At 36.0% G+C, this 57,671-nt stretch carries 50 protein-coding genes and 1 pseudogene; 33 read left to right on the top strand and 18 right to left on the bottom strand.

What is annotated here, in order from left to right; genetic code table 11:
- Nucleotides 1-45 precede the first annotated feature (45 nt).
- Complete coding sequence (gene truA, locus ACIGHG_RS11410) at nt 46-783, top strand: tRNA pseudouridine(38-40) synthase TruA (RefSeq protein ID WP_336472849.1); 738 nt, start codon at nt 46-48, stop codon at nt 781-783.
- Between the two features lie 259 nt (nt 784-1,042).
- On the opposite strand, the gene ACIGHG_RS11405 is transcribed toward truA, so the two are convergent.
- Nucleotides 1,043-1,711, bottom strand: coding sequence for a CPBP family intramembrane glutamic endopeptidase (locus ACIGHG_RS11405; protein ID WP_396548499.1), 669 nt, complete (start codon nt 1,709-1,711; stop codon nt 1,043-1,045).
- Between the two features lie 472 nt (nt 1,712-2,183).
- Complete coding sequence (locus ACIGHG_RS11400) at nt 2,184-3,587, bottom strand: sigma-54 interaction domain-containing protein (protein WP_336472847.1); 1,404 nt, start codon at nt 3,585-3,587, stop codon at nt 2,184-2,186.
- A gap of 281 nt (nt 3,588-3,868) precedes the next feature.
- On the opposite strand from ACIGHG_RS11400, the gene ACIGHG_RS11395 reads away from it, so the two are divergent.
- Both ACIGHG_RS11395 and ACIGHG_RS11390 read left to right on the top strand, forming a co-directional pair.
- The gene (locus tag ACIGHG_RS11395; protein ID WP_090916918.1) at nt 3,869-4,123 is read left to right on the top strand and encodes a biotin/lipoyl-containing protein; all 255 of its coding nucleotides are present in this window, start codon (nt 3,869-3,871) and stop codon (nt 4,121-4,123) included.
- Between the two features lie 429 nt (nt 4,124-4,552).
- Entirely contained in the window at nt 4,553-5,968 is a 1,416-nt protein-coding gene (locus tag ACIGHG_RS11390) for an amino acid permease (protein ID WP_336472846.1), read from the top strand.
- A 61-nt stretch (nt 5,969-6,029) separates the two neighbouring features.
- Here the strand turns inward: ACIGHG_RS11390 and ACIGHG_RS11385 are convergent, their stop codons facing one another.
- Nucleotides 6,030-6,698: a DUF1232 domain-containing protein gene (locus ACIGHG_RS11385; protein ID WP_336472845.1), complete on the bottom strand. Its 669-nt coding sequence runs from the start codon at nt 6,696-6,698 to the stop codon at nt 6,030-6,032.
- Nucleotides 6,699-6,795: 97 nt separating this feature from the next.
- Between ACIGHG_RS11385 and ytaF the strand changes: the two genes are divergently transcribed.
- Both ytaF and ACIGHG_RS11375 read left to right on the top strand, forming a co-directional pair.
- Nucleotides 6,796-7,434: a sporulation membrane protein YtaF gene (gene ytaF / locus ACIGHG_RS11380; RefSeq protein WP_396548618.1), complete on the top strand. Its 639-nt coding sequence runs from the start codon at nt 6,796-6,798 to the stop codon at nt 7,432-7,434.
- Nucleotides 7,435-7,741: 307 nt separating this feature from the next.
- The gene (locus tag ACIGHG_RS11375) at nt 7,742-7,900 is read left to right on the top strand and encodes a hypothetical protein (protein WP_020061179.1); all 159 of its coding nucleotides are present in this window, start codon (nt 7,742-7,744) and stop codon (nt 7,898-7,900) included.
- 47 nt (nt 7,901-7,947) lie between these two features.
- On the opposite strand, the gene ACIGHG_RS11370 is transcribed toward ACIGHG_RS11375, so the two are convergent.
- A complete protein-coding gene (locus tag ACIGHG_RS11370; RefSeq protein ID WP_336472844.1) occupies nt 7,948-8,289 on the bottom strand; it encodes a DUF3969 family protein in 342 nt (113 codons plus the stop codon).
- A 178-nt stretch (nt 8,290-8,467) separates the two neighbouring features.
- Nucleotides 8,468-9,397 (bottom strand): glutaminase A, encoded by a 930-nt coding sequence (gene glsA / locus ACIGHG_RS11365; RefSeq protein ID WP_396548495.1) that lies wholly within the window; start codon nt 9,395-9,397, stop codon nt 8,468-8,470.
- A 401-nt stretch (nt 9,398-9,798) separates the two neighbouring features.
- Between glsA and nagE the strand changes: the two genes are divergently transcribed.
- From nagE to ACIGHG_RS11350, 3 genes are all read left to right on the top strand, one after another.
- Nucleotides 9,799-11,295, top strand: a complete 1,497-nt coding sequence (gene nagE, locus ACIGHG_RS11360; protein ID WP_396548493.1) for an N-acetylglucosamine-specific PTS transporter subunit IIBC — start codon at nt 9,799-9,801, stop codon at nt 11,293-11,295.
- Nucleotides 11,296-11,474: 179 nt separating this feature from the next.
- Nucleotides 11,475-12,656 carry a serine hydrolase domain-containing protein gene (locus ACIGHG_RS11355; protein WP_396548491.1) on the top strand — a complete coding sequence of 394 codons (1,182 nt, stop codon included), beginning with the start codon at nt 11,475-11,477 and terminating at the stop codon, nt 12,654-12,656.
- Between the two features lie 454 nt (nt 12,657-13,110).
- Nucleotides 13,111-13,929 (top strand): sugar ABC transporter ATP-binding protein, encoded by an 819-nt coding sequence (locus ACIGHG_RS11350; protein ID WP_396548489.1) that lies wholly within the window; start codon nt 13,111-13,113, stop codon nt 13,927-13,929.
- 293 nt (nt 13,930-14,222) lie between these two features.
- On the opposite strand, the pseudogene pyk reads toward ACIGHG_RS11350, so the two are convergent.
- Nucleotides 14,223-15,632, bottom strand: a pseudogene (gene pyk / locus ACIGHG_RS11345) (pyruvate kinase); the annotation flags it as partial.
- A gap of 228 nt (nt 15,633-15,860) precedes the next feature.
- Here pyk and ACIGHG_RS11340 point away from each other — a divergent pair.
- The 9 genes from ACIGHG_RS11340 to ACIGHG_RS11300 all read left to right on the top strand — a co-directional run bounded on the left by ACIGHG_RS11340 (nt 15,861) and on the right by ACIGHG_RS11300 (nt 26,738).
- Nucleotides 15,861-16,259 (top strand): DUF2642 domain-containing protein, encoded by a 399-nt coding sequence (locus tag ACIGHG_RS11340; RefSeq protein ID WP_336472838.1) that lies wholly within the window; start codon nt 15,861-15,863, stop codon nt 16,257-16,259.
- A 17-nt stretch (nt 16,260-16,276) separates the two neighbouring features.
- Nucleotides 16,277-16,471 carry a hypothetical protein gene (locus ACIGHG_RS11335; RefSeq protein ID WP_090916937.1) on the top strand — a complete coding sequence of 65 codons (195 nt, stop codon included), beginning with the start codon at nt 16,277-16,279 and terminating at the stop codon, nt 16,469-16,471.
- A 10-nt stretch (nt 16,472-16,481) separates the two neighbouring features.
- Nucleotides 16,482-18,023 (top strand): glycosyltransferase family 2 protein, encoded by a 1,542-nt coding sequence (locus ACIGHG_RS11330; RefSeq protein WP_396548486.1) that lies wholly within the window; start codon nt 16,482-16,484, stop codon nt 18,021-18,023.
- Nucleotides 18,013-19,260 carry a nucleotide sugar dehydrogenase gene (locus ACIGHG_RS11325; RefSeq protein ID WP_336472836.1) on the top strand — a complete coding sequence of 416 codons (1,248 nt, stop codon included), beginning with the start codon at nt 18,013-18,015 and terminating at the stop codon, nt 19,258-19,260. Before ACIGHG_RS11330 ends, ACIGHG_RS11325 begins: the two co-directional genes overlap by 11 nt.
- On the top strand, nt 19,257-20,222 hold the full coding sequence (locus ACIGHG_RS11320; protein WP_336472835.1) for an NAD-dependent epimerase/dehydratase family protein: 966 nt from the start codon (nt 19,257-19,259) through the stop codon (nt 20,220-20,222). Before ACIGHG_RS11325 ends, ACIGHG_RS11320 begins: the two co-directional genes overlap by 4 nt.
- Nucleotides 20,215-21,774, top strand: coding sequence for a glycosyltransferase family 2 protein (locus ACIGHG_RS11315; RefSeq protein ID WP_336472834.1), 1,560 nt, complete (start codon nt 20,215-20,217; stop codon nt 21,772-21,774). Before ACIGHG_RS11320 ends, ACIGHG_RS11315 begins: the two co-directional genes overlap by 8 nt.
- 340 nt (nt 21,775-22,114) lie before the next feature.
- Nucleotides 22,115-24,364 (top strand): formate C-acetyltransferase, encoded by a 2,250-nt coding sequence (gene pflB / locus ACIGHG_RS11310; RefSeq protein ID WP_336472833.1) that lies wholly within the window; start codon nt 22,115-22,117, stop codon nt 24,362-24,364.
- Nucleotides 24,365-24,430: 66 nt separating this feature from the next.
- Nucleotides 24,431-25,162 carry a pyruvate formate-lyase-activating protein gene (gene pflA / locus ACIGHG_RS11305; RefSeq protein WP_336472832.1) on the top strand — a complete coding sequence of 244 codons (732 nt, stop codon included), beginning with the start codon at nt 24,431-24,433 and terminating at the stop codon, nt 25,160-25,162.
- 412 nt (nt 25,163-25,574) lie between these two features.
- Nucleotides 25,575-26,738 carry a diglucosyl diacylglycerol synthase gene (locus ACIGHG_RS11300; RefSeq protein ID WP_090916951.1) on the top strand — a complete coding sequence of 388 codons (1,164 nt, stop codon included), beginning with the start codon at nt 25,575-25,577 and terminating at the stop codon, nt 26,736-26,738.
- A gap of 375 nt (nt 26,739-27,113) precedes the next feature.
- Here the strand turns inward: ACIGHG_RS11300 and ACIGHG_RS11295 are convergent, their stop codons facing one another.
- The 4 genes from ACIGHG_RS11295 to ACIGHG_RS11280 form a co-directional block, all read right to left on the bottom strand.
- The gene (locus ACIGHG_RS11295) at nt 27,114-27,236 is read right to left on the bottom strand and encodes a YfhE family protein (RefSeq protein WP_090916953.1); all 123 of its coding nucleotides are present in this window, start codon (nt 27,234-27,236) and stop codon (nt 27,114-27,116) included.
- 67 nt (nt 27,237-27,303) lie between these two features.
- Nucleotides 27,304-27,861, bottom strand: coding sequence for a GNAT family N-acetyltransferase (locus ACIGHG_RS11290; RefSeq protein ID WP_336472831.1), 558 nt, complete (start codon nt 27,859-27,861; stop codon nt 27,304-27,306).
- Nucleotides 27,862-28,111: 250 nt separating this feature from the next.
- On the bottom strand, nt 28,112-29,236 hold the full coding sequence (locus ACIGHG_RS11285) for an amidohydrolase (protein ID WP_090916956.1): 1,125 nt from the start codon (nt 29,234-29,236) through the stop codon (nt 28,112-28,114).
- Between the two features lie 53 nt (nt 29,237-29,289).
- Nucleotides 29,290-30,192, bottom strand: a complete 903-nt coding sequence (locus ACIGHG_RS11280) for a TIGR01777 family oxidoreductase (RefSeq protein ID WP_396548482.1) — start codon at nt 30,190-30,192, stop codon at nt 29,290-29,292.
- An 80-nt stretch (nt 30,193-30,272) separates the two neighbouring features.
- On the opposite strand from ACIGHG_RS11280, the gene recX reads away from it, so the two are divergent.
- Both recX and ACIGHG_RS11270 read left to right on the top strand, forming a co-directional pair.
- Entirely contained in the window at nt 30,273-31,085 is an 813-nt protein-coding gene (gene recX / locus ACIGHG_RS11275; RefSeq protein WP_336472829.1) for a recombination regulator RecX, read from the top strand.
- Between the two features lie 11 nt (nt 31,086-31,096).
- The gene (locus tag ACIGHG_RS11270) at nt 31,097-31,417 is read left to right on the top strand and encodes a YfhH family protein (protein WP_336472828.1); all 321 of its coding nucleotides are present in this window, start codon (nt 31,097-31,099) and stop codon (nt 31,415-31,417) included.
- A 62-nt stretch (nt 31,418-31,479) separates the two neighbouring features.
- Here the strand turns inward: ACIGHG_RS11270 and ACIGHG_RS11265 are convergent, their stop codons facing one another.
- Nucleotides 31,480-31,632: a YpzG family protein gene (locus ACIGHG_RS11265; RefSeq protein ID WP_090916962.1), complete on the bottom strand. Its 153-nt coding sequence runs from the start codon at nt 31,630-31,632 to the stop codon at nt 31,480-31,482.
- Nucleotides 31,633-31,667: 35 nt separating this feature from the next.
- On the bottom strand, nt 31,668-31,826 hold the full coding sequence (sspK, locus tag ACIGHG_RS11260; RefSeq protein WP_090916964.1) for a small, acid-soluble spore protein K: 159 nt from the start codon (nt 31,824-31,826) through the stop codon (nt 31,668-31,670).
- Nucleotides 31,827-32,065: 239 nt separating this feature from the next.
- On the opposite strand from sspK, the gene ACIGHG_RS11255 reads away from it, so the two are divergent.
- Nucleotides 32,066-32,332 (top strand): YfhJ family protein, encoded by a 267-nt coding sequence (locus ACIGHG_RS11255; protein ID WP_090916965.1) that lies wholly within the window; start codon nt 32,066-32,068, stop codon nt 32,330-32,332.
- 26 nt (nt 32,333-32,358) lie between these two features.
- On the opposite strand, the gene ACIGHG_RS11250 is transcribed toward ACIGHG_RS11255, so the two are convergent.
- A complete protein-coding gene (locus tag ACIGHG_RS11250) occupies nt 32,359-33,339 on the bottom strand; it encodes a metal-dependent hydrolase (RefSeq protein ID WP_090916967.1) in 981 nt (326 codons plus the stop codon).
- Nucleotides 33,340-33,485: 146 nt separating this feature from the next.
- Here ACIGHG_RS11250 and mutY point away from each other — a divergent pair, with 146 nt between their 5' ends.
- Nucleotides 33,486-34,580, top strand: a complete 1,095-nt coding sequence (gene mutY, locus ACIGHG_RS11245; protein WP_396548479.1) for an A/G-specific adenine glycosylase — start codon at nt 33,486-33,488, stop codon at nt 34,578-34,580.
- A gap of 115 nt (nt 34,581-34,695) precedes the next feature.
- On the top strand, nt 34,696-39,957 hold the full coding sequence (locus ACIGHG_RS11240) for a lamin tail domain-containing metallophosphoesterase family protein (protein ID WP_396548477.1): 5,262 nt from the start codon (nt 34,696-34,698) through the stop codon (nt 39,955-39,957).
- A gap of 182 nt (nt 39,958-40,139) precedes the next feature.
- On the opposite strand, the gene ACIGHG_RS11235 is transcribed toward ACIGHG_RS11240, so the two are convergent.
- The gene (locus ACIGHG_RS11235) at nt 40,140-40,349 is read right to left on the bottom strand and encodes a hypothetical protein (RefSeq protein ID WP_336472825.1); all 210 of its coding nucleotides are present in this window, start codon (nt 40,347-40,349) and stop codon (nt 40,140-40,142) included.
- 120 nt (nt 40,350-40,469) lie between these two features.
- Here ACIGHG_RS11235 and ACIGHG_RS11230 point away from each other — a divergent pair, with 120 nt between their 5' ends.
- From ACIGHG_RS11230 to ACIGHG_RS11215, 4 genes are all read left to right on the top strand, one after another.
- Nucleotides 40,470-40,745, top strand: coding sequence for a gamma-type small acid-soluble spore protein (locus ACIGHG_RS11230; RefSeq protein WP_336472970.1), 276 nt, complete (start codon nt 40,470-40,472; stop codon nt 40,743-40,745).
- Nucleotides 40,746-40,925: 180 nt separating this feature from the next.
- A complete protein-coding gene (locus ACIGHG_RS11225; RefSeq protein ID WP_090916976.1) occupies nt 40,926-41,186 on the top strand; it encodes a YgaB family protein in 261 nt (86 codons plus the stop codon).
- A gap of 151 nt (nt 41,187-41,337) precedes the next feature.
- Entirely contained in the window at nt 41,338-41,868 is a 531-nt protein-coding gene (ntdP, locus tag ACIGHG_RS11220) for a nucleoside tri-diphosphate phosphatase (RefSeq protein WP_090916978.1), read from the top strand.
- Nucleotides 41,869-41,926: 58 nt separating this feature from the next.
- A complete protein-coding gene (locus ACIGHG_RS11215) occupies nt 41,927-43,684 on the top strand; it encodes an ABC transporter ATP-binding protein (protein WP_336472824.1) in 1,758 nt (585 codons plus the stop codon).
- A gap of 17 nt (nt 43,685-43,701) precedes the next feature.
- On the opposite strand, the gene ACIGHG_RS11210 is transcribed toward ACIGHG_RS11215, so the two are convergent.
- The 3 genes from ACIGHG_RS11210 to ACIGHG_RS11200 form a co-directional block, all read right to left on the bottom strand.
- A complete protein-coding gene (locus ACIGHG_RS11210) occupies nt 43,702-44,790 on the bottom strand; it encodes an FUSC family protein (protein WP_090916981.1) in 1,089 nt (362 codons plus the stop codon).
- A 464-nt stretch (nt 44,791-45,254) separates the two neighbouring features.
- The gene (locus tag ACIGHG_RS11205; protein WP_396548474.1) at nt 45,255-49,700 is read right to left on the bottom strand and encodes a glutamate synthase-related protein; all 4,446 of its coding nucleotides are present in this window, start codon (nt 49,698-49,700) and stop codon (nt 45,255-45,257) included.
- A gap of 289 nt (nt 49,701-49,989) precedes the next feature.
- A complete protein-coding gene (locus ACIGHG_RS11200; RefSeq protein WP_336472822.1) occupies nt 49,990-51,279 on the bottom strand; it encodes a glutamate-1-semialdehyde 2,1-aminomutase in 1,290 nt (429 codons plus the stop codon).
- A gap of 366 nt (nt 51,280-51,645) precedes the next feature.
- Between ACIGHG_RS11200 and ACIGHG_RS11195 the strand changes: the two genes are divergently transcribed.
- From ACIGHG_RS11195 to ACIGHG_RS11165, 7 genes are all read left to right on the top strand, one after another.
- Nucleotides 51,646-52,659 (top strand): ABC transporter ATP-binding protein, encoded by a 1,014-nt coding sequence (locus tag ACIGHG_RS11195; protein WP_396548472.1) that lies wholly within the window; start codon nt 51,646-51,648, stop codon nt 52,657-52,659.
- Complete coding sequence (locus tag ACIGHG_RS11190) at nt 52,652-53,443, top strand: ABC transporter permease (RefSeq protein WP_090916989.1); 792 nt, start codon at nt 52,652-52,654, stop codon at nt 53,441-53,443. Before ACIGHG_RS11195 ends, ACIGHG_RS11190 begins: the two co-directional genes overlap by 8 nt.
- A 7-nt stretch (nt 53,444-53,450) precedes the next feature.
- Entirely contained in the window at nt 53,451-54,236 is a 786-nt protein-coding gene (locus ACIGHG_RS11185; protein WP_396548470.1) for an ABC transporter permease, read from the top strand.
- 81 nt (nt 54,237-54,317) lie between these two features.
- Nucleotides 54,318-54,722: an ion channel gene (locus ACIGHG_RS11180; RefSeq protein ID WP_336472819.1), complete on the top strand. Its 405-nt coding sequence runs from the start codon at nt 54,318-54,320 to the stop codon at nt 54,720-54,722.
- 46 nt (nt 54,723-54,768) lie between these two features.
- Complete coding sequence (bcp, locus tag ACIGHG_RS11175) at nt 54,769-55,233, top strand: thioredoxin-dependent thiol peroxidase (protein WP_336472818.1); 465 nt, start codon at nt 54,769-54,771, stop codon at nt 55,231-55,233.
- A gap of 461 nt (nt 55,234-55,694) precedes the next feature.
- The gene (gene perR, locus ACIGHG_RS11170) at nt 55,695-56,120 is read left to right on the top strand and encodes a peroxide-responsive transcriptional repressor PerR (RefSeq protein ID WP_170857749.1); all 426 of its coding nucleotides are present in this window, start codon (nt 55,695-55,697) and stop codon (nt 56,118-56,120) included.
- 178 nt (nt 56,121-56,298) lie between these two features.
- Nucleotides 56,299-56,814, top strand: coding sequence for a hypothetical protein (locus ACIGHG_RS11165; protein ID WP_336472816.1), 516 nt, complete (start codon nt 56,299-56,301; stop codon nt 56,812-56,814).
- Nucleotides 56,815-56,952: 138 nt separating this feature from the next.
- On the opposite strand, the gene ACIGHG_RS11160 is transcribed toward ACIGHG_RS11165, so the two are convergent.
- Nucleotides 56,953-57,309 carry a YgzB family protein gene (locus tag ACIGHG_RS11160; RefSeq protein WP_090917001.1) on the bottom strand — a complete coding sequence of 119 codons (357 nt, stop codon included), beginning with the start codon at nt 57,307-57,309 and terminating at the stop codon, nt 56,953-56,955.
- Between the last annotated feature and the right edge of the window lie 362 nt (nt 57,310-57,671).

Here is a 57,671-nt window from a genome sequence, read left to right as displayed (position 1 = left end):
GTGAGTCTGTTACTAAAAACAGAATAGGCTTAGTAACAGAAAACAATGAACAACTACAAATTAACAATTCAATATGATGGCAGTCGCTATAAAGGCTGGCAGCGGCTCGGCAATAGTGAAAATACCATTCAAGGAAAAATAGAAAATGTATTATCTGAAATGTTAGGAAGAGAAATTGAAATCATTGGATGCAGCAGAACAGACGCGGGTGTACATGCTCTTAATCAAGTAGCTAACTGTAAGATTGATGAGAATTTGACGGAACCTAAAGTGAAAAAGTATTTAAATCAATACTTACCAAATGATATTAGTATTACTGATGTGGAATTAGTTTCGGAGCGTTTCCATGCCCGTTACAATTCGAAAGCGAAAACGTATTTATATAAGATTTGGAATGAAGAACATACGAATCCATTCATGCGTAAATACAGCATGCATGTTGGGAAAAAGTTAAATATTGAAAGTATGAAAAAAGCAGCTCAATATTTTATCGGTTCGCATGATTTTACAGCTTTCTCTAATGCGAAGTCGAAGAAAAAATCTATGGTTCGTGAAATCTATTCATTAGATGTAACGGAAAAGGATGGCTTCGTTCAAATTAGAGTAAGCGGAAACGGATTTCTTCACAATATGGTGAGAAAAATTGTTGGAGCGTTAATAGAAGTTGGATTAGGTCAGTTAGACGCTGAAGCAATACCACAAATTTTAGAGGAAAAACAACGAAATCAAATCAATTGTCTTGCTGATGCAAGTGGATTGTATTTGGAGAAAGTTGATTTTTAGGGGGAAATAAAGGCCGTTTTTTAAGTTAAGTAATTCAGTTATTATGGAAAAATCCTAAATAACAGACCAAAAAGCTCAGAGCAAAAAAGCTCTGGGCTTTAACAATATTCTTCAAATCATTTCCCCAGTTTGCTATGGAAAAATTGAAATTCGTTCAATAATCTTGTCCTTTAATGGAATACAGTTTAATCATTTCAATGAGCTATATTCCGCAAGCGCCCCCGTTAATTTAATAAAAGTAATAATGTAATTTCCTTGATTACATAATACTAACAAACAAATTATGAAAGGAATGCAATATAATAACCGACCAAAGCGATCTTGTCTTTTTAAATATTAATCCAAAGAATATGCCAATTAGAAAAACATAGATATGACTCCAAAGGTCAAAGAATACACCATCATAGATCCAAATAACGTAGTGTATGATTAGAAATAAAAAAGAAGTGATTATGTTAGCCTTCCAAAAAGATAATATTTTATTAAGTTCTTGTAAAATGAAGCCTCGGAATACAATTTCTTCAGTAATTCCAACCAACAAAATTCCATTCATATAGTTATTTAAAGATAATTTAAAATTAAAAGATTGATCATTTAAAATGTATATTTCAAAAGCAAAACAAAGACCTAGAAGTAGCGAAAGAGATATTCCCCAAAACATACCTTTATTTACATTTTTTATTTTTAGATACTTAATTGGATTAGCGTGTAAGTAATACTTTATGTATAACCAAACAGGGAATATCCATACTAAAACCTTAATCGATGCATTTAAAAATGTGGATGTAGCTTCACTCAATGGTTCAATATACTGTACTAACCATAATTCTTTAAAAATCCAAACAGGGTTGAATAGAAATAGATAAATTAATAATATTTTTACATTATTTTCGATCTGTTTACTTTCTGATTGTAATTTTATTTCCATTATTCCCCTCCTGAAATGTGAAAGACTAATATTGCAACTGTAAAAATTATACTATAATTCACCTATTATTCTGATTTTTTTCTCTTAAATGTCAATTTTAATAGTACCCTAAATACCGTTTGGTAATAACTATTGTCATGATTGTAATCGAAGTGTGATTTTATGTTCACGCATGCATTTAACCCTTATAGAACAAGAAAAAATCGAGTATAAAACCTTTGAGATTTCGTACTCGATTTATACTGTTTCTATTGTTTTTCCACGTTATCTAAACCATTTATCCCGCATTAACGGGCAGTAAGACCCCCACCTCAAGGTTGAGAGAGAATCGAAGAAGATAGGTGGGGGATAACTGCCCGTAAAAGCCCGATTGGGCGGGCTTTCCATCAGTGGGAGATGAAGAAACCCCCACTGATGGAAGTTTCACTTTATCTTTAAGAATGGTCGCCTGCGCTTCTAGAAACCTCTAAGATTACGTATTCAACCCATACTTTTTTAAGCGATATTGCAGGTTTTGCCTACTTAATCCTAAGTATTTTGCGGCTTGCGAGATATTTCCATTATGTTCGCTAAGAATTTCGATGATATATTCTTTTTCCATTTCTTTTATTGTGTTCTTTAAAGTTTTCGATTGATTGTTTTCCCATCTGGCTAGAGGCGGATGAATGGGAAATTCGTTTTTTGTTAGCTCATAAAAACGGGTTGGGATATGGGATGTTGTAATAACGTCCTCATCTTCAATTAAGTTCATAGAGCCTTCAATGATGTGCTCTAACTCACGTATATTACCGGGCCAGTCGTGTTGATAGAAAAAATTTATTACGCTGTCATCTACACTTTGTACTTGTAAGCCAAACTGCATATTATATTTTTCAATAAAACGATGAAGAAGCGGTAAGATGTCTTCTTTACGCTGTCTTAAAGGTGGGAGAAATAAAGTAACGACGCTTAATCTGTAATATAAATCTTTTCGCAGACGATTATGCGTAATAGCTTCAATCGGATCTTCATTAATTGTAGCTATGATGCGAACGTCTACTTCTTTTTCTTGTGTTCCTCCGATTCTTCGGATTGTTTTATCTTGGATGGCACGCAGCAATTTAGCTTGCAGTGCTGGGCTTAATGAGTTAATTTCATCTAATAATAAAGTTCCTCCATGTGCTTCCTCAAATAAACCTGGTTTATCGATTGCCCCTGTAAAAGCTCCTTTGTTTGTACCGAATAATAAGCTTTCCATTAAAGTTTCAGGTATGGCCGCGCAATTTTGCGAGATAAAAGGCTTTCCAGCACGATGGCTTTCATTATGAATACTTTGTGCAAATAGTTCTTTTCCAGTTCCTGTTTCTCCCACAATCAGTACAGAGGAAGAGGTACGTGTTACTCTTTTTGCTTCTGTAATAACCGATTGAATGGCGCTAGAATGACCTATTATATGATCGAAGGTAAATTTAGTATGATGCCCTCGAATGGCGTTTCCTTTACTAATTTGTTTTAAGGGAGGAATCTCCTTTACTATTTCAATAGCGCCCTTGATTTTTCCATGCTTCACTATAGGAAAGGTATCATTAATCGTTGTAATCTCTTGTCCTTTATTATTAAAATAAGTTTGTTTTATATTTTTCTTCGCTTTTCCAACTGTTAATGCCTCGATAAGAGTACTATTCTGGTTTTCTTCAAATGCAAATACTTCTAAAAGATTTTTATATAGTACATCTTTACGATCCATCGATTCAATCTCCATCATTTTGCGATTATAGATGATTGTTTTGCCTTCTTCATTAATCATGTGAATCCCAATATCAATTTCATTAAGTAAAGTCTCATATAGCATATTCATTTCAATTAATTTTTTGAAATTGATTTCTTCTGTATACATGTTTCATCTTCTCCTTGTTACACCCTATGAAGACTGATTTTTCTTAATTTTAATAAAATTTTTGCGAGTATGCAAAAAAAATTTGCGCTTTTAAGGTTAAAAGTCTTTAAGAGAAAAGAAAGATTTTGCGTAGAATGAAGGTTTTTTCAGTATGAACTCTTAATCTCAAGTCAGAAATTAGGTTGGTACATATCTTGCATAAATAATAATTGAATTCTAGCAATTTGGAGGTGGGTTAAAAGGCTTACAAGCGCACTTAATAAGGAAGAGAGGTTTAAAAGATGAAAACAGTAGTAGAAAACGTGTACAGTCCTTGTTATGGCAGAGTTGCAAAATTATTTATTGATGAAAGCTCTTATGTTTATGAGTGGGAGAAATTGGCTTTAATTGAAACAATGGATAAACAAAAAGTAGAAGTTAAAGTGGGAATTAGCGGCTATGTGGAATTGCTAGAAGTAGAAGAAGGACAAGCTATCACGAGTGAAACATTATTAATAGCAGTTAGGGATGATTTATTAATCACAGGAAGTGATTGATATATATAAATTAAAAAAAGCGACATAAAAACTTCCTTTCTTTTTAAGGGAGGGCGAGAGCATCTGGCCATGTATAGAAGCGGTCAGGCCTTTTCCTGCCACATGCGAGGTTTGAAACAAAGGGAGAAAGCAGGTAGCGGTTATGTTGTATTGTGCATAGCAGCGACTTACGTGTTGCCAAATGAAATGGATTTATAAAGTCCCTCTGGATAATGTACTGTTTTCTGTTAATCTTTTAAACAATTATGGTAAATGATAAAAAATTTTTCGTAGCAACTATCTATCGGGTTATCGGTATTTCCTTGGATTGGGAGATTTTCTTTTGAAACATCTCCCTCCTGTTACAAATCTATATTAATAATGAGAATGCACTTTATTCTTTTTATATTATTTTTAAAGCGTTTACATCTTTGGGTAAGGGGGATTCATATGGAAAAGCAAAACCAGGAGTTAAAGCGAGAGCTAAAAAGTCGACACATATTTATGATTGCACTTGGAGGGGTTATTGGTACAGGGCTTTTCTTAGGATCTGGCTATACGATTCATGAGGCTGGACCAGGCGGTGCACTTGTCGCGTATCTTGTTGGGGGCTTTGTTATGTATTTAACGATGCTCTGCCTTGGCGAATTAGCAGTTGCCATGCCGAATGCAGGATCTTATCAAATGTATGCTACAAAGAATATTTCGCCTGCGGTAGGTTATGTAGTCGGTTGGATGTCATGGCTAAACTGGTCTGTTACGATAGGTATTGAACTAATCGCAGTGAGCATTTTAATGAAGCGCTGGTTTCCACATGCTCCATCTTGGATTTGGTGCGTTGCTTTTGCAGTACTTCTTTTTGCTATTAATGCATTATCATCACGGAGTTTTGCAGAGGTTGAGTTTTGGTTTGCGAGTATTAAAGTCATTACGATTATTGCGTTTATTATTTTAGGCGGTGCAGCGATGTTTGGTTTTTTACATATGAAAGGAAATGAAGCAGCACCGATGCTTTCAAACTTTACGGATCACGGGGGACTGTTCCCGAATGGACTGAAAGCGATTCTAGTTACAATGATTGCCGTCAACTTCTCCTTTCAGGGAACTGAAATTGTTGGTATTGCGGCTGGGGAGAGTGAAAATCCGGAGAAAACCGTTCCGAAAGCAATTAATAACACGGTTTGGCGTATATTCGTTTTCTTTATACTTTCGATGTTTATACTTGCTGGCTTATTCCCATGGCAACAAGCGGGATTAGTAGAAAGTCCGTTTGTAGTTGTATTTGATAAAATTGGGATTCCATATGCTGCAGATATTATGAACTTCGTTATTATTACAGCGGTGTTATCAGTAGCAAATTCTGGCTTATATGCAACTTCTCGTATGCTTTGGTCTATGTCGAACCAAGGGATGATTAGCCCGATTTTTGGGAAGTTATCTAAAAAGGGTGTTCCAATTTATGCATTAATTACAAGTACGATTGTTGGTTGTCTTTCCTTATTATGTGGTATATATGCAGAGGATACAGTTTATTTATGGCTTCTTTCAATTGCAGGATTCGGTGCAATACTAGTCTGGGCATCTATTGCTTTATCAAATCTTTTAGGTAGAAGAAGGTACGTAAAGCAAGGCGGGGATATTAAGGATCTGAAATTTAAAACGCCGTTGTATCCGTTTGTGCCGCTTCTTTCTTTCATATTAAATATGACGGTAATTGTGAGCATGGCTTTTATTCCAGATCAACGTATGGCATTGTATTGTGGCATTCCGTTTATGTTAGTTTGCTTACTGTTTTATCATTTTTCTAAGAATAAAAAAATGAAACAGGTTGAAGAAACGAATACAAAAGAAGTACATAGTTTATAATAAAAACAAAGAAAATCGGGGCATGTTGCCCCGGTTTTCTTTGTTTTTTATGTGGAATCATTTATTCTTCTTTCTCCGATTTGTTTTTAATCTCAATTAATTTTTCCTTTGCTAATTCTACTGCAATTGCATCATCTAAGTATCCAATGGGAAATACGTAATCTGGAATAATATCTGTTGATAAAACGAAATAGAGCAAGGCACTTCCGATAATTACTCGTTCTTGCGGTGTAATGGCTTTGTTGCAAAATTGATGATACATATCTGTTAATTGATCAATGAAAGGACCTGTACTATCAAGTTGTTGCAATTTTGTTGAGAATCCTTCATGAATAAGGCGTGTGCCTTCTGTTGTTTGTGCATAGCGTTCGTAATTTTCAAGCTCTTGTTTTACACGAGTTGTTGTGTACTTGTAATCAAATAAGTTGGAGGATTGTAATGTGTTTTGAATGGCATCAATTGATGTATACATTTCAGTCTGGGGTTCAGTAGTTTGTTGAGGCTGTTTGGCATACGTTGCATCATATAAGAACTGTATAGGGATTTGTAGACATTCTGCAAATTTTTGAAGATGCTTTTTCTTCACTTGTTGCTTTCCATTAATAATTCGTGAAATGGTGGAAGGATCAATAGCGGTTAGCGTTCCAAACTGCCGCATCGATAATGAACGCTCTTGTAACAATTCTTTTAATACCGTACCGAGTTGATGGTTTATATTTTGAGTAGACATAGTTTTAGGCGCTCCTTTTTGTTTCTGAAATGTTGAGATTTTATTAAAAGTATATGAAACAGACAGGCACAATTGCTCAATATTTGCATACGATGCAATAAAAAGTGCAATAAAGGAGTGCTTATTGGTGTATATAACAAGTTTGCTTTCCATTCTTTTTATTGGGATTGCTTCAAATTTAGATAATGCGGGTGTAGGCATTGCTTATGGAATTCGGAAGATTCATATCTCATGGTTCAACAATTTTATCATAGCTTTCTTTGGCTTTTTCTTTACACTCTTGGCAGGTTTTTTCGGGAATTGGCTTTCCTTGTTTATTTCAAGTGCTGCCGCTAATACGATAGGCGCTATCGTACTTGGAAGTATTGGCGTATTGGTATTATGTCAGCCGCTGCTTAGTAAAGAGGAAGGAGAAAGAAAGCAAAGCAATGTGTTGATGCGTATTTTACGTAATCCAGAAGCAGCTGATTTTGATGAGTCTAAAATAATTGGCTTTTCAGAAGCAATTGTACTTGGCGTTGCATTATCCATTAATAACATTGCAGGTGGTTTTGATGCAGGTGTGACAAATTTGAATTTGTGGATAACGGCTATAATTTCAGGTTGTTTTAGCTTCTTATGTGTTAGGTTCTGTTCGTATATCGGTAAAAAATACTTAGCGCTATATCTAGGGAAATGGGCAACTATCATTGCTGGAGCTTTGCTTATTATCATTGCAGTTAAGCAGCTTTTGTGAAAGCTATATAAGTTAAAGAACGACATAAAACCCCTTTTTTAGGAGGGACGAGAGCATCTGGCCGTGCATAGAAACGGTCAGTGCCTTTTCCTGCCACATGCGAGGTTTAAAAACAAAAGGATTAAGCGAGCAGGAGTCATGGTGTGTTTTGCATAGCAGCAAGTATAGAGTAAAGCGATTCTACTGCTCGTTAAGTAACGAATAAAACAATTTTCTACCATTTCCTCGGAAATACAACAAACTATTGCATATGTCGACGCCCTTTTATTTATACTAACATAGACTTTAGGTAAAGGAAGGTGTTAGTATGGGACGCGGTAAATCCTTTGATCATAAGAAAAAAGGACACGATCATCAACCTCCAAAAGGTGCGTATATTCATAAAGATGTAAATGAACATACGTTAGAAGAGGAAGAATTACCAGTGAATATTGAAACGTATAAAAATAGTTTGAAAAAACATTAAAAAGCACCTAAAAAGGTGCTTTTTCTACATGTAATGGAAGCTTCATCTTACCGAATATCTTCAAATAATTGTTCCGTTTCTTCATACATTTCATAGTCACTTAGTACTTGAATACAGCGCCATTTTAACTCTTCGATATTTTGTTCTAAATCTTCGGGGATTAAATTTTGAATGTCTTCTAATTCAATGCCAAAATGGATAATTTCTAGTACTTTATCATCAATACTTCGATCCATTAACAATTCCAGCACATCTAGATTAAATATGTATCGATAGGCTTCATCAAGGGAGACAACTTTTAATTTTAAACTTTCAACGATACTTAATACAAAAAGAAGGATGGTCTTCTCAAGAACTGCCTGATCTTCTGTTTGAAGGATGAGTTTCATGGGTACCTCCGTTTTATCCAGTTTGTTCACCGAATACTTTCCGTAAGAGCTGATTAGTTTAAAGATATTCCTCGCATGGGAGTTTCATGTTATAAAACATTAGGTTGTACTATACTATTCAAACCTGTACAAAGAATATGCACAATTATAAAGAAAAAAGCGCCTTTTTAGACGCTTTTTAGAAAATACTCCAGCCTTCTTGTTCAGAAAGCAATTCTAATATTTTAAGTCCAGCAAGGCTATTTCCGTTTTCATCTAGTGCAGGGCCGAAAATTCCAATACCCATTTCACCTTTGACGCAGCCTAAGATACCGCCAGCTACACCACTTTTCGCTGGGATCCCAACGCGAATTGCAAATTCTCCAGACTCGTTGTACATACCACATGTCACCATAAATGTTTTACAAATTTTTGTAATATGTTTGGGGATAATTTGTTTATTATAATATGGATCATAACCATCCATTGCAAAGATGAGTCCAATACGAGCTAAGTCGATGCAACTTACTTCGATTGCACATTGACGTGTGTATAGGTCCATTAACTCTTCGATATTCCCATCAATGATGTTGTTTTGTTTCATATAGTAACAAAGAGAACGATTTAAAAAAGCCGTTTCTAATTCAGAGATGGCAACTTTAGAAGAGTAATTAATGGAAGGATTATCTGTTATATCACGAACAAAGTGAAGGATACGTTCCATTTTTTCTTCATTAGAATTTCCTGCAATCATACTTGTAATAGCTAATGCCCCGGCATTAATCATTGGATTTAATGGTTTAGATGGGCTTGTTGTCTCTAGCTTAATAATAGAATTAAAAGGATCACCAGTTGGTTCCATGCCAACTTTAGAAAATACATACTCTTCACCGCAATCTAAAAGTGCGAGTGCAAGGGTAATTACTTTTGAAATACTTTGGAGTGTAAAGAGTGTCTGGGATTTTCCGGCATGAACGTAATGGCCGTCTTTATGATAAATGGCGATTCCTAAATCATCAGGATTTGCGTTTCCTAACTCAGGAATATACGTTGCAAGTTTACCTTGTTTCGTATAGGGCTGAACTTGATCTAATAATTGTTGTAAGTTGTTAGTCTCGATACACTGCATAATAAACACCCCTAGTTGTATTAGTTATTAAATTTAACTTTCCCGACAAGCGTGGAAATAAATAATAACATGAAATTGAGGAATGATAAAATGCAACTTCTATTCATTTCCTTTATATATATAGGAAATGAATAGAAAACCCTCTTTTTAGGCGGTCGAGAGCATCTGGCCGCGCATAGAAGCGGTCATCTTTTATTCTGCATAGCAGAGACTTATATGCCAGAAAATTAAAATGGATATATATAGAATTAAATAAAGGAACATAAATTTATAAAAAAATCGATTATAATAACTACACATCTATACAACTATATGTTATTATGATTTTGTAATAGAAAGCGTTTTCTAAAACTTGTTTACAAATGGTAACGATTTCATAATTTTAGATAGGGGGAATTCACATGTTGCAGTTTTTACAACGTATTGGTAAAGCGTTAATGCTCCCAATTGCAGTATTACCAGCAGCGGGTCTATTACTTCGCTTAGGGCAGCCTGACGTATTTAATATTCCTGTTATGGCACAAGCCGGCGCAGCAATCTTTGATAATTTAGCACTTATTTTTGCAATTGGTGTTGCTGTTGGGTTGTCTGTTGATGGCAGCGGTGCCGCAGGTCTTGCAGGTGCGATTGGCTATCTTGTTTTGAAAAATACGACCGATGCTTTAAGTAAAGGGTATTCAGCGGCAGAATTAAACGATAAATTGAAAAGTGTTCAAGATTTAGTTGGTTCTGTAGATCCAACTAAAGTAGCAGATACTTTAGGAAAGATTTCCAAAGCGGCAACGTTAGCATCAAAAATTAACATGGCTATTTTAGGCGGTATTATTGCTGGTATCGTTGCGGGATTACTATATAACAAATTCTATAAAATTAAATTACCAGAATGGTTAGGATTCTTTGCTGGTAAACGTTTCGTTCCAATTATTACATCTGTAGTGATGCTTCTGTTAGGTTTAGTATTTGGAGAAATTTGGCCAACAATTCAAAGCGGTATCGATGCGGTAGCACATGGTATCGTTAACTTAGGAGCAATTGGTGCAGGACTTTTCGGTTTATTAAACCGTTTATTAATTCCAATTGGTTTACACCATGTAATGAACACGTACTTCTGGTTTGTATTTGGTGAATTTACAAACTCAGCAGGAGCTGTTGTAAATGGCGACATTGCTCGTTTCTTTGCAGGAGATCCAAGTGCGGGTATGTTTATGACAGGTTTCTTCCCAATCATGATGTTTGGTTTACCAGCAGCATGTTTTGCGATGATTGCAGCAGCAAAACCAGAAAAGCGTAAAGCAGTTACGGGTATGTTAATTGGTCTTGCCTTAACTTCATTTTTAACTGGTATTACAGAACCAATTGAATTCTCATTTATGTTCTTATCACCAGTATTATATGGGATTCATGCTGTATTGACAGGTCTTTCTTTGTTTGTAACAACAAAGCTTGGTATTCACGATGGTTTCTCATTTAGTGCTGGTGCAATTGACTACGGTATTAACTTCGGTATTGCAACAAAACCAGTATTATTAGCAGGTGTAGGCTTAGTTTACGCAGCAATTTACTTCTTTGTATTCTATTTCTTAATTAAGAAATTAAACTTAAAAACGCCTGGTCGTGAAGATGATGAGTTATTAGAAGAAGGAACAATTGCAGCAGGTGAAGCTGGCTCCATCGGTGAAATTTATGTAGCATCGTTAGGCGGAAAAGAAAATTTAACTGTTATCGACAACTGTGCCACTCGTCTTCGTCTACAAGTCAAAGATGCAAACTTAGTAAATGAACAAGCATTAAAACGTGCTGGTGCAAAAGGTGTTATGAAATTAAGTGATACAAGCATACAAGTTATCGTTGGGACAAATGTTGAGTCTGTTGCTGATGATATGAAGAAGCATGTATAAGGAATATGAAAAAAATCTCTCATTGATAAATGAGGGATTTTTTATTACGAATGTAACGGCTATCTTGCATTTTGGGTGCTCTTTTTTATTTTTTTGCGCATAACGTTGGTAAAATACTGGTTGCGTGATAAAGTAAGATGTGAAATGAGCCACTATGTGAAAAGGCAGGTTTTATTGTTATGAAATCTCGCAGACCGATTGTATATATCAAACGCACGATTATTCTCAGTCTGTTGTTTGCCCTTGTATATTGGGGGTATACGAAAGTTACTTCTAATAATAAAGAAAAGGCAACGCTACAAGCAATAAAAGAAGTAAAAAAAGAAGTGAAAAAAGAAGTAAAGCAAGAAGTAAAACAAGAAGTTGTAGAGAAACCAAAAGAAGAATTGATAGCTGAGCAACCTCCGCAAGAAATAAATAATAATGCCGAATTAGATGAGTATGTAAAGAGTAAAAACTTTAGTGGTACAGCGGTTGTTGTAAAAAACGGAAAGGTTCTTTTGAACAAAGGGTATGGACTTGCCAATCAAGAAAAAAATGTCGCTAATAATTCAGAGACATCCTATTATATTGGTTCAATTACAAAAGCTTTCGTCGCAACTTCTATTATGCAATTGAAAGAACAAAATAAATTAAACATAGAAGATACTGTCGCAAAATACATTCCTGACTTTCCAAGGGGAGGAGAAATTAAATTAGTACATCTTCTTACGCATACATCAGGGATTCCGGAGTACAGTGAGGGATCAGAGAAAATCACCCATGAGGAACTAATCAAAAGAATAGGAAAGCAAAAATTGGCATTCCCGCCCGGATCAAAATGGAAATACTCCGATTCTAATTATTCTGTGCTTGCGTATATCGCCGAGAAAGTGAGTGGACAATCCCTTGAAGATTATATTCAAAAGAATATCTTTGAAGTAGTCGGTATGAAACATTCAGGGTTCGGTGATAAGTTTCAACAAGGAAAATATCCATCTACTGGTTATAAAATTGTAGATAATAAAATGACAACACCAGCTTTACCAAGTATGTCGCAATTATTTGGCTGTGGTGATATATATACGACTGCATATGATTTATATTTATTTGATCAAGCTTTATTTACAGGAAAGCTTATTTCGAATGAAAGTTATCATCAAATGTTTACAGCATTTAAAAAGGATTATGGTTTCGGCTGGTATGTGGACCCTGGTAGTTATTCAAATCATGGCGTTATGCCAGGGTGGAATTGTTTAAATAGTTTTAGTAAAGATGGAAATACGTATGTTGTGTTATTATCTAACATTCAAAATAATATTAAATCGTTTGGTACCGTAAGTAATGATATTTATACGAAGGTACGGCATGTAGAAGGTTAGAAAGCTATCTTACGAGATAGCTTTTTTGTAGTTTTATATGGGGATTTTTGTGAAACCTAAAAACCTTTTCTTTTTAGGTGGGCGAGAGCATCTGGCCATGGATAGAAGCGGTCAGTGCCTGTTCCTGCCACGTGCGAGGTTTAAAACAAAAGGAGAAAGCGAGGGCAGGTTATGTTGTATTTTTCATAACCGTGATTTGTATGTCGAAAAATTAAAATGGATATATCCCCCCTTTTTTAGGTGGGCGAGAGCATCTGGCCATGGATAGAAGCGGTCAGTGCCTGTTCTTGCCACGTGCGAGGTTTGAAACAAAAGGAGAAAGCGAGAGTAGGTCATGTTGTATTTTGCCTAGCCGCTACTTATATGGTGAAACATTAAAATGGATGTATACATTTGGAAAAAGTGTTTGGGAATGAGATAATAATAAAAATATGTAAAAAATAAGGAGGTAAAAATGGGGATCCATGAGCACCATGCCCGGAATGGAAAAAGGTTATTTCTTTTTTCTATTTTTATATTTTTAATTGCTATTATAGCGTTTATCCTTGATTATGTTCGAACGCCGCATTTCCAATGGAACAAAGATACGATGACCTTTATTAGTATGATTATAATGGCCTTTCTTTTTATGATTTATAGTTTTGTAGAAAGAGAGAGGGCGAAGAAAATTGGTACAACAATTTGTATCGAAGGAGCAGCGTCGCTCTTGCATCAACATCGATTCGTTGTACGAAGAGAAGTATCTTTAGTGATTACAGTTACATACTTTTCAATGGATGGAAATGCAATGGGGATATTAAGAGAAGAATATGAAACAAAACTACAAAAATTATGGAAGATTTTCATATCGTTTATTTTGAAATCATTAAATGAAAAGCGCTTTGTTTTGTATAACGAACTGGGAGAAGAGATGCTGATTGTAAAGCAAAGAGCAGGCATCCCACTTTCTTATACGTTTTATGACTTAGCAGGGAATAAGATTTGTGAGTTGAAACAAACATTAAGCTTAAAAAAGTTGAAGTGGCTCTTACTGACTGAGCATGATGAAGAAATTGGCGAAATTAATGGGGATTTGTATGCGAATATCCAAAAGGGACAATGGAAAGATGGGAGTTATATTGAAGTAAAGGAAGATGCAATTCCAGTAGAAGCGATTGAATATTTTTCGGCTAGTGGTGGATCGCTTGTTGATTTATCAATTGTGGAAACCACAAAGTACGAGAAGGCTTTATATTATGCGGTAGCTGCAATACTGACATTGAAAAATAGTTAGATATCTTTTAAATTATGGTAAAGTAAAGAAGGGCAGATGACATAGTGTATCTGCCTTTTTTACTCTGCTAGCGGGCATTGAAATACTTATTTATATATAAATTCATTTTAATTTTTCGTCATAGAAATCACGGTTATGAAAAATACAACATGACCCGCTCTTGCTTTCTCTCTTTGTTTTAAAATCTTGCAAAAGACCCTGACCGCTTCTATGCGCGGCCAGATGCTCTCGTCCCCCCCTAAAAAGAAGAGTGGTTTATCAGCTTTTTAACTTATACAAGTTTTTCTTTATTTAACAACCTCAATTTTCAGCAGATTTGTTGTTCCACGTTCGTTGACAGGGACACCTGCTGTTACAATGACGATATCTTGCGCAGTGATAAGCTGTTGTTCTTTAGCGTTACATAATGCTTGTTCAATTACTTCATCTGTCGTTTGTTTTGGTGCAGTGAAAAATGGATATACGCCCCATACGAGTGCGAGTTGCTGCATAACACATTGTTCAGATGTTGTTGCGATAATCGGAGTGCGCGGACGGTATTTTGAAATCATTTGTGCTGTATAACCGCTTTTCGTTGGTGTTAAAATTGCCTTTGCTTGTAAAGAATAAGCCGCTTGGACAGCAGCAGCACCGATTGTTTCTGTTATTTGTTTGTAGTCATTGTGAAGTGATTGCTTTTGGTTTTGGAATAAAGAAGATTCTTCTACTTGCAGAGCAATTTTATCCATCATTTGTACTGCTTCTATTGGATATTCACCGGCAGCTGTCTCTCCTGAAAGCATAATTGCATCTGTTCCATCAAAGATGGCGTTTGCTACATCTGATGCTTCCGCTCTTGTCGGTCTTGGATTTCTTTGCATAGAATCAAGCATTTGTGTTGCTGTAATGACTGGTTTTCCTAACGTATTACAAGTGTGAATTAATTGTTTTTGAATGATCGGTACATATTCTGCAGGGATTTCAATCCCCATATCACCACGTGCAACCATAATTCCATCCGTAACTTCTACAATTTCTTTTATATTATCAATTCCCTCTTGGTTTTCAATTTTTGCGATAATACGAATATGCGAGGCGTTATGCTCTGCTAATATATTGCGTACTTCTAAAATGTCAGTCGCTTTACGTACAAAAGAGACTGCGATGTAATCAATCTGTTGCCCTATGCCAAAAATAATGTCTTGTTTATCTTTTTCAGTAATACCAGGGAGTCGGATTTTGACATTTGGTACGTTTACACCTTTATGATCTTTAAGTATTCCACCGTGTATAACTTTCGTTTGTAATTCACCATTATCTTTGTTTGTTACTTCTAGCTCTAATAATCCATCATCGAGTAATAGATGAGACCCTACTTCTACATCATCATATAGACCTGCATATGTGACGGAAAATTGTTTAGGTGTTCCGAGAACTTTTTTCATTGAAACAGTGACAGTTGCACCTTCAAGTAATTCTGCTTGTCCTCCCTCAAATTCATCTGTACGAATTTTTGGTCCTTTAATATCTTGTAAGAGCGCAATGGTCTTTTTAGAGGCTACTGCGGCTTTTCGGATTGTATTTATACGTGCTTGATGTTCTTCGTGCGTTCCATGAGAAAAATTTAACCGAGCCACATTCATTCCGGATTCTAGTAAAGAAAGCAATGTCTCGTATTGTTCACTTGCAGGTCCAATTGTACAAACAATTTTTGTTTTTCGCATATAAAATTCCTCCTTTTTAAGTCACCTATTAGTGGATAGTAAGTTCAATACAAGTTTGAAGTTTCACCTTATTATGTTGGCAATTGTATATGCACTTCATGTATAGGTATGTGATTTGTTTTATAAAAAATGTGCAATTTGTTTAGTACCAAAATTAGCATTTCTGTATACCTTGATAAGTGTAGATAAGTTGTCCATACAACAAACTGGATATAGGAGGAAAGGGTAGTGTCTCTATTCAAAAGTTGGCAAAAACTTGCACGGGTTATTCGGGAGCAATTAGATTGCTTTTTTTATGAAAAGTTAATGCCTGCTCTAGAAGAAATATTATTTTCATCACAGTTTGCAAATTATATAGAATTTTATACAAAAAAAGGTGTCAAAGAATATATTGAGTCTGAGGAATTTCAAAACATCATTTGCCTTATTTTAAAAGAATGTAATGTTTCTCCATTTAAAGAAATTGCACAGCAATTGCTAGGAAAAGAAGTTGAAATTACTGTAACAGTTGGCATTTTAACAGGTGTAATTTCACAAGTAGGAGATGATTTTTTAACATTACAAGAATCAGCAGGAAGCATTATTTTATTACCATTTACAAGTATTCTTTCAATTCGTGAATTATAGGGATAGGAGGGAAGAAAATGAAGTTTATTGATGCATTACGGTCTCATGTGGGACAACTTGCTCAAGTTGTACTTGTTGGAGAAGCTGTGACGGGAATTATTTTATCTGTAACAGATGGAGTAGTTATTATACGAACAGCTCCGTCTTATGGTCCACCAGAAGATGTTATTGTAAGAATTCCAATTGTTTCATATGTTCGATTGTATAGTTAGGAGGAAGAAAATGCGTGTGTCTGTTGTGATTCCAGCACATAATGAGGCTCAAACGATAGGAGGTGTGCTAGAAGAAGTAAAAAAGGTACAACCTTATGAAATAATTGTTGTCGATAATGGATCTACCGATCGAACGAAAGAAATCGCAGAGGGCTTCGGATGTAAAGTCATTTATAGTAAGAACTCGTTAGGTAATGATGTTGGCCGGGCAATTGGAGCAAGGGAAGCGAAAGGAGAAATTATTTTATTTTTAGATGGAGATATTATTATTTCGCATCAAGAGTTACTACCATTTATTCAATGTATTAAACAAGGAAAAGATATTGCAGTTAATAATTTAACATGGTCTGTTTATTTGAAGATTCGTCCACATTATACAACAGTGAGTAAACTTATGTTAAATCGTTTTTTAAATCGAAAAGAGCTTGTTGTGGGTTCACTCATTGCCATCCCACATGCGATAAAAAGAACTGTGATTGAGAAAATAGGCTGGTGGAATTTAGCAGATCCAGCATTATTTCAAGCAATGGCCGTTATAAAAGGGATGACCATTGGGGACTTAGGATCTGTAGATGTCATTCATTCTAATAAGGTTCGCCCCGTTCATACAGGGACATCCCCTGGATCACCTTATCCAAAAGCGACAAGCCGTATTATGGGAGACCATTTGCGTGCATTGCATCATATGATTGAAATATATGGCACGCGGGGTGGATTTACAGATGGTGAACGAAATCGGGATGTTGTAAGTGATTACACTTGTTTTATTCCGAAAGAAAAAAAGGCAAAATATAGTGCAGTTATTCCGGCTGGTGCAGAACGAGAAACAATTACAGCTGTTATTAAAGAAGTAAAGCGAGCAGGAATTGATGAAATTATTGTGGTTGCTAATGGTGCAGATAAAGAGACGATTCAAAAGGCTAAAGCAGAACAGGTTATTGTAGTAGAGTTTCGGGAAGCGCTTGGTCATAATGTTGCAAGAGCAATCGGAGCGATGCGTGCAACGGCAGATGTTCTCTTATTTATTGATAGCGATTTTGTTATTCAAGCTGAAGAGCTATTGCCGTTTATACAAGCTATCGATAATGGTGTTGATATAGCATTAAATGACATGCAATGTTTGTTAGAGGAGTTTCATCCAGTGGATCCAATTAGCGCTGGAAAATATTTTGTAAACCTAGCAGTAAAGCGTCCGGACTTATGGAACAACTCTTTAACAGCTGTTCCACATGCGATTCATAGAAAAGTAATAGATACAATTGGCTATAAAGCATTAATCATTCCGCCGTTAGCTCAAGTAAAAGCGATATTAGCAGGTTTTTCTATCCAAGCTATTCATTATGTTGATGTTGTAAAACCGAATCGAATTCGTCCAGAACAACATCATGTTGTGAACGGACGAATACCCGCCTTTGATCGTATTTTCGGGGATCAATTAGAAGCTATAGCTTATTTATTAAAACATACAGATAAACGAGGAAGTTTTACAGATGGTGAACGTGACAGGGTGATTATAGACCAACTTAGAAAGGAAGAGGAGCATGGAAATTAATCATCGCAAAGTGGCGGTTATCGGTTTAGGATATGTCGGTTTGCCGCTGGCGATTCATTTTGCGCAGAAAGGATATAAGGTAGTAGGATTAGACAAAGATCAAGAGAAAATAAAAAGCATTCAAAACGGTTTTAGTTACATCCCTGATGTTACATCTAAAGTGTTGCAGCAATTAGTTAAACAGGGCGGCTTTAGAGCAACAACCCCAGAAAAAGGGGTGAAAGCATTTGAAGAAAGTACTCACATCATTGTAACGGTGCCAACACCGATAGATCAAAATGGTGAACCAGATTTAAGTGCCATCATCTCCGCCTCGCATTATATTCAAAAACATCTTCAAATGGGCCAAACCTTCATTTTTGAAAGTTCAACATATCCAGGTACGTTAGAAGAAGTAGTTATTCCGATTCTATCAAAAGGCGGTAAAAAGGCTGGGATAGATTATTATATCGGATATTCCCCTGAACGTATTGATCCTGCAAATACGACACATACAGTACAATCTATTCCAAAAGTTGTAAGTGGTCAAACAGAGTTGTGTAAGAAAAAAGTTATGGAATTATATGGAGATATATTTGATTATATAGTGCCAGTTAGCACGCCGAAAGTTGCTGAAATGTGCAAGCTCTTTGAAAATATACAACGGCTCGTTAATATTTCATTGGTAAATGAAATGGATTTATTATGTAAGGCGTTACAAATAGATTTTCGTGAGGCTTTAGAAGCAGCAGCGACGAAACCATTTGGATTCACACCGTATTGGCCAGGGCCAGGAATTGGTGGGCATTGTATTCCCGTTGATCCGTTATATTTCCAATGGAAAGTGAAACAATATGGTCTGGTTAGTCATTTTATTGATGTTGCACACCGTATTAATGAGGAAATGCCGAAACATATTGTGAAACAAGTAAAAGAACAAATAACAGAAAAGGCAAACGTGTTGTTAATAGGTCTCGCCTATAAGAAAAATGTAAATGACTTACGCGAATCAGCTGCTCTTATAGTTGCCGACTTGTTACAAAAGGAAGGATATAACCTGTCGTATCATGATCCATATATTCCGGTTGCAAACATTTCTGGTAAAAGTTATGAATCTATTTTATTAACGAAGGAAGCGATTGATCAAGCGGATATTGTAGTTGTTTTAACAGATCATTCTATTATTGATTGGAAGTTAATTAAACAAGCAAAGAAAGTATTAGATACACGTGGCGTATTAAAGCAGGTGAATATATGAAAAAGCGATGTTTAATTACAGGAGGAGCTGGCTTTATTGGCTCTCATTTAGCCGAAGAGCTTTTGCATCGTGGCTATGATGTAACGATTGTAGATAATTTTTATAAAGGAGAACGTAAATATCATTTAGAGTTAATGAAGAAAATTTCAACTGTAAAAGCAAGTGTGTTAGATAAAGAGAAAATTGAAAAACTGGTTCAAAGTCATGATGTCATATTTCATTTAGCGGCTATTTTAGGTGTAAGAAGCACGATGGAAAAAAGCGTTGAGCTCATTGAAACAAACTTTGACGGGACGAGAAATATTTTGCAAGCTGCTTTAAAAGGGAAGAAAAAAGTTGTATTTGCGTCCACATCTGAAGTGTATGGAAAAGCAAAACCACCTTTTTTAGAGGAGGGTGATCGTCTATATGGTGGAACTGCAAAAATTAGATGGAGCTATGCGATTTGTAAAACGTTAGAAGAAACGCTTTGTTTAAGTTACGCTCGCCAAGGATTGGCAGTAACAATTGTCCGGTATTTTAATATATATGGACCACGCGCTAAAGATGGTCCGTATGCAGGGGTTATTCCGAGGTTTATTAGTGCAGCTTTGCAAGATAAAGCAGTTCCTGTATATGGGGACGGTGCACAAACGCGCTGTTTTACGTATGTAACAGATGCAGTAGAAGCAACAATTAGAGCAATGGATGAGAAAGTAAATGGTGAAATTATTAATATTGGTTCTGAACATGAAATTTCTATTCAAGAAGTTGCTGAAATTATTCGAAAGACAATTCAAAGTTCTTCGGAGATTATTTATCTTCCATTTGAGGAAGTATATCCTGATGGATTTGAAGAAATTCCACATCGACGTCCGAGTGTAATGAAGTTAACTACTTTACTGCAATTTCAACCAAAGGTGTCATTTGAAGAAGGATTACAGAAAACCATCACTTGGTTTCGTGAAGAATTATATGGTTAAGTCGTTATCTATTATTATTCCTGTATATAATGAAGCCGATTCTATTCGAGAGGTAATCCTTTCTGCAAAGGAGCTGAATCCGCTTGAAGTTATTGTTGTTGCGAATGGATGTACAGATGATTCGGAACGAATTGCAAAAAAGCTGGGTTGTACAGTATTAAGTAGTAACGAAGTGTTTGGAAATGACGTCGGTCGTGCAGTCGGCGCCAAGTGTGCCAAGGGTGAAGTCTTGCTATTTTTAGACGGTGATTTTCCTATTCCTTCATCTAGCCTCAGTTTTTTTCTCAATCCCATTTTACATGGACAAGCAGACGTGATTCTAAATAATTTTGACGCTTTATTTAAGAAAAAACAACGTCCGTATTCAATTACCGTCTGGCGACAAATTTTGAACGATATAGTGAACCGAGCCGATTTACAAATTGATTCAATTTTATCAGTACCGCATGCGATAACGAAAGAAGCGATAGAAAGTATTGGTTATGATGCATTATGTAATCCGATTGTTGCGCATGTTCGTTTAATAACACAAAAATGGCGAATACAGAGGCACTGTGCAATTGATGTCATTACTCCAAACAAGTTTCGTCCAGCTGAGCATGAAGCATATGGGGATCAACTTGCACATGCAGAGCAACGAATGATAGGGGATCATATAGAAGCATTGGGCGAATGGTTGGCTAATTATGATAGCCGAGGAGTATATACAGATGGAAATAGGAGAAGAGATATTGTATTAGCTTTGCAAAAGCTCGGTGATCAAGCATTGCCGCCGTATTATAAAGGTTGGGGTGTTCAATCTAATTTATATAATGGTAAACAACTTTCTATTATCATTCCTGTTCAAAATGAAGAAATGACAATTGCAATGGTTATTCAAGAAGCACGTAAAATTGAACCGCTTGAAATTATCGTTCTTGTTAATGGATCAAATGATCAAACAGCAACGATTGCAAAGCAGTGCGGAGCTACAACTGTTGTATATGAAGAAAGACTTGGAAATGATGTAGGGCGTTCTATAGGTGCTCAAATGGCTAAGGGGGATATTTTACTATTTATTGATGGTGATTTTGTGATACCTGCAAAAGATTTGTATCCTTTTGCCAAAGCGGTTGCAGACGGGCAAGATGTGGTATTGAATGATTTAAATTACTATTTGGATTTACGAGCGCCATTACACCTTGTTACGGCGCTAAAATATGCTTTAAACTTAGCTTGCAATCGAAAAGATTTAGGGATAGGTTCGCTAGTAGCTGTACCAAATGCGTTTAGTAGGAGTTGTTTAGAGTGTATTGGGTTTGATGCTTTATTATCTCCATGTGTAGCACAGGTAAAGGCGATATTAGCAGGCTTTTTAATTTCTTGTGTGCATCGCGTGGATGTGGATCAGCTGAATCGCATTCGTCCGAGCGAACATTTTGCAGTGAAAGGACATGCTCCTGCTGTACTTCGAATTATAGGGGACCATATAGAAGGTATGTCATGTGTGATAGAGGAACTTGGTGTTCGAGGTGGTTTTCATGATGGAGGGCGTAAGAGGGAATTGGAATGAAAAAAGGTGTGCCGAAACAGGTACACCTTTATTTATTCTGTTTCAAAAAACTATAACAGAATAAAAGAGAAGAGTATTACAGTTTACAATAGGCACGATTCTTATACTACAGAGAAGGATTCCTTTATTTGAATGCCAAAAAAATAAAATTGCTAAAAGAGGGCTAATTTACCAAAGTTTCAAATGATGTTTTCACTATGTAAATAGGAGTTTGCTCAATTATTCACAAACATGTCACAACTTTAACGTTCACTTTTTTTAAAAAGTAGTATCCTAAATACGTAAGCTGTTATATAAAAATTCTTAGTCCTGTACTAATCATAAAATGGAGGAGATTAGGATGACTGAAGTATTAGAAAATGTAAAAAACGCATGGGAAAACTTTAAAGGTGAAAAGTGGAGAGCAGAGATTGATGTTCGCGACTTCATTTTAAATAACATAAACGTTTATGAAGGTGATGATACCTTCTTAGCCGCTGCAACAGAAGCGACGAAACAACTTTGGGATCAAGTAATGGATTTAACAACACAAGAACGTGACAATGGCGGCGTCCTTGACATGGATACAGAAATTGTTTCTACTATTACATCACATGGTCCAGGATATTTAAATAAAGATATTGAAAAAGTAGTTGGTTTCCAAACTGACAAACCATTCAAACGTTCATTACAACCATTCGGTGGTGTTCGTATGGCAGAGCTATCTTGTGAAGCTTACGGATACGAAATGGACAAAGAACTAAGCCGTATTTTCAGAGACTATCGTAAAACGCATAACCAAGGTGTATTCGATGCTTATACTCCAGAAATGAGAGCAGCTCGTAAATCAGGCGTTATTACAGGTCTTCCAGATGCATATGGCCGTGGTCGTATTATTGGTGACTATCGCCGCGTTGCATTATACGGTATTGATCGTTTAATTGAAATGAAAAAAGCAGATTTAAACTTAACGAGCAGTGTAATGAGCGAAGAGACAATTCGTTTACGCGAAGAGTTATCTGAGCAAATGCGTGCCCTTCAAGAATTAAAACAAATGGCAGCTTCTCATGGTTTTGATATTTCTAAACCAGCAACAAATGCACAAGAAGCATTCCAATGGTTATATTTCGGTTATCTTGCAGCAATTAAAGAGCAAAATGGTGCAGCAATGAGTCTTGGCCGTACATCTACTTTCTTAGATATCTATGTTGAAAGAGATTTAGCAAACGGTACATTAACAGAAGAAACAGCACAAGAAATTGTTGACCACTTTATTATGAAATTACGTCTTGTGAAATTCGCAAGAACACCTGATTATAATGATTTATTCTCTGGTGACCCAACTTGGGTAACAGAATCTATCGGTGGTATTTCACTTGATGGTCGTCCATTAGTAACGAAAAACTCATTCCGTTTCTTGCATACATTAGATAACTTAGGACCAGCTCCAGAACCAAACTTAACAGTTCTTTGGTCTAAACAATTACCAGAGAACTTTAAAAACTACTGTGCGAAAATGTCTATCAAAACATCTGCAATTCAATATGAAAATGATGACATTATGCGCCCAGAATATGGTGATGACTACGGTATTGCTTGCTGTGTATCTGCAATGAGAATTGGTAAACAAATGCAATTCTTCGGAGCACGTGCAAACTTAGCGAAAGCATTATTATATGCGATCAACGGTGGTAAAGACGAAAAATCAAAAGCACAAGTTGCACCTGAATATGCACCAATTACTTCTGAAGTATTAGATTATGAAGAAGTTATGCGTAAATTCGATGTGACAATGGAATGGTTAGCAGGTCTTTACTTAAATACATTAAATGTAATTCATTACATGCATGATAAATATAGCTATGAGCGTATCGAAATGGCACTTCATGATACAGAGATTATTCGTACAATGGCAACAGGTATCGCAGGATTATCTGTAGTAGCTGACTCTTTAAGTGCAATTAAATATGCGAAAGTAAAACCAATTCGTGATGAAAACGGTATTGCTGTTGATTTTGAAATCGAAGGAGATTTTCCTAAATACGGTAACAACGATGACCGTGTAGATGAAATGGCAGTAAACCTTGTAAAAACATTTATGAACAAGCTTCGTAAGCATAAAACATATCGTAACTCTGTTCATACAATGTCAATCTTAACAATCACATCTAACGTTGTATACGGTAAGAAAACTGGTAACACACCAGATGGCCGTCGTGCTGGTGAACCATTTGCACCAGGTGCAAACCCAATGCATGGCCGTGATACAAAAGGTGCACTAGCATCATTATTATCTGTTGCGAAATTACCATATGAAGAGGCAAGAGATGGTATTTCTAACACATTCTCTATTATTCCAAAAGCGCTTGGAAAAGAAGAAGATGTACAAATTCGCAACTTAGTATCTATGTTAGATGGGTATGCTGTAAAAGAAGGACATCACTTAAATATTAACGTATTTAACCGTGAAACATTAATGGATGCAATGGAACATCCTGAAAAATATCCACAATTAACAATTCGTGTATCTGGTTACGCTGTTAACTTCATTAAGTTAACTCGTGAACAACAAATTGACGTTATTAACCGTACAATGCACGAAAGCATGTAAGTAAAAAAGTTTCCCTCTGTTTTTCGTAGGGCAGAGGGGAGCTGTTTTAATAGAGGAGGAAGTAACATGGTAAAAGGAAGAATTCATTCTGTTGAGTCTTGTGGTACTGTTGACGGCCCAGGGATTCGTTATATCATCTTTACGCAAGGGTGTTTACTACGTTGTCAATATTGTCATAATGCGGATACGTGGGAAATTGGTAAAGGGAAAGAAATAACAGTCGAAGAAGTGATGCAGGATGTTACATGTTACATTCCTTTTATGGAAGCTTCCGGCGGTGGTATTACTGTAAGTGGCGGTGAGCCGCTATTACAGTTAGACTTTTTGATTGAACTGTTTAAGAAATGTAAAGAGATCGGCATTCATACGACAATTGATTCTTCAGGTGGGTGCTATTCTGAAGATGAAGAATTCCAAAGAAAACTAGATATTTTGATGGAATATACAGATTTGGTATTACTTGACTTAAAACATATTGATTCAAAAAAACATCGCAAATTAACAGGAAAACCGAACGAACATATTTTACAATTTGCTCGTTATTTATCAGATAAAAAGAAACCAATTTGGGTGCGTCATGTACTTGTACCTGGAGTTACTGATAGTACAGAAGACCTAGAGAAATTGGCAGCCTTTATCCAAAGTCTTGATAATGTACAAAAGATAGAAGTATTGCCGTATCATAAGTTAGGGGTCTATAAATGGGAGGCACTAGGTCACAAGTATCCTCTTCAAGGAGTAGAGCCTCCAACGGAAGAATGTGTTCAAAAAGCAAAAAGCATTTTAGGAGCAGTCTAATCCAATTTTGGATTAGGCTTTTTGCTTTCTTTCGATAAATAGTAGAGTAAAAATAAGGAAAAGAGTATACTTAAATTATATAATGACTATTTTTGTAAAGAAATGATATGGATAAATTTACGAAAATGTAAAGGGAAAACGAAACAATAGAAAGAATTAAGAAATAGTATAGTGCGTATCATGGAGTATAGATAAATGTCAAGTTATTGCGAAAGCAGTTATAGGAAAGTATAATGTTAAGATATGAGCAGATGGGATTAAGGGGTCAATAACATATGCTTTGTATATCCACGACAGGTACATATCCAGCGGGAAATCGTTGGAATTCAAACATGCAAAATTATAAGGAAATTGTTTTTTATATTGTGACAGGTACAATATAAAAGACCGAAAAAGCTAGGAGTGGATTTGTTTGATTAAAAACCCCAAGGTTTTAATATTAACAGCACATTACGGTAACGGTCATGTACAAGTGGCAAAAACATTAGAACAAACATTTCGTCAAAGAGGACTTAAGGATGTAATTGTATGCGATCTTTTTAGTGAATCACATCCTGTCATAACAGATATTACAAAATATTTATATTTAAAAAGCTATACAATTGGGAAAGAGCTATACCGCTTATTTTATTACGGCGTTGAAAAAATTTACGATAAAAAAATTGCATCATGGTATGCTAATTTTGGGCGAAAACGTTTAAAAGCGATATTACATGCTGAAAAACCCGATATTGTTATTAATACATTTCCAATCATTGCGGTGCCAGAGCTAAAAAAACAAACAGGTATTTCTATTCCTGTTTATAATGTACTTACTGATTTTTGCTTGCATAAAATATGGATTCACCGAGAAGTGGATCGGTATTTTGTCGCAACAGATTATGTGAAGGACATTATGGTAGAAGTAGGAGTACCTGCTGAGCAAATTGTAGAAACAGGAATTCCGATTCGTAAAAACTTTGAAGCATCTGTTAATGTAGAAGCTTTGTATGATAAGTATGATTTGTCACGAGACAAAAAGACCTTACTTATTGTAGCAGGGGCACATGGAGTGCTAGGAAGTGTAAAAGAGTTATGTCAGTCCTTTCTATCAGTTCCTAATCTACAGATAGCCGTAGTTTGTGGGAAAAATAAAGCATTGCAAGAAGATTTGCTACAACTACAGGAAAGCAACCCAGATGCACTAAAAGTATTCGGTTATGTGGAGAATATTGATGAGCTGTTCCGTATTACCTCTTGTATGATTACAAAACCAGGAGGGATTACATTAAGTGAAGCAGCAGCTTTGCAAGTACCTGTCGTTTTATATAAACCAGTACCAGGACAAGAAAATGAAAATGCGAAGTATTTTGAAAAACAAGGTGCAGCAGTTGTTATTCGTGAAGATCATGAAATCTTTCAGAAAACGAAAGAATTATTACAAGATGATATGAAGTTATTGCAAATGAAAGAAGCGATGAAACGCATTTATCGTCCGGAACCAGCGTTTCATATTGTGGATTCTATTTTAGAGGAAAATCACGTACGGGTACATTCACCAGTACGTTCATCAGCCCTTGTGCAATCTTTTACTTAATATAAGAGCCTCTTTTCTATCTGAGTAGAAGGAGGTTTTTTTCGTTATTTCGGGAACGTTTGTATAGTTGTATCTCACTATTTGTGAGAGTTGATACTTGCATCAAGATTTTGAGAAAAGAAAGAAGGCGAATGTGAATATCACTTTATCCACATAAGAATCCGCTTTCAATATACAGTAAACTTAAAATATTAACAAAATTATCCACAATATCCACAAAAATTAGTAAATATATCCACAAATCAAACAAGCTAACTGTGGTTAAATTCCTCTTTTATAGAAAAGATATTCGAATTTATACACATGTTCAGTAATTTTGTGGATAAAGTTTTCCACAAAAAAAGCTACCTCTTCTGAACGAGAGGTAGCGATATGCTAAAAAATTCCTTTTGGTTTATACCCAGCAGCACGATCTGCTCTTTTGAATTCACGTTGATAGAGAACTTCTTGTGTGCTAGATAATTTACTTTTTGATTTTTCACGTCTTTTCTTATCCATTACAGTTCACCTCGTGTCATAAAGTTATTACCTATCGTTACCAATGACAGAGGGAGATATACATAGATTACGCTTCTTTTAAATGGTGAGCGTCTTGGAATGTTGCTTCGCGCATTGTGTGTAGTGTGTATTGATCTTTTGGAATTTCATATAAGTTATATACTTCACCGTTTGCGTTAATTTGATCGTATACACATTTACGTGTTTCATTTGCTAGATTGACGTATGGTAGTTTTTCGGCAGCTTTAATAGAACGAGTATTTAATTTGCGAATTCGCATGAAAATAGTCTCAATATCTAGTTCATAGAAAAGTTCACTAAAGAAAGCGTCTTTTGCTGGCTTATTATAACCTTTTCCGTGATATGGTTTGCCGAGCCAAGTGCCAAGAAAACCTGCTTTTTCTTCGATGTCAAATAAGGTTATTGTTCCGATTGGATTTCCCCATTCATCAATAATTGTGCGTGAAATTAATTCTCCGCGCTCTTCAGCCTCAATCGTTTGTTTTGTTAAAAACAAAAATTCGTCATAAGAAGATGCCTTTTGACGCACAAAGGGGAAGACATCAGGGTGAATCATCAAATCATATAGAACGTGGCTGTCATGTAGGTCACGTTTTTTTAGCATACTATCTCCTCCTAAAAAGAGGGTAGCATGACGACAAAAAACACCCCACCCTCGAAATTTTTATATAAAACTTAAAAAAATTTCGGGGTGGGAATCGAACCCACTAGAACCAGTCTACAATGCTGGTGGCGCACCATTTGCCTTCCCCATTCATCAATTTGAAATTACTAGTCACGACACAAATTGATCATGGTTTCATTCAGTTTATAATCGTATAATACTTCATCTAATGAAAAAAATAAACTAGTTTTTATGATTTTTTTGTATGGATAATTTTTCCGTCTATCATTGTTAATACAGGCTTGGCTAAATAGTGAAAAGGATGATGAGTCCACAGGACAAGGTCAGCGTCTTTTCTAGGTTCTATGCTACCGATTTTCTTTTCTAAACGTAAGTTGCGGGCAGGTATAATCGTAATTCCTTCTAGAGCCTTATGTTCATCTAATCCTTCTCGCACAGCGATAGCGGCGCAAACATTTAAATATTGAATGGGGGTATAGGGGTGATCTGTCGTAATAGAGACTTCAATCCCATGAGTAGATAGAGTATGATATGTTTGCCAAGATTTGTTTTTAATTTCAATTTTTGAACGGCGTGTTAATGTTGGACCGACAGATACTTTTAAAGCGTGGCCTGCTAATTTATCAGCAATGAGATGGCCTTCTGTACAGTGTTCAATACGTAAATCAAGATTAAATTCCTTAGCAAAGCGAAGAGCAGATAAAATATCATCGGCACGGTGGGCGTGGGCGCGTATAGGAATTTCGCGGCGGAGCGCTTGCAAGATAGGGATCATTCGAAAGTCGGTATCATTCCCATAATGCTTTGCTTCATAAAAGGATTCTCGCAGCATTCCCATAATTCCCATACGGGTAATAGACTCTTTGTTTCCGTTGCTATGCATGCGTTTTGGATTTTCTCCAAACGCAATTTTTAAACCGGCAGGTTCTTGAATGACCATATGATCAATACTATTTCCTGCTGTTTTTATGACGCATGTTGTTCCGCCGATTACATTTTGACTTCCAGGCATAACATGTACGGTTGTAATACCGTTTTGCAGGGCATCTTGAAAAGCAATATCAAAGGGGTGAATGCCGTCTAAAGAACGAATATGAGGAGTTAGGACTTCTGCTGTTTCATTTGCATCATTTCCAGCCCATCCTGTTCCTTCATCATATAAACCAAGGTGTGTATGCACATCGATAAAGCCTGGAAGAAGATGAAGGCCGCGTGCATTAATAACAGTCATATCTTCGCTAACTTCAATAAATCGTTCTAATGCAACAATTTTGTTATTTTCTACTAATACATCACCTTGCAATTTAGGGGATGTAATAGGATAAACAGTCGCTTGCTTAAATAATGTTTTCATAATAACCTCTTTAGTTTTTATGCAAGTTTTTTCTAGGGTAAATTCGGAAATTATTAGTGCAATACAATATTTTGAAGAGCATGTTCTAAAGTAGCATAAGAATGTGTATATCCGTGTTGTATTGCCTTTTGAGGTAATGCTCTTTGTCCTTGTAAAATAAGGATGCTCATTTCGCCGAGCAGGGTTTTAAGTGCAATCGCAGGTACTGACAACCAATGTGGTCGATGCAGCACAGTCGCGATTGTTCTTCCAAATTCCTGCATTGTTACAGGGTGAGGAGCTGTAATATTGAATGCACCGCTTATTTCCTTTGTGTGAATCACAAAATCAATCATTCGAACAACATCTTCAAGGTGAACCCAAGAAAGTAATTGATTTCCCGAACCGATTGTTCCTCCAATAAAGAGTTGATATGGAAGTAACATTTTCGGTAGTGCTCCTCCATCTTTGCCAAGAACAATACCGAAGCGCGTATAAATAGTACGAATACCAAGGTCGGCTGCTTTACTCGCTTCTTCTTCCCATAATTGTACTGTAGTGGCTAAAAAATCATTCCCTTGTTTGGAATGATCTTCTGTAAATGTAACTGTCTCTGATGTACCATAATAGCCAATTGCACTTGCATTGATAAACGTGTTTGGGTATTGGCGTAATGTTTGTAATTGTTTAATTAAGCCCCTTGTCGTGTTTAAACGACTATTTATAATTGTTTCTTTCTGTTTCTTAGTCCAGCGACCATTATTAATAGGTTCTCCGGCAAGGTTAATAACGATATCAACGGAAGGAAGCGGGAATTCTGCAGCATTAGCATTCCATTTTATATACTGAATATTTGCAGGGGAATGATTTTCTCTTAATTGACGTGTCAGGATGTATACGGTATGTCCTTTGCTTGCTAAATATAAAGTGAGTGCTTTTCCAATAAAACCTGTTCCTCCAGAAATAGCAATTTCCAAGAGAAATCCCTCCTCATTATATATATTCAAGAAATTCAAATTTGTTTCATGTATGTTAAAATGATATTGAGGTGAAATTTATGGCTGTCATTACAAAAATAGAAGTACAAAAACGAACGAAAGAAAGATTTAATATTTACATTGATAAAGGTCATGGAGAAGAATATGGTTTCAGTGTTGATCAAGTGACCTTAATAAAGCATGGGCTTCAAAAAGGTTTGGAATTTGATGATATTGAATTAACAAATATTTTATATGATGAAGAAGTACAAAAAGCATATTTATATGCAATTACTTATTTATCGCATCAAATGAGAACGAAGCAAGAAGTAGAAGAGCAATTACGGAAAAAAGAAATTGGACAGGCCATCATCTCTGAAGTTATTTCAAAACTATTACGTGACCGTTATATTAATGATAAAGAGTATGCAATTGCATATGTGCGTACGCATAGCAATGTGAGCCAAAAAGGACCAATTGTAATTAGACGTGAACTGTTAAGTAAAGGGATTTCGGATGTAATGATTACCCATAGTTTACAGGAGTATCCCGAGGAGAAGCAAATTGAAAATGCTCTTGTACTTATAGAAAAAAAGAAAAAGTCTTACCAAAAACATTCTTTTCTACAAATGAAACAAAAATTAGAAGAGATGTTAGTACGCAAAGGGTATGGGCGTGATATCATTCAAATTTGTTTAGAAGAACTAAAAGATGAAAAGGATGATAAAAAACAAGAAGAAGCTCTTATATATCATGGTAATAAATATCATGAAAAATATAAGAAATATGATGGTTGGACGTATGAAAATAAGATGAAGCAAGCGTTATATCGAAAGGGATTTTCGATTGATGAAATAGAAGTGTTTATTCAAATGAAACGTGAAGAGAGATGAGGGAGAAAAACATGAGAAATATGCCAAAGCGCTATAGTGAGATGACACCACATGAATTAAGAGAAGAAATTGGCATTTTAAAAGAGCGAGCAGTAAAAGCAGAACAACTTGGCATTGTAAATGAATTTGATGTTTTAATGAGAAAAATTGCGATGGCACGTGCTTATATGACAGATATAAATGAATTTCAGGTTGGCGAAACATATGAACTTGTAGAAGAACCAGGGACATCGTTTACGATTACGTATTTTAATGGGGTATTTGCTTGGGGGCACAAACAAAATGAAACAGAGGAAATTGGAATTCCTATTTCGTTATTGCAAAAGAAGTGAAAACTAGAGAGCCTTGGCTGCTCTAGTTTTCACTTTTTGTAATTGTTAAAGGAGATAGGCAGTTAAAATTGACGTTTTCTCATCTCATTTGCCAAAATAATGAGAGATTGCGTTTGCTGCGTTTGTCCATTTACTTGCGCTTTTGCATGTTTTGGACGAGCCCACGTTGGAGCGAATAATTCAGAATGACGGTCTAAATGGTTACGATAGCTCATTTTATCACCTCGTATAAGAAGTTATCGATAAACATTTATGCTTCTTCTTGATTAGCGGCACGCATTCGCTCTTGTGGATGCGTGTTAATAGTGCCGTTAGGTCGTTTCGAAGCAAAACGAGCTTTTGCTTGTGTAGGACCGTTGATTTTGCTGTTGTTTTTGGATTCAGACCAAATTTCAGATTGTTTGCCCAAGAGGAACTCCCCCTCGCTACAAATTGATACAAAAAGTATCACTTATAGATTGTGCAATGTGAGAGAAAATATTCTAGAGAAATACAAATAAAAAAACGATATAAAAACTATACAAAAAACCCCTTTCTTTTAGGTGGGCGAGAACAACTGGCCACGCGTAGAAGCGGTCATGTTGTGTTTTGCATAGCCGTGACTTATATGTTGAAAAAAATGAATGAATTGACTAAAGGAGATATAACATGAACGATATTTTTGAAAAATTAACGAAAGAACTTCTTGAAAAAAATACTTCTCTTTCTTACTCTCAAGCACGTACTTGGATTGAATTGTTATGGGAGGACTTTGGTGCGACATATGCAAAAGTAGGAACGTATCAAGGAATTGAAATGACAGAAAAAGTTGTGCGAGCGTGGATTAACAACCAAGGGGCGCGTTTACATGAAATACAAACGAATAATCCAAAGTACAGTCATTTAATTAATCAAGAAAATCATGTAAAACATTAAAAAAACGACCAATTTTGGTCGTTTTTTTAATGGGGAATTAATTCTAACTTTTTGCGTAGTTTTTCTTCGCTGAAAATCCATCCTGTGTATGAACTCATAATTTCAAAATCTTTATTCAGCTGAACAATGGCAACAAACGGATAATAATCTTTGCTGCGGTAGCGCAGATCAATAAAGCGAACTTCATAATAATCGTTGTATTCAAAAATATCCCAGCGATAGACAGGAGAAAATGATAAGAATGCTGAAATGTTTTCATCTTTTTGAGCGGCACGAATGACATCGTTATCAGGTAATGGAATGCGCTCGAATTTATCATGAACCATAATACTACCGCGATGCCAACGGGCAACAAAATAATGATCTTTTGTAACAATAGCTAAGTGATAATGATAAAAGCGGTATGACGGTGAAATGATGACTTGTTCAACGTCACGGAACCGTTTCTTTACGACATTCTTTACATTTTGGCGCATCATAATTCGGCCAATATAATAAATGGTCATTAAAATATAAGCAGCTGCTCCGGCATAACCTTTATTTGCACCGACAAGCATACAGGCAATTGCTAATGTATGAATGAAAAAAATCACTACATCAAATGTATTAATAACACCTAGTGCTACCCATTTCTTAGTGAAAGGTCGTAGTGCTTGTGTACCATATGCATTGAAAATATCAACAAAAACGTGAAGAAACACAGCAATAAATGTCCATAGAAGAATGTGAAGATAGGGAGGGCTTTGAAATACTGCAAAAGTAATCCCACTAACAAAAAATGACCAAAAAATAACGGCCGGGATAGAATGAGTAATCCCGCGATGATTTCGAATATATTTTGCATTGTTTCTTAATTTTAAAACAGTATCAATATCAGGGATGTTTGAGCCGACAATTGTTGCAAACATCACAGCTTGTGGTCCGAAGTCACTTTGACTGAGCGCTGGATCTAGCGTTGCTAAGCTTCCTAATGTAACGCCCATGACAAGATGAGTGGCTGTGTCCATGAAAACCACCTCCGTTTTTTATTAATGTAACTCTTTTTATTCTATATCACAAGGCATTTGCCTTTTATTTCTTACAACTACTTACTTAAATTTTCTCCTAAATTCTTTATAATAGTACGTATATGCAAAAATGAGGGGGATCAAGTTTGAAGCTTGAGATATTAGATGACTTTAACATAGAAAAATTTCGGCATGATTTAATCAGTTGGTTTGAAACAGAACAGCGTGATTTACCATGGCGTATGAATAAAGATCCGTATCGTGTTTGGGTTTCGGAAATTATGCTTCAGCAAACGCGGGTTGAAGCTGTAAAACCATATTACGCAAACTTCATGGAAAAGTTTCCAACGTTAGAAGCGTTAGCTAATGCTGAGGATGAAGAAGTGTTAAAAGCGTGGGAAGGACTTGGTTATTACTCGAGAGCACGTAATTTACACACTGCCGTAAAAGAAGTAAAAGAACAATATGGTGGAAAGGTTCCTAGTGATGTAAAACAAATTGAAAAGTTAAAAGGTGTAGGACCCTATACAAAAGGGGCAATTTTAAGTATCGCTTACGGGATTCCAGAGCCGGCTGTTGATGGAAATGTGATGCGTGTATTATCACGTATTTTGTCAATTTGGGATGATATTGCAAAACCAAAAACACGTAAAGTATTTGAAGATGTTGTTCGTCAAATCATTTCAAAAGAAAATCCATCTTATTTTAACCAAGGGCTGATGGAACTAGGGGCACTTATTTGTATTCCTAAAAACCCATCTTGTCTTCTCTGTCCTGTTCGGGAACATTGCCGCGCGTTTGCAGAAGGAGTACAAAAGGAGTTGCCAGTAAAAAGTAAAGCAAAGGCGCCGAAAATGGTGCCGCTTGTTGCCGGTGTCCTGCGTACAGAAGATGGTAAATATGTAGTTAATAAAAGAGAGAGTACAGGATTACTTGCTAACATGTGGGAATTTCCTAATGTAGAAATTGGAGAAGGTATCCGTAATCATAAACAACAATTTACAGACTATATGAAAGAGAAGTTTTCTCTTTCCGTTTCTATTGATGAGTATGCCATGAATGTCCAGCATACATTTACTCATAGAACGTGGGATATATTTGTATTTTACGGCACCGTAACAGGAACCATTACTGAAGCAGATCGTTTAAAGATGATAACGATCCAAGAATTTGAACAATTACCAATTTCGAAATCACATCGAACAATTTTTGAAGAATGTGTCAAAAAACTCCAACCATAATGGTTGGAGTTTTTTTCGACATAAATATAACAATTTCTTACAAATATTTCATATTTTCTTAACAAATGACAAATACAATGAAAGCTGTAATGAAAAATGTAAAGGGGGATAGAAAATGTTTAAAAAAGCAATCCGTTCAGCAATTGTAGCAACTTTCTTGCTTCAAACATTAGCTGGGTCAGGCTATGTCACTCTTGCTGAGGAGAAGGAACAAAATCAGCAAGCTTTTATTTCAGAAGTTCATTATACAGATGATCTACGCTATATCGAATTGTATAACTTATCGACGAAAGTTATGGATATGAAGAATGTTCAACTGAAGGTCAATGGAAAAGTGCTAAAATTTAAAGAGGAAAATGAAAAGCAATCTGTACAACCAAAAGAAACGAAGTTAATCTTATTTGGAAATAAAACAGTTAATGAGATTAATGAGCGCTATAAGACAGAAATAAAGGAAGATCAAGTTTTATTTGCTACTGAGGATTTAAGTGATAAACAAATTAGGATTGAAGTAACGAATGAGAAAAATAAAACGGTAGATGTCATTGAAACAAGAAAAGAGAATAAAGATATATCAATTCATTCTTTTTGGAAAGAAACAAAGAAAGAAATAAAAAATGAAATACCATCCCCTGGGACTTACACTACATTCCAATCACACAAAAAAGAAAAAGCATCTACAGAATCCACACAAAAAGAGGCAGTCCAGCCAAACTCCAAACAACTAGAGCCTGCACAAAAAGATAATAATCAAAAAGAAAAGCCATTACAAGAAACAGCGCATGTACCTAAAGTGAAAATTAATGCACATGAGGATTTACCGATTGAACTTCAGTTAGCAAGTACATACGATGAGGCAAAAGTAAACCTTGTATATCGTAGTGCCTCCGGTTTGTTAGTGAAAAAACTGAAAATGAATAAAGGTGAGAATAATCGGTACTCCACTGTTGTTCAAAAGTCAGATATTTGGTCTGATACGTTTACATATTGGTTTGAAATTGAACAGGGTGGAAAGGTTATTACCTTTCCAGAAAAAGAACAATATGTAAGTACTGTTCAGCATCAAGTAGAAGATTATACAAAGAATAGGCCAGTTATGATTACTGAGCTAATGCCAGATACGATAAATGTAAATGGGAAAGATGGATATGAATTTATAGAGATATACAATAATTCAAGTGAAGCAATACAATTGAAAGATTATAAACTTATTTATCAGTATTCAGAAACTGGAAGTGAAGATTGGAATTTCACAGAAAATGCAACAATCCCATCAAAAGAAACGAGAGTGTTTTGGATTAAAAATGAAGGAAATGCAGGGGTATCAAAACAAGATTTTATTCAAGCGTACGGTGGAAATATAACTGAAGAACAAGTACTTCAAATTGAATCAGATGGGATGTCTAATAGTGCTGGAAGAACCATTCAATTTGCTGATAAGTACGGAACAGTTTTATCATCTGCAACATATGAAAAATCGGATGTAAAGGTTGGTCAGAGTGTTGCTTATGCATACAAGCCTGAAAGTGTTGAAATGCAAAAAGTAGGTTTGTTTGAAAAAGGAACACCTGTTGTGCAAATACCATTTCAAGTACCGTTAGAGCCAGTAAAACAATCAGATCAAGTTGGCGTTACGATTGAGCATACAGCATCACCTACTCATACCGAAGCAAAGGATCTAATTATTACTGCAACGATTAAAGTTGGGGAAAATGTAGCCGTTTTATATACTCAAGATGGCAAATTAACACACAAAAAATTGCAGATGAATAAAGAAGGAAATAGCGATATTTATAAGGTGACAATTCCTCAAAAAGAGCTATGGGGAAACTCATTATTCTATAAAATTGTCGTGCAAGGTAATCAAGAAACAATTGAAAAATCCTATGAAACAAAAATAGAGCATAAAAAAATAGATCCGCAAAGCGTACCGCCATTTTTGATTACCGAAGTGACGCCAGACACGACGAATGTTGGGAAAGCAGATGGATATGAATTTATTGAAGTGTATAACAATAGCGAGCAGGATCTTAATTTTAAGGATTATACAATTCGGTATCGTTATCCATCTGAAGGACCAGAGGGGGATCTCATTTGGGGATCCACTCCAGATGATGTTGTAATTCCATCAGGGCAATCTCTCGTATTTTGGATTATAAATGGTGAAAATAATGAGAAGAATGTAGCTGATTTTAATAAACAATTTGGAGTGAACTTAGTAGAAAATAAAAATATTGTTAGAATATACTCAAATGGAATGGCGAATGGAAGTGCCCGTGGCATTGTCGTTGCAACAAAGACGGGGAAAGAAATTGCAGCTGCCTACTACAATGATCAAGCAAACCAAGCTGATGTGAAAGCAAATAAGGGAATTTTATATCGCTATCCTCAAGATGGCTCACAAATGATGCAAAAGATTAGTAGTGCAGAGCATAATGCATCTCCTGGAACTGTATTCGAAGGGCAAGTACCGGCTGAACGAGTTGCTTTGAAGGCAGATGCAATTCCGCCGACAATTTCACATGAACCGGCAGAAGGGCTAATTTCTGAATTTCAAGATCATAAATTGAGTTTTTCTGTTCTTGATAACGAACAAGTTAAAAGTGTGAAATTATATTACAAAACGAATCCTAATGCAGAATATAAAGTTGAAAATTTAGTAGAGAATCGTGTAGATAAAAAATATTATTATACCATTTACTCACCTGAATTAATTGGAAAAGAGAAAATAACATATTACTTGGAAGCTTCTGATGGCTTACATGTAGTAAAAAGTGATATGTACGCAGTGCAAATAGCTAGTGAGAAAGATAAAGGCCCTCTTCGTCTTAATGTAAAAGATGATGAAGTGGTCGCAAATCAAGTTTTATTAAAAGGAACCTCTTCGTCGGTTGGGTCTGAACAGCTTTCTCTTTTAGTGGACGGAAAGAAAGTAGAGACGAACACATATCGTGCTCTAGAGAAGCCTGCCTATTTTGCTTTCGATGTAAAACAAACTGACTTGTATTTTAAAAACGCAGTCACAATTGGAAATGAAGTGTTGCGTGTATTTGATGATACGTATAGTGATTATGTCACATTAACTGTAAAAATTGATCAATCAAAAATTAAATATAATGAACCGTTCAAAATTGATATTCGATCTGGCACAAAAACGTCTCCATTTGATGATCGAGTGGAAGAGAACAAAGATGATTTTTATTTGAAAAATGTTCGCCTTGTATTAGCGGATGGAACGACTTTATATGATCCGAACTTTGCAAATCCAAATCAGGAGTTATCAGTTGGTGATGGAGATACATCAACACCAGTATTTACGTTCGGATTCCAGGTTCCGGAAGACAAATTTATTTCGAACGCGTATTTATGGGATACAAAACAAGAAAAGGATGGAAATCATCGAATTGCAGTGCAAGATGGGGTAAATAAAGAAGTCATTGCGAATGTAAAAGTTGATAACACACCACCACAGATTTCTACTACGGTACAGAACGAAAAAAAATATAAAGGGAAAATTCCAATCGATGTAACAGTTACGGATGATATAGCAGGAGTAAAAAATAAAAAAGTTATATTGGACGGTAAAGAGATTATAACTCCGTACGAAACATCATCTGCACAATTAGCAGCAGGAAAGCATGAGCTACATGTGGAGGCGGAGGACCAAGTAGGGAATCGTCAAGAAAAGACAGTTATGTTTGAAACCTGGGCAGAAAATCCAACAGATCCTACTCCGATTGCACCTAAAGACGGAGAGGAAAATGTGAATACGAGTCCGACACTTGAAGCGAAAGTAATTGATCCAACAAATGATGCAATGAAGGCAACATTTTATAAAGGGTATTCGTATAAGCCGAATGAAACAGATCATATGAAAATTACCGAAAATGCAATAGAGCAAGAGCCACCACAAGCATTTGCTGTAAATGGTGAGAAAAGCTTTGACCAAGATCAGCTAAGTAAAGTTAGTAAAAAAGATGGGAAATATTATACAACGGAATCAACAGAGAAATTCCCGTACCATCGCTTTGATGTAACAGTTGCTGATGATGTGAGAAATGATGATACGGTAGAAGTAAAGTGGTATGGTCGTTCTCTAGAAGGAAGAAAAGTTACAATGTATGCTTGGAACTATATGACAAATAAGTGGACAGAACTTATATCGAAAATTGCTGGAGACAAGGATTTTGAATTAAAAGGTGCTGTATTAGCAAAAGAATATGTAAAAGATCAAAAAGTAAGTGTTATCGTGCAAGACCAAATTCCAAGTTCACCAAATAAGTTTGATTACACATTTGTATGGATGTCTGATACACAGTATTATTCCGAAAGTTATCCACATATTTATAAAAGTCAGGTTGATTGGATTGCTGCGCAAAAAGATCCATTAAATATTAAATATGTGTTCCATACGGGAGACCTTGTTGATAAGTCATATCAAGAATTTCAATGGCAGCGTGCAGATGAATATATGAAAGTACTTGAGAATGCGAAAGTACCGTATGGTGTGTTGGCTGGGAATCATGATGTAAATCATAAAGATGAGGACTATACAGCATACTCAAAATATTTTGGGGACTGGCGTTTTAAAGATAAGGCATTTTACGGTGAAAGTTATAAGGATAACCGTGGACACTATGATTTGATTTCAGCAAAAGGTAACGATTTTATTATGATGTATATGGGATGGGGCATTACAGATGAAGATATTCAATGGATGAAGGAAGTATTGCAGAAATATCCAAATCGAAAAGTAATTTTATCATTCCACGAATATTTACTTGTATCAGGTAATCGTAGTCCGATTGGCGACAAAATTTTTAATGAAGTAGTTAAACCGAATAAAAATGTGTTAGCTGTGTTGAGCGGACATTATCATGATAGTGAGACATTAGTTGATGAAATTGATGATAATGGGGACGGAATCGCAGATCGTAAAGTATATCAAATGTTAGCGGATTATCAAGGTGGTCCAGAGGGTGGACAAGGTTATATGCGTCTTTTGCAATTTGATACAACCGCAAACAAAATGTATATCAAAACGTACTCTCCATATTTAAATGAATATAATTTTTATAAACCAGAAGAGTATCCAGGAAAAGATGAATTTGAATTAGACGTTGATTTGAAACCTGCGATAAAACAAGTTGCAACAGATTATGTAGAAGTAAACGTGTACACGAATGAAGTAATTGGTAAAGATAATTTTGTAGCAAATTGGCGCAACGCAAAAGTAAAATGGGAGAACTTAAAGGAAAATACGACGTATCAATGGTATATGAAAGTCGAAGACCGATATGGTGGTCAAGTAACTTCACCAGTTTGGTCCTTTACAACAGGTAAGAAAGGTAGGAGATGGAACGTGTTCCCAAGTTAGGGAACACGTTTTTTAAAATCGTAAGAAATTTATCCCGCTATTCGTGGGCAGTAATACCCCCACCTCAAAATTCAGCAAAAGCAAAGAAGGTAGGTGGGAGATAAACTGCCCATAAAAGCCCGATTGGTTCAACTAATAATCAGTGGGGGATGAAGAAAACCCCCACTGATTAAAGTTTCACTTTATGTGCCATTGGTCCAACTAGCTTCGTTTTTTTGTAAACCACCGCGTGCTTCAATTTCTTTTACAATTTCTTTATAAATAGTTTGGCCTTCTACATTTAAGTAGGGCATCATTTGTTGTAAGGAATGATGAAAATAAGCGAGTTCTTCTTGATTCCATTGATCTTTCGGAGTCATTGATAACTCTGTCATATCACGTCCAACATGCATTGTGCAGCACCTCCATCATCATTAGTTTGAATGAATGTTTTTGTCTGTATACGTAAAAAATATTTTTCTTTTCGTATTTTTAACGGATAGGTTCAGTCAAGGATGGTTACATTATTTGTTGTGGAGGTGAGAAAGATGAACAAAAAACAACAAAGTTTAGGTAAAACAACTTCTGGTGCTAGCATTCAAAGCGCAGGTTTTGGAACAGAATTTGCTTCTGAAACAAATGCACAAGAAGTAAGACAACAAAATGCACAAGCAGAAGCTAAAAAATCACAAGCTTCTAGCGTTAGCGCTCAAAGTGCAAGTGCTGGCTATGGTACAGAGTTTGCAACTGAAACAAATGTACAAGCAGTAAAACAACAAAATGCAAAATCAGCAGCAAAAAAATCTTAGTACGAATCAATAACAAAAAACACTTCTCTAATGTAAGGGAAGTGTTTTTTCTTTGTTATGTTTTCATAATTTTACTTTTATGTGAGCCGACATAACTTCTAATAAGTCAACAAATGTAGTCAAAGGAGAAGATACGGCTTTATTCGAAAATATGTAATAGTATTTTTAGGGGGGGATGGAATGAAACTGTTTGATGAACTGGTTGAAGAACAATTACGGACGATGGATGAATTATTAAAGTTACAAGTTCATTTAGAAAAATATCAACACCTTGAAAGGAATCAGCAAGATGTGAAGGAACTCTATTTTATTCGCCAAGAAATTCAAAAAACAGAAAGAGCATTAAAAGGTTTACAGTTGAAATTTGAGCAACAAACAGCAGCGGTGATTCATTCTTTTGAAAATGAGAAGATGCTTTCGAACGAAGAGACGATTTCATGAATCGGCTCTTTTGTTTTAAAATTTCGACAGAAACGTTATAATAAAAAGAAAAGTGAATTCGGCTCAATATGTTTGAAAAAGAAATAAAAAAGGCACTGTATCTCAAATAACAACTTTAGAAGAGCTTTCACGACGAAAGAAGGGAGAAAGTATGGGGTTTCCCAAAGAAGGAGAAAAAATACAAATACATAGTTATAAACATAATGGTTCTATTCATAGAATGTGGGAAGAGACAATAGTTTTAAAAGGGACACAAAGTTGTGTTATTGGAGCAAATGATCGCACTGTCGTAACAGAAGCTGATGGGCGCACGTGGATTACTCGTGAACCGGCTGTTTGTTATTTTCATTCAAATTATTGGTTTAATATTATTGGCATGCTAAGGCAGGAAGGTGTGTACTACTATTGTAATTTAAGTTCGCCATTTGCCTATGATTATGAAGCATTAAAATATATTGACTATGATTTAGACATTAAAGTGTATCCAGATATGACCTATACGTTGTTAGATGAAGATGAGTATGAAAAACATCGTGAGCTTATGAATTACCCACCTGTAATTGACACTATATTAAAGAGAAACGTTGAGTATTTAACGCAATGGATTCATCAGCGAAAGGGGCCATTTGCTCCTGATTTTATTGATATGTGGTATGAACGATATTTAATGTATAGAGATTAAAGAAAAACCTGCTCGGGCATCCAGCAGGTTTTGTCCTTTTAACATGAGGGGGAGTGGCATGAAAGGAATAAAACGGTATCTACAATTTGTAAAGCCATATCAGTGGCTCATTACGATTACTATCGTAATAGGTCTTATTAAATTTGGTATTCCGCTTATTATGCCGTGGTTATTAAAGTATATTATTGATGATATTATTCAAGGAGGAAGTTCAATAGAACAGAAAACATCTCAATTATTTGTAGCTACCGGGATTGCATTGTTTATTTTTGCGGTATTACGTCCTCCCATTGAATATTATCGTCAATACTTTGCGCAGCGTATTGGAAATGCAGTGTTGTATGATTTGAGAAAGCATATTTTTGCGCACTTACAAAGATTAAGTTTACGTTATTATTCCAATACGAAGACTGGCGAAATTATTTCACGTGTGATAAATGATGTTGAGCAGACGAAAGACTTCGTTATTACGGGATTAATGAATGTATGGCTTGATACAGCAACGATTTTTATTGCAATTGCGGTTATGTTTTCGATGAATATGAAATTAACGCTTGTTTCTTTACTTGTATTACCCGTTTATGTAGTTGCAGTCAAATATTTTTTTAGTCGCCTTCGAACATTAACACGTGAGCGTTCACAAGCGTTAGCGACGATGCAAGGATATTTACATGAGCGTATTCAAGGTATGCAAGTGACACGAAGTTTTGCTTTAGAGGAGTATGAAAAAGAAAAATTTCAAGAGAAGAACAGCAAGTTCTTAACGAAGGCATTAGCACATACGAGCTGGACAGCAAGGACATTTTCTACCGTAAACACGTTAACGGATCTAGGACCTTTAATCGTAATCGCTTTTTCTGCCTATGAAGTCATTCATGGATCGTTAACGCTCGGTACAATGGTAGCTTTTGTTGGATACATGGATAGTTTATATAGTCCGTTGCGTCGTCTTGTAAACTCTTCGACAACGCTTACACAAGCTTTTGCCTCCATGGATCGTGTTTTTGAATTATTAGATGAAGAATATGATATTATAGATTGTCCAGATGCTATTACGAAGAGGTCCATGCGCGGCGAGGTTGTATTTGAGGGTGTTTCATTTCGCTACAATGAATATGAACAAGATGTACTCCGAAATATTTCTTTGTCTATTTCACCAGGTGAAAAAGTAGCACTTGTCGGTTTAAGCGGGGGTGGAAAGTCGTCACTTGCAAGTTTGATTCCGCGTTTTTACGACGTTTCTAAAGGGACAATTTATGTAGATAAGGTAGATGTTAGAAATTACAATGTTCGGAATTTACGCAGCCATATTGGTCTTGTCTTGCAAGATAACATTTTATTTAGCGATACAATTAGAGCAAATATTTTATATGGAAGGCCTGAAGCAACGGATGAAGAGGTAGTAGAAGCAGCTAAAGCTGCACATATTCATGATTTTATTGTGAATTTACCAGATGGATATGAAACGGTTGTTGGAGAAAGAGGTGTAAAATTGTCTGGTGGGCAAAGGCAGCGCATCGCCATTGCGCGTGTATTTTTAAAAAATCCGTCATTGCTGATTTTAGACGAAGCTACATCTGCGCTGGATTTAGAAAATGAACGTTATATTCAAGAAGCGCTGCAAACGTTAGCTGCTGATCGAACTACAATTATTATTGCGCATCGATTATCGACAATTACACACGTAGATACAATCATTTATTTAGAGGATGGTGAAATAAAAGAAAAGGGTTCGCATCAGCAATTAATGCAAAAACGCGGTTATTATTATAATTTATATCAAATTCAACATATAAAAGAAACGACCCCTTCGTAATAGGAAAGGGTCGTTTTTCATTCGTCCTCTTGTTTTTCATGAATTTGTAGTTCATTTTCTGGGTTATGGTACGTATAGAAACTGTCTACAAGTAAATCTAAATGTTCTACTTCCTCGCTATAATTAATAATAGCTGAAACGAGAGGAAACAGGTGAAGCCATATTCGATAGCTTTCTTCATCATCTTTATTTTGATAGTTCATAAATATATCAATTAATTGTTGTTTACCAACAGAAACTTCGTCAAGAATTTCAACAGATTGTTGTTTCTTTGCTTTCCCAATAAATTTGAGTAATACTTGCTCATGATAATGAGTTAATGAATCCAGCTCATTTTGAATCGATTCTTGAAATGATTCTGGCATATATCGTAACTCGTTCTCTGTTCGATGGAGCGCCTTTAATGTACTTAAAGCGCGACTTGTTGTTGCTAACATTTGTCTAAATAGGACTAGTTTACGAATTTTAGCAACTTGTACTTTTTTGGTATAACTTCTTTCTTCTTTATACAGCAAATAGTAATGATTTAGACGAATCATTTTTTCTTTCATACGGTCAATATCTGTTTTCAATGTTGTGAAATCAGATGCTTGCCTACTACTCATTCGAATCCACTTTACAATTTCTTCTGTATTATCCACGATTTTATGATAAAGCTTTGTTTCGTATTTTGGCGGCATAAATATTAAGTTTACGAGAGATGCCGCAATAATCCCAACCATAATTGTTGCGAATCGTAATAGGGCAAAATCAAAGAAATTTGCTCCTTGATATTCCATAATGGCAATAACAGTTACGAGCGCAATGGAAATTGTATTTTCTAGATGTAATTTTAAAGCGAGTGCAATAACTAATATACACGTTAATCCAATAATAAAAGGATTACTTCCGAAGGCAAACACAAAGACAATGGCAAAAATTGCCCCCATCACATTTGCTTGAATTTGTTCTAGAGCTGTTAAATATGAGCGGTACACAGAAGGCTGTACAGCAAAAATTGCTGAGATTCCCGCAAATACAGGGCTCGGTAATTCAAGCAGCAAACATATAAATAAAGCTAATGTAATGGCAATACCCGTTTTTAAAACGCGAGCACCAAGTTTCATACTTTTTTTTTATATCCTTTCTTCCTTGTCAGAATGAATGTACAATATGATACTATACATTCATTAACTTATGTTAGCAAGTAGTATTTTAATGAAAAAACCTGCTGAACTTCAGCAGGTTTTTTTGATTTGTTATAGAGTACTATGAGAATCAAAAGGCGTCAATGAAAAAACTGTTATCCCACTATTCGTGGGCAGTAATATTCCCACCTCAAAATTCAGCGAAAGCATTGTCCAGCTTCAGTGGCTAGAATGTTCGGTGGCTTCGCTTCTTCCTACGAGGAAAAACCCCCCTCTACGTCAGAAGCTCCATCCTCCTCACATTCTGAACGAGCCACTTCCGCTTTTCTTAAGAAGTTAGGTGGGAGATAAACTGCTGGCATGCGCCCGATTGGTGAGGGCTGATAATTAGTGGGGGATGAAGAAAACCCCCACTGAATAAAGTTTCAATTTATTCTTTTGGTTTACTCTGTTGAAACAGATGGATCGGCTTGCTCTTTTGTTGGAATTACTTCGAAGAAATGAGAATTTAGATTGGTTAACAAAGGTGAGAGAAGAGCGACTTCTTCGTATTGTTCATGTTCATTTAATATACGAAGATAGTCTAATAATAGCTCTTTCACATCAGATTCTCCTATTTTGCTGAGTGGACGAATAGTAACATTCGCTCCTTTTGCAATTCGTCGTCTTAATGATTGTTCTGTTAATCCAAAATCAGGAAGATGACGCAAGTATACAACTCCACCTGTCATTCCGGCACAAATCCACGGTCCAGGGTCACCGAGGACGAGCGCGCGGCCGTTTGTCATATACTCAAAAGCAAATCCTTTTATATTAGCGTGAACACCGATATTTCCATGTTCTTCTTTCGGAAGTGGTTTTGTCATTTTTCCACCAATAATCATATCAGCTCCTGATAGACGAATCCCTGCTCTAGCGTCAGCGTTTCCTTGTATATATAATGCGCCTTTTTGTGCTCCGTATCCGAATCCCTTTCCAACAGAACCGTTATAGTATTTACCATCTTTTCCTTTTCCTTTTGTTTTTGTAATGTAAATACCACCGCCAAAAGCTGTTTTTCCAATGCCATCTTGTGCGCCGCCATTGACGTGAATGAAGAGATTTTCACTATTATAGGCGCCTAGACCATTTCCGGGAACAGATCCATTTGTGTATTTTAATGTGACGGGATCTAATACACGATTTTCATATAGTTTACTGCGAATACGGTAGCAAGATTCCATGCCCCCCATAACACGTTGATCGACGCCGACATGAATAAGTTCTTTAGATGCAATGGAATAATGAGCCTTGCTACATTCTTGATGCGCTGTTGTTTGCACGGCATTGTATGTTACATCTTCTAATGTTTGTAATAAGTAATGTAAATTTAGTAAATGCTGGCCGTGTGTTTGTTCCAATAAATCAGAACGACCGACAATTTCTTGTAAGTTGATATGGCCAAGCTGTCCCGTTAATCGTTTTAGTTCTGTTCCGAAAGCTGTGAATAAATGTAACAATCCTTCTACAGCACTTTCGAAATTTCGTGGTACGAAGCGGCGCAGGCCATGTTCTTTCGCTTGTGCTTCTGATTCGATTTGCGTTGCAATCCCGACATGACAAGTATCTAAATGACAGCCGCGGCATGTCGTACAACCGATTGCAATCATAGAAAGTGTACCGAAGCCAATGCGGTTTGCACCAAGAAGCATAATTTTTAATGCATCTGCAGCGCTGCGGATGCCGCCGTCAGCCCAAATTTCTACACGCTCTCTCATCCCAGCTTCTAACAGCGCGTTATGAGCAGCTTTTACACCAATTTCAACAGGAAGACCAACGTGCTGCAGGGCATGAATACGTGCGGCACCTGTCCCGCCATCGAAACCGCTAATGTTAATAAAGTCAGCACCAGCTTTAGCGATACCTACTGCAATGGTTCCGATATTAGGGACAACAGGAACTTTAACAGCTACTTTCGCATGTTGGTTGGCAGTTTTAATTTCAGTAATGATTTGGGCTAAATCTTCAATTGAATAAATGTCATGGTTATTGGAAGGAGAGATTAAATCCGAACCAATTGTTGCATTTCGCGCTTCTGCAATTTTTGCTGTTACTTTTGACCCCGGTAAATGTCCGCCTTCTCCTGGTTTTGCTCCTTGCCCAATTTTAATTTCAATTAAGTTAGATGAATTGAGGAGTTCAGCGTTGACACCAAAACGTCCTGATGCAATCTGTTGCCCGCGTGTATGTGGATATTTACCGATCATATCTTTAATTTCGCCGCCTTCACCGTTTAAACTAATCATATTTAATCGATCAGCGGCTTCGGCATATGCGCGGAAGGCAATTTCATTTTGTGAGCCAAATGACATCGAACTAATAATAAATGGTAGACTATGATTTTTTACTGCAATTGAGACTTTTTCAATTGGTGTTTTATGATTTGTTTCTTTTATTTTTATAAGGTGACGAATTGCTGTTGGATTTTTTTCTTCTAATTCATCCAGTTTTTCACGGTAGTCATCGTATGCATTTCCCTTGGAAATATCTCCAATCGCTTTCCAAATGCGCGGGAATAGATGAAATGTTTTTCGTATGTTTGCTTTTTCATTTGTATAATCGATTGCCCGGACTTTTGCATCTTCTGCTAGTGCTTGTAGCGAAAAAGCCAACCTACTAGATCCAAGGAAATTCGTAATATCCAATATCTGTGCAATTTCTTCGTGTAGACCAATGGAAGAGAAGAGGCGACCATAGCCGCGTAATTCATGAATTCCAAGTGTTGAAATCACTTTTTCAATTCCTTTATTCAATGCGTTATATAAATTGAGAAGAGGCGTTTCTGTTTCATCGTTTACTGTTGCAAATGTAAGGTATGGATTGATAACATCTGCTCCTAAACCATATAAAGTTACAATGTCGTGTAAAGAGCGAAGTGCTCCCGAACGTACGGCAATTGCACAATTACGGCGGAGTTTATGCTTCACGAGCTCTTGATGAACTTTGGCTGTAATTAAGTGCGGATCAATCCATAACTGATTGTTTTGATGAGCTTTTGCATCATCAATGATAAGAAGTGATGTACCTTTTTTTATTGCTGCTACAGCTTCTGTCCCAAGGCGATTGAGTGCCGCACCTAAAGTTTCATCTTCTGTAAACGTTCCAGATACTTTATAAACCGTGCTGTGTAGAGCAAATAGCCGTATGAGTTGTTCATAAGATACTGTGTCTAGATGCCCTGCAGCTTGTTGCCCCAATGTGCCTTCTAAGATAATAGGGCTTGGAAGTTCTACAATGAATGGTTGTTCGTTTGCTGTATACAGAGTTGGTCGTTTCCCTACAATTGTACGCGTCGAAAAATGCTCTACTTCCCGGTCGCGATCAATTGCAGGATTTGTTACAACAGCAACGCTTTCCTTTATAAAATCAGCAATATTTTGTCTTCCTGTATCGAGTGCTGCAAGGGGGGCATCATGCCCGAGGGAACGAATTGGTTCAGCGCCTTTTTTAGCCATTTGTTCGAGAAGCTGAATATGTTCTCGGTCCCAGCCAAAAGCCGCGTATTGCTCTGTTTTTACTTCTGTAATTGAAACAAGGTTATCTAATTCATCTGTTGGCGGAACATGTAGGTGGTAGCGATAATCGGTAAATTCAATTCGTTGTTTCATACGTGCATATACTTCTTTTTGGTATGCATCGTATTCGTATAAAATAAGATCACCCTTCGCGTTTCGCTTTAGGCCTACTTTTTCCCCTGGAGCAAGTGATTTTGGTTCTGCCATGTATTCAGCCGGAGAAATAACACCTGGTTCAGAGGAAAAAATATAAGAGCTTTCCGTTTCTACTTTCCAAACGGGGCGTAAACCAAGGGAGTCGACGCTAAAAACAGCTTCATCTTTATGTCGTGAAATAATTCCAGCCGGTCCTTGAGCAAAATGTCCCCATGCTTCACGTATATACGTATATAAGTCTTGCATATGCGGCTTGTATAATTTAATTTCATTAATAATTGGTGGAAATAATATATCCATTGCTTCGAATAAACTATAGTTGTAATGGGTGAGAAGTGTTTCTAGCGTACGATTTAAGTCTTGAGAGTCGCTGCCTCCAATTGCAAGGGACACATCAATCATTTCAGCTTGATCTCGCAGCTTAGCAATAGTATTAATTTCTCCATTATGTCCAAGGATGCTAAATGGTTGAACACGAAAAAAATTAGATAATGTATTAGTAGAATAGCGGTTATGTCCAAGAGTCATTGTAGATGCAATAAGTGGATGACGCAGGTCAGCGTAATATGATACAAGTGTATCCCCAGCTCCGAGTACCTTATAAACAACATAATTAGGACTAAATGACGCAACATGAATTGCTTCATTTTTTTCGATTTCTATCGTTAGCGAGAATAGTAATTGATCAATCTGTTCATGTTGATTTTTTGGAATAACAGCAATTTGCCAAAATAGCGGTTCTTCTTGTTTACCAAGAGGTCCAAGGGCATTAGAGTTAGTTACGGCGCTAGTTTCAAATATAATCGTTAAATTTTCTCTCTGTAGTAAGGAACGGATATCATTTTGTAAGGCATGTGTGTCTTGTTTTTGATGTAGAAAAAAATGTCCAACGATAAAGTGAGGATGGTTCACTAATGTTGGGTTATAACCATATTTAGTTAATTTTTCTTCCCAAAGTGCTTTAGGAAGATCGATATGAATTCCGATTCCATCGCCTTCGTTATTAATAAATCCAGCACGGTGATTCATTTTTACAAGAGATTGTATACAAAGATCGATGTTTTCTTTCGTTGGAATATTTTGTTTTTCCATTACGGAAACGATTCCACATGCATCATGTTCTGCATTTGCATAATTTTGAAATGAAGACGGTGTCCATTTATTTGTTGTACCCGGCATCCGTCAATCCCTCCTCTTTTTGAATTTGGAATAATCAAAATATTCAAGGTGTACAACACCTTGTATTAAACATAATAAAGTGAAACTTCCATCAGTGAGGGGTTCTTCATCCCCACTATTGATTAGTTGAACCAATTTGTATCTGAAATTAAAACAGATAATTATGAATAATTATACTATTGATGTGTGATTTATGAAATAGTAAAAATAAAAAAACAGAGTGTTACCTCTGTTTTTTTATTTTATTCCTATTAAAGAGGGTAGTGTATTTTGTTGTTTATGAAAAATTTTATTTTAAAGCAGCAAATGCTCTGCCAACAGCTTCAATTGTGTATTCAATGTCTTCTTTTGTATGTTCTGTAGTTAAGAACCATGCTTCATATTTAGATGGTGCTAAGTTAATTCCTTCGTGAAGCATGAGTTTGAAAAACTTACCAAACGTTTCACCATCTGTATTTTGTGCAGCATCGTAGTCTTCGATCTTATCTTTTGTAAAGTATACTGTTAAAGCACCTTTTAGGCGATTTACTGTAATATCGATGTTATGTGCAGTTGCTTGTTCTAGAATACCTTTTTCAAGCATTGCTCCAAGTTCATCTAGTTTTTCATATACTCCTTCTTGCTTAAGTACCTCTAAGCATGCGATACCAGCAGCCATAGAAGCTGGGTTTCCGGCCATTGTACCTGCTTGATACGCAGGACCGAGCGGCGCAACTTGCTCCATAATTTCTTTTTTCCCGCCGTAAGCACCAATTGGAAGGCCACCGCCGATTATTTTGCCAAGTGCAGTTAAGTCTGGTGTTACTTCAAGTAAATCTTGAGCGCCGCCATACATAAAGCGGAAAGCTGTAATAACCTCATCATAAATAACTAACGCACCTGCTGCATGAACAAGTTCATTCACTTTTTCAAGGAAGCCTGGTTTTGGTTCAACGATACCGAAGTTTCCAACGATTGGCTCTACAAGAATTGCGGCAACTTCATGTCCCCATTTATCTAAAGCTTCTTTTAATGTATCTACATTATTAAAAGGAACTGTAATCACTTCTTGGGCAATACTTTGTGGTACACCAGCAGAATCAGGAGTACCAAGTGTAGAAGGACCAGAGCCTGCTGCTACAAGAACTAAGTCCGAATGTCCATGGTAGCAACCCGCAAATTTCATAATTTTTGTGCGTCCTGTATAAGCGCGAGCAACGCGGATTGTTGTCATAACAGCTTCTGTTCCTGAGTTTACAAAACGTACTTTATCCATCGCGGGTATAGCTTCTTTTAGCATTTTTGCAAATTTTACTTCTAAAGCTGTTGGTGTTCCGTATAACACCCCATTTTCGGCAGCGACTTTAATCGCTTCTGTTACATGTGGATGAGCATGACCTGTAATAATCGGTCCGTATGCTGCTAAATAATCGATATATTTGTTGCCGTCCACGTCCCAAAAGTAAGCACCTTGACCGCGCTCCATTGCAACTGGTGAACCGCCGCCAACTGCTTTATAAGAGCGAGAAGGACTGTTTACACCACCAACGATATGTTCTAAAGCATCTTTATGTAGTTCTTCTGACTTTGTGAACTTCATGAAAATTCATCTCCTTACAAAAATCTATGTATTATTTTAACACGTTTTTGGAAAAGACGTATTGTTTGTACAAGTTGCTACTGTTGGGTAAACTATTCGTTGTGCTAAACAGAAACTTTCACTATCGAATTGATGATTATATAAAAAACCTTTCTTTTTAGAGGAGGACGAGAGCATCTGGCTGTGCATAGAAGCGGTCAGGGCCTTTTTCTGCCACATGCCTGGTTTAAAACAAAGGGATCAAGCGAGTGGGAGTCATTTTGCATTGCTATATAGCAATGATTTATATGTCGAAAAATATATAGTTAGGCGTATAACAAGGAAAGATATTGTTTACTAGAGTGGAAGATAGAAAGGAGAATCGTAATGGAGACGGTTATTGAAGTAAAAGATTTACGAAAAGAATTTATATCGTATTCAAGCCGCTCAGGATTAAAAGGAGCGTTTCGAGATTTATTAAATCGTAATTATAAAATTGTCCCAGCAGTAAATGATATTTCGTTTACTGTAAAGCAAGGAGAGATGGTTGGGTATATTGGAGAAAATGGCGCTGGTAAGTCCACTACGATTAAAATGCTAACAGGTATTTTGACACCGACTGCTGGACAAATTACTGTGAATGGCATGAATCCTCACAAACAAAGGGAAGAGTTTGTGAAAACAATTGGTGTTGTGTTTGGTCAACGCTCGCAGCTTTGGTGGGATATTGCTGTGCAAGAATCATTTCGTTTGTTAAAAAAAGTATATGGTGTATCTGATGCAGAGTATAAAGAACATATGGAGCATGTAATTGAAACATTAGATATTGGTCCTTTATTGGATAAACCAGTTCGGAAGTTATCGCTCGGACAACGGATGCGCTGTGAACTAGCGGCAGCTTTAATTCATAATCCGCCGCTATTGTTTTTAGATGAACCGACAATCGGTCTTGATGTCCTCGTTAAATTAAAAATCCGTGATTTTCTAAAAGAAATGAATGAACGATATAAAACAACAATTTTATTAACGACGCATGACATTACGGATATTGAAGCACTTTGTGATCGTGTTGTCATGTTAGATGAAGGAAAAATAATGTATGACGGATCTTTAGACAAGCTTCGTTCGCAATGGGGAGCAGAAAAAGAAATTCATTTTCAATTTGTAACCTCTGTTTCTTATCAGCAACTTGCGATGTTAATGCCTGATAATAATGTAGTTTGGTCACAAGGAAAAGAACAAACTACATGGATTGCTAAGATCCCAAATGAAGAAGTTATGATTTCAACTCTTATATCAAAAGTTGTGCAATCTTTTGCAATTAAAGACTTAAAAATTAATGAAGTTTCTACAGAAGAAATCATTCGTAATATTTATGAAGAGGGCATGATTCATGGGTAAGTATATTGAAATGATTCGCGTTCGGTTTTTAATGATGCTTGCGTATCGAACAAATTATTATAGCGGTATTATTATTTATACAATTAATATCGGAGCATATTATTTCTTATGGCAAGCCATTTATAGCGGAAAAGAAAATATTGAAAGTTTATCGGTTACACAAATGACGACATACATTGCAATTGCCTGGATGGCCCGTGCATTTTATTTTAATAATATTGATCGGGAGATTGCGATGGAAATTAAGGAAGGACGGGTTGCAGTTGAATTAATTCGTCCATATAACTATTTAGGTATGAAAGTAATGCAAGGATTAGGAGAAGGGATTTTTCGATTTGCTTTCTTCTCTATCCCAGGTATGGTCATCGTTACATTGTTATTTTCACTGCAAATTACAACAAATTTCCAAACGTGGTTGTACTTTTTCCTATCATTATTATTTAGTTTTATCATCAATACACAAATTAATTTAATGACAGGAATGTTAACATTTTTCTTATTTAATAATAATGGAATTATGTATGCAAAACGCGTTGTTATTGACTTGTTTTCAGGGTTATTACTTCCGATTAGCTTCTATCCGCTATGGGCGCAAAAAGTAATGACGTTTTTGCCGTTTCAAGCGATTAGTTATATTCCTAGTATGATTTTCTCAGAAGGAATGCAAGGTGAGGCGATTTATAAAGCTTTACTATTTCAAATCATATGGGCAGTGCTTCTCATTATTCCAATTGTTATGATGTGGAAAACAGCGAGAAAACGGCTGATTGTGCAAGGGGGATGATGAAGTCATGTTATATTTTAATTTGTTTTTACAATATGCAAGTCAATATATAAAAACGAAGTTGGAATATCGCGGGGATTTTATTGTTGGTTTGCTATCTGATTTATTGTTACAAGCAGTAAACTTAATTTTTATCCTTGTTGTATTTGGACATACGCAAGCGCTAAAAGGATGGAACAGGGAAGAAGTTATCTTTATTTATGGTTTTTTCTTGGTTCCGTTTGCGATTTTCTCTTCGTTCTTTAATATATGGGATTTTAATGATCGTTATATTGTAAAAGGGGAAATGGACCGAATTTTAACACGTCCTATTCATAGTTTGTTTCAAGTGATCTTAGAACGAATGGAATTGGAATCGCTTCTTGGTGCAATAACCGGTTTTGGCGTAATGGGATATGCTGCACTGCAGCTTCAATTAACATTTCATTGGTATGATTTCTTTCTATTTATATTGATGGTAATAGGCGGTGCACTCGTGTATGGTGGGATTTTCGTAACGCTTGCAAGCATTGGCTTTTGGTCAGATGCAAGAAGTTCTATTATGCCGCTCATGTATAACATCGGAAACTACGGACGTTATCCTGTTAATATTTATAATCGCGTTATTCGTTTTGTTTTAACGTTTGTATTACCGTTTGCTTTTGTTGGTGTGTATCCGGCATCTTACTTTTTAGGAAAAACTGAATGGAACTCCTATGCATTTGTAACACCGATTGTTGGGGTTATTTGTTTTTTAATCGGGTTTTCCGTTTGGAATTTAGGGGTAAAGCGATATCGCGGTGCTGGAAATTAATCTATTTCATCTTTAGACTAAGAGGGTTCATATGGGATAAATCATCTTTTGTCCTCATACAAATAAAATGAGGTGGAGGACATGTTGTGGGTGATTATTTTATTGATTGCTGCGATTGCTGTATTACGAAGTATACAATTGCTATGGAGTTCGGCAGGAGAATCAAACCGTTTTTTCTCTTTGTATAATCTGATTTCGTTATTTCTTATTTATACAACGGTACTAATTGCATTTGCGCTTAGTTATGTTGTTTTAGAAGAAAGTGGATTTTCGGTATTAGAAGAAGATGGGAAGATAGTAATGAATCACTCATTTGCACTTGTAGAAATATGTTTATATTTTAGTGCAATTACGTTGTTATCAGTTGGATATGGTGATGTAACTCCTATTGGAATTGGCCGTTGGATTGCAATTGTAGAAGCGTTAATTGGATATACGATGCCATTTGCATTTGTTGTGCGGACAGTTATGGAAAATGAAAAATGATAGGATATTTGATATAGTGGAAGCAAAAGAGAAGGAGTGATTTTACATGGTTGCAGTAGGACAAATGGCACCGGATTTCACGCTAACAGCAAGTAACGGAGAGCAAGTAAAATTAGCTGATTTTCGAGGGAAACACGTTGTAATTTACTTTTATCCGAAAGATATGACACCAGGGTGTACAACTGAAGCGTGTGATTTTCGTAATCATCATGTAGCCTTTGGAGAGTTAGAGTGTGTAATTTTAGGGATAAGTACAGACTCTTTGCAGCGACACGAGAAATTTATCGAAAAATATAATTTGCCATTTTTGCTGTTAGCTGATGAAGATCATACAGTTGCAGAAATGTATGATGTGTGGAAGCTTAAGAGAAACTTTGGAAAAGAGTACATGGGAATTGAAAGATCGACATTTATAGTTGATAAAGAAGGACAGTTAGTGAAAGAATGGAGAAAAGTTAAAGTTAAGGGCCATGTAGAAGAAGCGTTGGAATTTGTTAAAGAAAATTTATAATGGGCCTGTAAATGCTAAAGTAAACGAGACAGTAGGTACAAATAGAAATTTACGCAGAATAAAATAATTAATGAAATATTACAAGGCATATGACTATACACTTTTGGGAATTTTTCATATGTTAACAGTGTAGGGCATACCTCCTCAGATGATAGTTTTTCATGTGCGAGTTTTTCTCGCACTTTTTTCGTGTAAGTGTATAAAAAGAAGTAGGATCATCTAAAAATAAAGTGAAACTTTATTCTTTAATTAATCTTTTTTCTTTTTGGATATCTTTGAAGTGGGAGGTGGCTGCTGCTGGCGCCCACATTAACTATGTTTACACTGTTTATTAAATTTGAAATAAGTTAAAGAATAAAATACATAGTTATAGTAGAAATGTTGACGAGTGGAAGGAAAAGGAGTACACTCTTTATAAGAATTATAAAATAATAATCCGTATAGAATCGGGGTGCATGACGGTGGTCAAAGAAGAATTAAAAGAAGCGCTGGAAATGTTGAAAAATACGGGTGTACGCATTACTCCACAGCGTCATGCTATTTTAGAGTACCTTGTGGAATCTATGATGCATCCAACAGCGGATGAGATTTATAAAGCATTAGAAGGTAAGTTTCCAAATATGAGTGTTGCAACAGTTTATAATAACTTACGCGTATTTAAAGAAGTAGGGCTTGTAAAAGAGCTTACCTATGGTGATGCCTCTAGCAGATTTGATTACGTTACAAGTCAACATTATCACGTGATTTGCGAAAAATGTGGCAAAATTGTTGATTTTCCGTATGCAGATCTAGAGGAGATTGAGAACGAAGCCGCGAAAGCAACGGGTTTTGTAATCAATAGTCACCGTTTAGAAATTTACGGTGTTTGTCAAGATTGTAATAAGTAATAAGATTGATTAAGGAGCTGACGTTTCAAGTCAGCTCTTTTTTTTATAAAAGGCTCTGTTAAAGACTGCTGTTGATTTTTTTGTTAAGCTAACGATGTAGTTTAATACAATAAAAAAGAATTAATAAACTTTTATTTAAATGAAGATATAATGCGATTAACAGTAACGGGGTGCCATTATGGATGAACGAAAGGCGCGTTTAAAACAAAAGTTAAAAATAGCTCAACAAAAGAGCCAGAGATATAAATTAATGAGTTTACTAACCAAAGATATGTCAACTGTTATAGAAAAAAGTGATGTAATTACATCTCCGGAATTAGAAACAATCCTTAATAAGGTCCACGAGAAATGGAACTTTGAATTACATAAATGGGATTTTGTAATTAATTATAGTAATTTCAGAAAGGAATTTAGTTGGGAACAAGAGGTTATTCATTATGTGGAAGGGATAGATATTGAAGAAAACCTAGTTTATTTATTTTTGGGGATAGATGACAGTCCAATATTTCTTGTTAACGGAAAATGGGCGATAAAGAACTTTAGTATTCTATGGCAATGTATTAACAATGATGATATATGGATTATTAGTCAAGATTTTAGCTATGGTGTTCTAGTTTTTCGCTATGGAGGATATTTGGAACACGACCCCAATCCAAAAGAAATTTTTTATGCAATTACTAAATGGGATGATTAATTAAAAGGCTACTTCAACTAAAGCGTCGGTTAGTTGAAGTAGAAATCAGAAAAGGGCTGAATCGATCCTTTTCCTTTTCATCAGATATCAACATTATCATTTAATAAAGCCTTATAGAAAATAAATGTAGGCTTTCCGTTACATTTTGTAACCCTTTCGATTGTATTTTTCATCGAATTCTTTTCCTTCTAACCTTCGATCAAGTGTGAGCGGCTGGTTACAATGCATACAAGCATCAACTCGTCCAAGTATTTTTGTTGGTTTGTTACAAGACGGACAAACAACTTGAACGGTTTTTGTTGATAGCATACCAATCCAAAAATAAACAACAGTACTAGCGATGACGGAGAAAAACCCGACCATCATAAAAATTGTCATAACAAGAATGTTTTCTCGAAAAAAAACGCCTAAGTATGCAATGAAAAGTCCAATAAATACTAAACTTAATGCAAAAGTTCTAATCTTATTGATTTTATTTGAGTATTTAATGCTCATCTCTTTCACCTTCCTATAATGATAATATAACATAGAATTCTGAATTTTTGGATGATTAAAGGTATCTAGGCCTTTTTTATGTATTTTGAGGTGTTTAATTAGGATGTAGAATTTTTTATAAAAGGTATTGACCATCTATAAGGAGCATGCTATATTAATAAACGTCGCTGCTGCACAAGAGCAGAAAGCGAAATGAAAAAGAAGTGAAAAACAGTGTTGACATCAAAAAATAAAGATGTTAACATGAGGAAGTCGCAATTGAGCGGCGGATAAGTTCTTTGAAAACTGAACGAAACAAACAACGTGAAACGTCAATTTTTATTTATGATGCTAGACAAACTAACTTTATTGGAGAGTTTGAT

The organism is Bacillus sp. NPDC077411 (assembly GCF_044543425.1).
Classification (GTDB): Bacteria; Bacillota; Bacilli; order Bacillales; family Bacillaceae_G; genus Bacillus_A; species Bacillus_A bruguierae.
The sequence above is the reverse complement of the archived record's forward strand: the minus strand, read 5'-3'. Positions and strand labels throughout refer to the sequence as shown.

Bases quoted from the DNA above. Each gene is read 5' to 3' on its own strand.
- ACIGHG_RS11200 (WP_336472822.1), bottom strand. From the start codon at position 51,279: ATGAAGTTCACAAAGTCAGAAGAACTACATAAAGATGCTTTAGAACAT.
- ACIGHG_RS11330 (WP_396548486.1), top strand. From the start codon at position 16,482: ATGCGTGTGTCTGTTGTGATTCCAGCACATAATGAGGCTCAAACGATA.
- ACIGHG_RS11405 (WP_396548499.1), bottom strand. From the start codon at position 1,711: ATGGAAATAAAATTACAATCAGAAAGTAAACAGATCGAAAATAATGTA.
- ACIGHG_RS11240 (WP_396548477.1), top strand. From the start codon at position 34,696: ATGTTTAAAAAAGCAATCCGTTCAGCAATTGTAGCAACTTTCTTGCTT.
- pflB (WP_336472833.1), top strand. From the start codon at position 22,115: ATGACTGAAGTATTAGAAAATGTAAAAAACGCATGGGAAAACTTTAAA.
- ACIGHG_RS11350 (WP_396548489.1), top strand. From the start codon at position 13,111: ATGGGGATCCATGAGCACCATGCCCGGAATGGAAAAAGGTTATTTCTT.
- nagE (WP_396548493.1), top strand. From the start codon at position 9,799: ATGTTGCAGTTTTTACAACGTATTGGTAAAGCGTTAATGCTCCCAATT.
- ACIGHG_RS11210 (WP_090916981.1), bottom strand. From the start codon at position 44,790: ATGAAACTTGGTGCTCGCGTTTTAAAAACGGGTATTGCCATTACATTA.
- ntdP (WP_090916978.1), top strand. From the start codon at position 41,338: ATGGGGTTTCCCAAAGAAGGAGAAAAAATACAAATACATAGTTATAAA.
- ACIGHG_RS11255 (WP_090916965.1), top strand. From the start codon at position 32,066: ATGAACGATATTTTTGAAAAATTAACGAAAGAACTTCTTGAAAAAAAT.
- ACIGHG_RS11235 (WP_336472825.1), bottom strand. From the start codon at position 40,349: ATGCATGTTGGACGTGATATGACAGAGTTATCAATGACTCCGAAAGAT.
- glsA (WP_396548495.1), bottom strand. From the start codon at position 9,397: ATGCAGTGTATCGAGACTAACAACTTACAACAATTATTAGATCAAGTT.
- ACIGHG_RS11325 (WP_336472836.1), top strand. From the start codon at position 18,013: ATGGAAATTAATCATCGCAAAGTGGCGGTTATCGGTTTAGGATATGTC.
- ACIGHG_RS11250 (WP_090916967.1), bottom strand. From the start codon at position 33,339: ATGGACACAGCCACTCATCTTGTCATGGGCGTTACATTAGGAAGCTTA.
- ACIGHG_RS11320 (WP_336472835.1), top strand. From the start codon at position 19,257: ATGAAAAAGCGATGTTTAATTACAGGAGGAGCTGGCTTTATTGGCTCT.
- ACIGHG_RS11375 (WP_020061179.1), top strand. From the start codon at position 7,742: ATGGGACGCGGTAAATCCTTTGATCATAAGAAAAAAGGACACGATCAT.
- bcp (WP_336472818.1), top strand. From the start codon at position 54,769: ATGGTTGCAGTAGGACAAATGGCACCGGATTTCACGCTAACAGCAAGT.
- ACIGHG_RS11270 (WP_336472828.1), top strand. From the start codon at position 31,097: ATGAGAAATATGCCAAAGCGCTATAGTGAGATGACACCACATGAATTA.
- ACIGHG_RS11160 (WP_090917001.1), bottom strand. From the start codon at position 57,309: ATGAGCATTAAATACTCAAATAAAATCAATAAGATTAGAACTTTTGCA.
- ACIGHG_RS11355 (WP_396548491.1), top strand. From the start codon at position 11,475: ATGAAATCTCGCAGACCGATTGTATATATCAAACGCACGATTATTCTC.
- ACIGHG_RS11290 (WP_336472831.1), bottom strand. From the start codon at position 27,861: ATGCTAAAAAAACGTGACCTACATGACAGCCACGTTCTATATGATTTG.
- ACIGHG_RS11180 (WP_336472819.1), top strand. From the start codon at position 54,318: ATGTTGTGGGTGATTATTTTATTGATTGCTGCGATTGCTGTATTACGA.
- ACIGHG_RS11190 (WP_090916989.1), top strand. From the start codon at position 52,652: ATGGGTAAGTATATTGAAATGATTCGCGTTCGGTTTTTAATGATGCTT.
- ACIGHG_RS11385 (WP_336472845.1), bottom strand. From the start codon at position 6,698: ATGTCTACTCAAAATATAAACCATCAACTCGGTACGGTATTAAAAGAA.
- ACIGHG_RS11285 (WP_090916956.1), bottom strand. From the start codon at position 29,236: ATGAAAACATTATTTAAGCAAGCGACTGTTTATCCTATTACATCCCCT.
- ACIGHG_RS11335 (WP_090916937.1), top strand. From the start codon at position 16,277: ATGAAGTTTATTGATGCATTACGGTCTCATGTGGGACAACTTGCTCAA.
- ACIGHG_RS11315 (WP_336472834.1), top strand. From the start codon at position 20,215: ATGGTTAAGTCGTTATCTATTATTATTCCTGTATATAATGAAGCCGAT.
- ACIGHG_RS11215 (WP_336472824.1), top strand. From the start codon at position 41,927: ATGAAAGGAATAAAACGGTATCTACAATTTGTAAAGCCATATCAGTGG.
- ACIGHG_RS11390 (WP_336472846.1), top strand. From the start codon at position 4,553: ATGGAAAAGCAAAACCAGGAGTTAAAGCGAGAGCTAAAAAGTCGACAC.
- ACIGHG_RS11400 (WP_336472847.1), bottom strand. From the start codon at position 3,587: ATGTATACAGAAGAAATCAATTTCAAAAAATTAATTGAAATGAATATG.
- truA (WP_336472849.1), top strand. From the start codon at position 46: ATGAACAACTACAAATTAACAATTCAATATGATGGCAGTCGCTATAAA.
- ACIGHG_RS11185 (WP_396548470.1), top strand. From the start codon at position 53,451: ATGTTATATTTTAATTTGTTTTTACAATATGCAAGTCAATATATAAAA.
- ACIGHG_RS11265 (WP_090916962.1), bottom strand. From the start codon at position 31,632: ATGAGCTATCGTAACCATTTAGACCGTCATTCTGAATTATTCGCTCCA.
- ACIGHG_RS11225 (WP_090916976.1), top strand. From the start codon at position 40,926: ATGAAACTGTTTGATGAACTGGTTGAAGAACAATTACGGACGATGGAT.
- ACIGHG_RS11295 (WP_090916953.1), bottom strand. From the start codon at position 27,236: ATGGATAAGAAAAGACGTGAAAAATCAAAAAGTAAATTATCTAGCACA.
- ACIGHG_RS11370 (WP_336472844.1), bottom strand. From the start codon at position 8,289: ATGAAACTCATCCTTCAAACAGAAGATCAGGCAGTTCTTGAGAAGACC.
- ACIGHG_RS11165 (WP_336472816.1), top strand. From the start codon at position 56,299: ATGGATGAACGAAAGGCGCGTTTAAAACAAAAGTTAAAAATAGCTCAA.
- recX (WP_336472829.1), top strand. From the start codon at position 30,273: ATGGCTGTCATTACAAAAATAGAAGTACAAAAACGAACGAAAGAAAGA.
- ACIGHG_RS11205 (WP_396548474.1), bottom strand. From the start codon at position 49,700: ATGCCGGGTACAACAAATAAATGGACACCGTCTTCATTTCAAAATTAT.
- ACIGHG_RS11395 (WP_090916918.1), top strand. From the start codon at position 3,869: ATGAAAACAGTAGTAGAAAACGTGTACAGTCCTTGTTATGGCAGAGTT.
- pflA (WP_336472832.1), top strand. From the start codon at position 24,431: ATGGTAAAAGGAAGAATTCATTCTGTTGAGTCTTGTGGTACTGTTGAC.
- ACIGHG_RS11195 (WP_396548472.1), top strand. From the start codon at position 51,646: ATGGAGACGGTTATTGAAGTAAAAGATTTACGAAAAGAATTTATATCG.